General features: G+C 60.5%; 55 protein-coding genes (1 of these 55 running past the window's edge). 27 read left to right on the top strand and 28 right to left on the bottom strand.

Features of this window, described 5'->3' with window-relative positions; translation table 11 throughout:
- From CUR33_RS01070 to CUR33_RS01055, 4 genes are all read right to left on the bottom strand, one after another.
- Window positions 1-227, bottom strand: the 5' portion of a protein-coding gene (locus CUR33_RS01070) for a NirD/YgiW/YdeI family stress tolerance protein (protein WP_160086651.1). The gene continues 121 nt to the left of window position 1, outside the view; 227 of the gene's 348 nt are visible here — the first part of the coding sequence; the start codon lies at window positions 225-227; its stop codon lies off the left edge, out of view.
- An 84-nt stretch (window positions 228-311) separates the two neighbouring features.
- On the bottom strand, window positions 312-1,247 hold the full coding sequence (locus CUR33_RS01065; protein ID WP_289238436.1) for an SdiA-regulated domain-containing protein: 936 nt from the start codon (window positions 1,245-1,247) through the stop codon (window positions 312-314).
- Window positions 1,248-1,360: 113 nt separating this feature from the next.
- Entirely contained in the window at window positions 1,361-2,026 is a 666-nt protein-coding gene (locus CUR33_RS01060; protein ID WP_289238435.1) for a fumarylacetoacetate hydrolase family protein, read from the bottom strand.
- Window positions 2,027-2,297: 271 nt separating this feature from the next.
- A complete protein-coding gene (locus tag CUR33_RS01055) occupies window positions 2,298-3,692 on the bottom strand; it encodes an FAD-binding oxidoreductase (RefSeq protein WP_160086645.1) in 1,395 nt (464 codons plus the stop codon).
- 185 nt (window positions 3,693-3,877) lie between these two features.
- Between CUR33_RS01055 and serA the strand changes: the two genes are divergently transcribed.
- Both serA and CUR33_RS01045 read left to right on the top strand, forming a co-directional pair.
- Window positions 3,878-5,107 (top strand): phosphoglycerate dehydrogenase, encoded by a 1,230-nt coding sequence (gene serA / locus CUR33_RS01050; protein WP_167146271.1) that lies wholly within the window; start codon window positions 3,878-3,880, stop codon window positions 5,105-5,107.
- Between the two features lie 71 nt (window positions 5,108-5,178).
- Window positions 5,179-5,961 (top strand): DUF4344 domain-containing metallopeptidase, encoded by a 783-nt coding sequence (locus tag CUR33_RS01045; protein ID WP_289238434.1) that lies wholly within the window; start codon window positions 5,179-5,181, stop codon window positions 5,959-5,961.
- Here CUR33_RS01045 and CUR33_RS01040 read toward each other — a convergent pair.
- Window positions 5,958-6,452, bottom strand: a complete 495-nt coding sequence (locus CUR33_RS01040; RefSeq protein WP_289238433.1) for a DUF523 domain-containing protein — start codon at window positions 6,450-6,452, stop codon at window positions 5,958-5,960. The genes CUR33_RS01045 and CUR33_RS01040 overlap by 4 nt on opposite strands.
- Before the next feature lie 221 nt (window positions 6,453-6,673).
- Between CUR33_RS01040 and CUR33_RS01035 the strand changes: the two genes are divergently transcribed.
- Window positions 6,674-7,231, top strand: coding sequence for a DUF6160 family protein (locus tag CUR33_RS01035; protein ID WP_354000936.1), 558 nt, complete (start codon window positions 6,674-6,676; stop codon window positions 7,229-7,231).
- Between the two features lie 152 nt (window positions 7,232-7,383).
- Here the strand turns inward: CUR33_RS01035 and CUR33_RS01030 are convergent, their stop codons facing one another.
- The gene (locus CUR33_RS01030; RefSeq protein ID WP_289238432.1) at window positions 7,384-8,007 is read right to left on the bottom strand and encodes a 2OG-Fe(II) oxygenase; all 624 of its coding nucleotides are present in this window, start codon (window positions 8,005-8,007) and stop codon (window positions 7,384-7,386) included.
- An 84-nt stretch (window positions 8,008-8,091) separates the two neighbouring features.
- Here CUR33_RS01030 and CUR33_RS01025 point away from each other — a divergent pair, with 84 nt between their 5' ends.
- Entirely contained in the window at window positions 8,092-8,859 is a 768-nt protein-coding gene (locus tag CUR33_RS01025) for a hypothetical protein (RefSeq protein ID WP_289238431.1), read from the top strand.
- Here the strand turns inward: CUR33_RS01025 and CUR33_RS01020 are convergent, their stop codons facing one another.
- Window positions 8,860-9,792, bottom strand: a complete 933-nt coding sequence (locus CUR33_RS01020; protein WP_289238430.1) for an alpha/beta hydrolase — start codon at window positions 9,790-9,792, stop codon at window positions 8,860-8,862. It lies immediately after the preceding gene.
- 85 nt (window positions 9,793-9,877) lie between these two features.
- Here CUR33_RS01020 and CUR33_RS01015 point away from each other — a divergent pair, with 85 nt between their 5' ends.
- Window positions 9,878-10,486 (top strand): DUF6436 domain-containing protein, encoded by a 609-nt coding sequence (locus tag CUR33_RS01015; protein ID WP_289238429.1) that lies wholly within the window; start codon window positions 9,878-9,880, stop codon window positions 10,484-10,486.
- On the opposite strand, the gene CUR33_RS01010 is transcribed toward CUR33_RS01015, so the two are convergent.
- Complete coding sequence (locus CUR33_RS01010; RefSeq protein ID WP_289238428.1) at window positions 10,487-11,275, bottom strand: substrate-binding periplasmic protein; 789 nt, start codon at window positions 11,273-11,275, stop codon at window positions 10,487-10,489.
- Window positions 11,276-11,495: 220 nt separating this feature from the next.
- On the opposite strand from CUR33_RS01010, the gene CUR33_RS01005 reads away from it, so the two are divergent.
- Window positions 11,496-12,995: a methyl-accepting chemotaxis protein gene (locus CUR33_RS01005; protein WP_282874370.1), complete on the top strand. Its 1,500-nt coding sequence runs from the start codon at window positions 11,496-11,498 to the stop codon at window positions 12,993-12,995.
- Here CUR33_RS01005 and CUR33_RS01000 read toward each other — a convergent pair.
- Window positions 12,985-14,019, bottom strand: coding sequence for an AraC family transcriptional regulator (locus CUR33_RS01000; RefSeq protein WP_289238427.1), 1,035 nt, complete (start codon window positions 14,017-14,019; stop codon window positions 12,985-12,987). The genes CUR33_RS01005 and CUR33_RS01000 overlap by 11 nt on opposite strands.
- Window positions 14,020-14,134: 115 nt before the next feature.
- On the opposite strand from CUR33_RS01000, the gene CUR33_RS00995 reads away from it, so the two are divergent.
- From CUR33_RS00995 to CUR33_RS00970, 6 genes are all read left to right on the top strand, one after another.
- Complete coding sequence (locus CUR33_RS00995) at window positions 14,135-16,510, top strand: penicillin acylase family protein (protein ID WP_289238426.1); 2,376 nt, start codon at window positions 14,135-14,137, stop codon at window positions 16,508-16,510.
- Between the two features lie 16 nt (window positions 16,511-16,526).
- Entirely contained in the window at window positions 16,527-18,020 is a 1,494-nt protein-coding gene (locus tag CUR33_RS00990) for a M20 family peptidase (RefSeq protein WP_289238425.1), read from the top strand.
- Between the two features lie 144 nt (window positions 18,021-18,164).
- Complete coding sequence (locus CUR33_RS00985; protein ID WP_289238424.1) at window positions 18,165-18,380, top strand: hypothetical protein; 216 nt, start codon at window positions 18,165-18,167, stop codon at window positions 18,378-18,380.
- A gap of 216 nt (window positions 18,381-18,596) precedes the next feature.
- Window positions 18,597-19,079, top strand: a complete 483-nt coding sequence (locus tag CUR33_RS00980; RefSeq protein ID WP_289238423.1) for a hypothetical protein — start codon at window positions 18,597-18,599, stop codon at window positions 19,077-19,079.
- A gap of 202 nt (window positions 19,080-19,281) precedes the next feature.
- Window positions 19,282-21,480: an OsmC domain/YcaO domain-containing protein gene (locus tag CUR33_RS00975; protein ID WP_289238422.1), complete on the top strand. Its 2,199-nt coding sequence runs from the start codon at window positions 19,282-19,284 to the stop codon at window positions 21,478-21,480.
- 72 nt (window positions 21,481-21,552) lie between these two features.
- The gene (locus tag CUR33_RS00970) at window positions 21,553-21,804 is read left to right on the top strand and encodes a TIGR03643 family protein (protein ID WP_090254542.1); all 252 of its coding nucleotides are present in this window, start codon (window positions 21,553-21,555) and stop codon (window positions 21,802-21,804) included.
- A 16-nt stretch (window positions 21,805-21,820) separates the two neighbouring features.
- On the opposite strand, the gene CUR33_RS00965 is transcribed toward CUR33_RS00970, so the two are convergent.
- The 9 genes from CUR33_RS00965 to CUR33_RS00925 form a co-directional block, all read right to left on the bottom strand.
- Entirely contained in the window at window positions 21,821-22,759 is a 939-nt protein-coding gene (locus CUR33_RS00965) for a sensor domain-containing diguanylate cyclase (protein WP_289238421.1), read from the bottom strand.
- A 185-nt stretch (window positions 22,760-22,944) separates the two neighbouring features.
- Window positions 22,945-23,838 (bottom strand): ABC transporter permease subunit, encoded by an 894-nt coding sequence (locus CUR33_RS00960; protein WP_090254539.1) that lies wholly within the window; start codon window positions 23,836-23,838, stop codon window positions 22,945-22,947.
- Entirely contained in the window at window positions 23,835-24,716 is an 882-nt protein-coding gene (locus CUR33_RS00955) for an ABC transporter permease subunit (RefSeq protein ID WP_167147075.1), read from the bottom strand. Before CUR33_RS00955 ends, CUR33_RS00960 begins: the two co-directional genes overlap by 4 nt.
- Before the next feature lie 26 nt (window positions 24,717-24,742).
- Window positions 24,743-25,885: a polyamine ABC transporter ATP-binding protein gene (gene potA, locus CUR33_RS00950; protein ID WP_090254534.1), complete on the bottom strand. Its 1,143-nt coding sequence runs from the start codon at window positions 25,883-25,885 to the stop codon at window positions 24,743-24,745.
- 113 nt (window positions 25,886-25,998) lie between these two features.
- On the bottom strand, window positions 25,999-27,090 hold the full coding sequence (locus CUR33_RS00945; protein ID WP_160086611.1) for a polyamine ABC transporter substrate-binding protein: 1,092 nt from the start codon (window positions 27,088-27,090) through the stop codon (window positions 25,999-26,001).
- Between the two features lie 68 nt (window positions 27,091-27,158).
- Complete coding sequence (locus CUR33_RS00940; RefSeq protein WP_090254529.1) at window positions 27,159-28,256, bottom strand: extracellular solute-binding protein; 1,098 nt, start codon at window positions 28,254-28,256, stop codon at window positions 27,159-27,161.
- A gap of 158 nt (window positions 28,257-28,414) precedes the next feature.
- Window positions 28,415-29,788, bottom strand: coding sequence for an aspartate aminotransferase family protein (locus CUR33_RS00935; protein WP_090254527.1), 1,374 nt, complete (start codon window positions 29,786-29,788; stop codon window positions 28,415-28,417).
- A 97-nt stretch (window positions 29,789-29,885) separates the two neighbouring features.
- The gene (locus tag CUR33_RS00930; protein WP_090254525.1) at window positions 29,886-31,244 is read right to left on the bottom strand and encodes a glutamine synthetase family protein; all 1,359 of its coding nucleotides are present in this window, start codon (window positions 31,242-31,244) and stop codon (window positions 29,886-29,888) included.
- 43 nt (window positions 31,245-31,287) lie between these two features.
- A complete protein-coding gene (locus CUR33_RS00925) occupies window positions 31,288-32,040 on the bottom strand; it encodes a gamma-glutamyl-gamma-aminobutyrate hydrolase family protein (protein WP_289238420.1) in 753 nt (250 codons plus the stop codon).
- A gap of 276 nt (window positions 32,041-32,316) precedes the next feature.
- Here CUR33_RS00925 and CUR33_RS00920 point away from each other — a divergent pair, with 276 nt between their 5' ends.
- Window positions 32,317-33,693 (top strand): glutamine synthetase family protein, encoded by a 1,377-nt coding sequence (locus tag CUR33_RS00920; protein ID WP_090254520.1) that lies wholly within the window; start codon window positions 32,317-32,319, stop codon window positions 33,691-33,693.
- Window positions 33,694-33,857: 164 nt separating this feature from the next.
- Window positions 33,858-34,916, top strand: coding sequence for a polyamine ABC transporter substrate-binding protein (locus CUR33_RS00915; RefSeq protein WP_289238419.1), 1,059 nt, complete (start codon window positions 33,858-33,860; stop codon window positions 34,914-34,916).
- A gap of 62 nt (window positions 34,917-34,978) precedes the next feature.
- On the opposite strand, the gene CUR33_RS00910 is transcribed toward CUR33_RS00915, so the two are convergent.
- Entirely contained in the window at window positions 34,979-36,343 is a 1,365-nt protein-coding gene (locus CUR33_RS00910) for a CYTH domain-containing protein (RefSeq protein WP_289238418.1), read from the bottom strand.
- Window positions 36,344-36,455: 112 nt separating this feature from the next.
- Between CUR33_RS00910 and CUR33_RS00905 the strand changes: the two genes are divergently transcribed.
- From CUR33_RS00905 to argA, 4 genes are all read left to right on the top strand, one after another.
- Window positions 36,456-37,133 carry a TIGR00153 family protein gene (locus CUR33_RS00905; RefSeq protein WP_090254514.1) on the top strand — a complete coding sequence of 226 codons (678 nt, stop codon included), beginning with the start codon at window positions 36,456-36,458 and terminating at the stop codon, window positions 37,131-37,133.
- Between the two features lie 39 nt (window positions 37,134-37,172).
- Window positions 37,173-38,438, top strand: coding sequence for an inorganic phosphate transporter (locus CUR33_RS00900; protein ID WP_090254511.1), 1,266 nt, complete (start codon window positions 37,173-37,175; stop codon window positions 38,436-38,438).
- A 69-nt stretch (window positions 38,439-38,507) separates the two neighbouring features.
- Complete coding sequence (gene argE / locus CUR33_RS00895; RefSeq protein WP_289238417.1) at window positions 38,508-39,686, top strand: acetylornithine deacetylase; 1,179 nt, start codon at window positions 38,508-38,510, stop codon at window positions 39,684-39,686.
- A gap of 103 nt (window positions 39,687-39,789) precedes the next feature.
- Window positions 39,790-41,088, top strand: a complete 1,299-nt coding sequence (gene argA, locus CUR33_RS00890) for an amino-acid N-acetyltransferase (RefSeq protein ID WP_289238416.1) — start codon at window positions 39,790-39,792, stop codon at window positions 41,086-41,088.
- A 30-nt stretch (window positions 41,089-41,118) separates the two neighbouring features.
- On the opposite strand, the gene CUR33_RS00885 is transcribed toward argA, so the two are convergent.
- The 3 genes from CUR33_RS00885 to trpB all read right to left on the bottom strand — a co-directional run bounded on the left by CUR33_RS00885 (window position 41,119) and on the right by trpB (window position 44,023).
- Window positions 41,119-41,751, bottom strand: a complete 633-nt coding sequence (locus CUR33_RS00885; protein WP_289238415.1) for a TetR/AcrR family transcriptional regulator — start codon at window positions 41,749-41,751, stop codon at window positions 41,119-41,121.
- 242 nt (window positions 41,752-41,993) lie between these two features.
- Window positions 41,994-42,803, bottom strand: a complete 810-nt coding sequence (gene trpA, locus CUR33_RS00880; RefSeq protein WP_289238414.1) for a tryptophan synthase subunit alpha — start codon at window positions 42,801-42,803, stop codon at window positions 41,994-41,996.
- A complete protein-coding gene (gene trpB / locus CUR33_RS00875; protein WP_289238413.1) occupies window positions 42,800-44,023 on the bottom strand; it encodes a tryptophan synthase subunit beta in 1,224 nt (407 codons plus the stop codon). Before trpB ends, trpA begins: the two co-directional genes overlap by 4 nt.
- Before the next feature lie 137 nt (window positions 44,024-44,160).
- Between trpB and CUR33_RS00870 the strand changes: the two genes are divergently transcribed.
- The 5 genes from CUR33_RS00870 to CUR33_RS00850 all read left to right on the top strand — a co-directional run bounded on the left by CUR33_RS00870 (window position 44,161) and on the right by CUR33_RS00850 (window position 47,694).
- Entirely contained in the window at window positions 44,161-44,829 is a 669-nt protein-coding gene (locus CUR33_RS00870; RefSeq protein ID WP_289238412.1) for a DUF3592 domain-containing protein, read from the top strand.
- Window positions 44,826-45,713: a LysR family transcriptional regulator gene (locus tag CUR33_RS00865; RefSeq protein ID WP_289238411.1), complete on the top strand. Its 888-nt coding sequence runs from the start codon at window positions 44,826-44,828 to the stop codon at window positions 45,711-45,713. Before CUR33_RS00870 ends, CUR33_RS00865 begins: the two co-directional genes overlap by 4 nt.
- Window positions 45,714-45,823: 110 nt before the next feature.
- Entirely contained in the window at window positions 45,824-46,039 is a 216-nt protein-coding gene (locus tag CUR33_RS00860; RefSeq protein WP_090254497.1) for a dodecin, read from the top strand.
- A 152-nt stretch (window positions 46,040-46,191) separates the two neighbouring features.
- Window positions 46,192-47,187 carry an LLM class flavin-dependent oxidoreductase gene (locus CUR33_RS00855; protein WP_289238410.1) on the top strand — a complete coding sequence of 332 codons (996 nt, stop codon included), beginning with the start codon at window positions 46,192-46,194 and terminating at the stop codon, window positions 47,185-47,187.
- An 81-nt stretch (window positions 47,188-47,268) separates the two neighbouring features.
- Window positions 47,269-47,694, top strand: coding sequence for an OsmC family protein (locus tag CUR33_RS00850; RefSeq protein WP_090254493.1), 426 nt, complete (start codon window positions 47,269-47,271; stop codon window positions 47,692-47,694).
- On the opposite strand, the gene CUR33_RS00845 is transcribed toward CUR33_RS00850, so the two are convergent.
- Window positions 47,695-48,114: a PA0061/PA0062 family lipoprotein gene (locus CUR33_RS00845; protein ID WP_289238409.1), complete on the bottom strand. Its 420-nt coding sequence runs from the start codon at window positions 48,112-48,114 to the stop codon at window positions 47,695-47,697.
- Window positions 48,115-48,223: 109 nt separating this feature from the next.
- Here CUR33_RS00845 and CUR33_RS00840 point away from each other — a divergent pair, with 109 nt between their 5' ends.
- Together CUR33_RS00840 and CUR33_RS00835 are read left to right on the top strand one after the other, a co-directional pair.
- Window positions 48,224-49,276, top strand: coding sequence for an aminopeptidase (locus CUR33_RS00840; protein ID WP_289238408.1), 1,053 nt, complete (start codon window positions 48,224-48,226; stop codon window positions 49,274-49,276).
- A gap of 64 nt (window positions 49,277-49,340) precedes the next feature.
- A complete protein-coding gene (locus CUR33_RS00835; protein ID WP_289238407.1) occupies window positions 49,341-49,571 on the top strand; it encodes a DUF1161 domain-containing protein in 231 nt (76 codons plus the stop codon).
- A gap of 45 nt (window positions 49,572-49,616) precedes the next feature.
- On the opposite strand, the gene CUR33_RS00830 is transcribed toward CUR33_RS00835, so the two are convergent.
- Entirely contained in the window at window positions 49,617-50,264 is a 648-nt protein-coding gene (locus CUR33_RS00830) for an HAD family hydrolase (protein ID WP_289238628.1), read from the bottom strand.
- A gap of 14 nt (window positions 50,265-50,278) precedes the next feature.
- Window positions 50,279-50,821: a gamma carbonic anhydrase family protein gene (locus CUR33_RS00825; protein ID WP_289238406.1), complete on the bottom strand. Its 543-nt coding sequence runs from the start codon at window positions 50,819-50,821 to the stop codon at window positions 50,279-50,281.
- Window positions 50,822-50,993: 172 nt separating this feature from the next.
- Here CUR33_RS00825 and prlC point away from each other — a divergent pair, with 172 nt between their 5' ends.
- Both prlC and CUR33_RS00815 read left to right on the top strand, forming a co-directional pair.
- Window positions 50,994-53,042 (top strand): oligopeptidase A, encoded by a 2,049-nt coding sequence (gene prlC / locus CUR33_RS00820; RefSeq protein WP_289238405.1) that lies wholly within the window; start codon window positions 50,994-50,996, stop codon window positions 53,040-53,042.
- On the top strand, window positions 53,039-53,317 hold the full coding sequence (locus CUR33_RS00815) for a YheV family putative zinc ribbon protein (protein WP_160086577.1): 279 nt from the start codon (window positions 53,039-53,041) through the stop codon (window positions 53,315-53,317). The genes prlC and CUR33_RS00815 overlap by 4 nt, the downstream gene beginning before the upstream one ends.
- A 46-nt stretch (window positions 53,318-53,363) precedes the next feature.
- On the opposite strand, the gene CUR33_RS00810 is transcribed toward CUR33_RS00815, so the two are convergent.
- From CUR33_RS00810 to CUR33_RS00800, 3 genes are all read right to left on the bottom strand, one after another.
- Window positions 53,364-54,128: a substrate-binding periplasmic protein gene (locus CUR33_RS00810; RefSeq protein WP_090254477.1), complete on the bottom strand. Its 765-nt coding sequence runs from the start codon at window positions 54,126-54,128 to the stop codon at window positions 53,364-53,366.
- Window positions 54,129-54,232: 104 nt separating this feature from the next.
- Complete coding sequence (locus CUR33_RS00805; RefSeq protein WP_289238404.1) at window positions 54,233-54,673, bottom strand: hypothetical protein; 441 nt, start codon at window positions 54,671-54,673, stop codon at window positions 54,233-54,235.
- Window positions 54,674-54,680: 7 nt separating this feature from the next.
- Window positions 54,681-55,271: ATP-binding domain-containing protein (locus tag CUR33_RS00800; protein WP_289238403.1), on the bottom strand; the 591-nt coding region annotated here is incomplete at its 5' end.

Below are 55,271 nucleotides of genomic sequence, written 5' to 3'. Positions count from 1 at the left end.
TCGATTTCGACATTGATGGTGCCGCTGGCATCTTTGAACTCATAGAGCTCATCCTGCAGACGCTTGACGATCTGCCCTTGCAGCACCACCGGGGTGTCATCGGCAGCATCCAGCGCCGCAGCTACCGTAGTGACCTGAGCAGTGGCGCCTGGGCCGGTATAACCGGTGGCCATGGCGGCGGTGGAGAACAGTGGAGCCAGCAGCAGAGCCAAGGTGAAACGCTTCATGGGGTAACCCTCTAATCAGTTAGGTGATGGGGCCAGAGTAGAGGGCCTAGCTGAAGCCAGGCTTAATCGGTGCTTAAGCCAAACTTAATCCGCAACAGCGGGCTGTTCGGCCACCGGGTCCTTGCGCAGGACGTAGAACAGGTTGGGCTCGCTGACGATATAGATATTGCCTGCCGCATCCATGGTCACCCCTTCGGCCTGCTCAATGCCGCCACGCAGGCCATTCATGCCGCGACTCAGGCTGATGAAGCTGACGGGCTCGCCCAGAGCATCCACCTCCAGCAGCAGACTGGATTCATCGGAAAGCACCAAGGCATGCCCAGTCCGAGGATCGTAGGTCAGTGAAGAAATATCACGCAGAAACAGGTGCCCGGAACTCATCGGCTCAAGGGTGCCCGTGGCACCGTCCTCGCCTGGAAACGGCAGACTGAACAACCCCAGCGGACCACGCTCCTTACCCAGCAGCACGCGCTCATTGCGCGAATCCCAGGCAATACCCTCGAAGCCCTTATTGCCGGCATCAATAAAGCCCAGGTCGAACGACGGTAGATCGGCAAACTCCAGGCGGCGTGTCAGAGCGCTGAGTTTGAAGGTGGTCAAGGTGCGCTTGCGCTCATCGATAATCGCCAGGCGGCCGTCGGACAGCATCTCGACCCCTTCGGGATTGGCGAAGCCGAGCAGATCGATACGCCGGAGCACCTGACCATCCAGGGTCAGCTCGATCAACTGTGGGTATTTCCCGGTCACGGTAAACAGGGTGTCGCTTTCCGCGCTGTAGGTCAGCCCGGACACCTCGTCGTCTTCCAGCCCTTGCAGTGGTTTGCCTTGCAGCACGGCCTTATAACCCGGCAACCAGATGCTTGCCTGCTGCTCGGCAGCACCCACCTGCTGCTGCTGAACCCAGAAGGAAAAGCGATCATCCCAGTGACGATAATTCATCACCAGTAGAGCAATCACGAGGAGGAGGAACAACACAATTAGCCAGCGCAGACGCACCAGCCGAGTAATCCAGATCGACATCGCACACAACTCAGCAGAACGATGGCTATCAGACTAGAGAGCAACCCTTAAGTTTCTATGACGCCACCCGACCAACAGGCACCTCCAGGTGCCTGCGTACACGGCCAGATGACCTAGAGCGCGCGACTGGCGAAACGGCTGTGGCCGACCAACTCCAGCACCAGCTCATCGCCCTTGTGCAGCGGGCCGACGCCCACTGGCGTGCCGGTGAGGATCACATCACCGGGCTGCAGGCTAAAGTGGCCACAGATGTGCTGGATCATAGGCAGAATCGGGTTGAGCATGTCGCGGCTGTTACCGTCCTGACGCACTTCGCCGTTGATCACTAGGCGGATGCCGATATCGGCGAGGTCTTCGACTGCATCGCCCGGCACGAACGGCGCCAGAACGCAGGCGCCGTCGAAGGATTTGGCGGTTTCCCAGGGGTAACCCTTGGCCTTGAGCGTGGCCTGTAGGTCACGCAGGGTCAGGTCCAAAGCCGGGGCGAAGCCGGAAATGGCATCACGTACTTCTTCAGCGTTCGGCGTGCGCGACAGCGGCTTGCCGATCAGCACGGCGATTTCCGCCTCGTAATGCACGTCACCCTTACCTTCAACCAGGGTAAAACCGTCATCCAGCGGCACCACGCAACTGCCCGTTTTGATAAACAGCAAGGGCTCGGTCGGAACCGGGTTATTCAGTTCTTTGGCATGCTCGGCGTAGTTACGACCGATGCACACCACCTTGCCCATGGGGAAGTGGATATGGGTGCCATCGACATACTGATGCTGGTAGCTCATAAGCAACTCCTGATGGGAATGCATGACGCCGCTCGTTGTGCGAGCAGACGGCGTAGAGCGGTAGCCCCGCCCTACGCTCTGAATTGTTGATCGCCCATGGTGGACGACCTTTCACGGGCTGTCGTTTCGACTAAAGACTTAATCAGCTTGCTGAAAGCGTTGCGAGCGAAGGCCAGGCAAGGCGGCGGAGTCGGGAAAAAGCGGAGTTGGCTTGTGCCAATGAGCATTTTTCCTGACTTCGCCAACGCAGCATAACCGAGCGCAGCAGCTTTCAGAGCGGGAAGATCTTGCCCGGGTTCATGATGCCGTTGGGGTCAAACACTGCCTTGATCGCCTTCATATAGCCAATCTCGGCTTCCGAGCGGCTGTAGGTCAGGTAATCGCGCTTGGTCATACCCACACCGTGTTCGGCGCTGATCGAGCCGTTGTACTTCTGTACGGTCTCGAACACCCACTTGTTGACGGTGGCGCACTTGGCGAAGAACTCGTCCTTGGACAGGTTCTCCGGCTTGAGGATATTCAGGTGCAAGTTGCCGTCGCCGATATGGCCGAACCAGACGATTTCGAAGTCCGGGTAGTGTTCGCCAACGATGCGGTCGATATCGTGCAGGAAGGCCGGCACCTTGGAGACGGTGACCGAAATATCGTTCTTGTACGGCGTCCAGTGGCTGATGGTTTCAGAGATGTACTCGCGCAGCTTCCACAGGTTCTGCAGTTGCTGCTCACTCTGGCTCATCACGCCGTCCAGCACCCAGCCCTGCTCGACGCAATGCTCGAAGGTGGCCAGAGCCGCTTCGGCGACTTCCTCAGTGGTGGCTTCAAATTCCAGCAGGGCGTAGAACGGGCAATCGGTTTCAAAGGCCGCCGGCACGTCACCACGGGCCATGATCTTGGCCAGGGCCTTATCGGAGAAGAACTCGAAGGCGGTCAGGTCCAGCTTGTTCTGGAAGGCATGCAGCACCGGCATGATCGAGTCGAAGTCCGGGGTGCCGAGCACCATTGCGGTGAGGTTCTTCGGCGCACGGTCCAGGCGCATGGTGGCCTCGACGACGAAGCCCAGGGTGCCTTCAGCGCCGATAAACAGCTGACGCATGTCGTAGCCGGTGGCGTTCTTGATCAGGTCCTTGTTCAGTTCCAGCAGCTCGCCGGTGCCGGTGACGACCTTCAGGCCAGCCACCCAGTTGCGGGTCATGCCGTAGCGAATCACCTTGATGCCACCGGCATTGGTGCCGATGTTGCCGCCAATCTGGCTGGAACCCGCCGAGGCGAAGTCCACCGGGTAATACAGGCCCTTGTCCTCAGCGAACATCTGCAGCTGCTTGGTCACTACACCGGGCTGGCATACCGCCGTGCGGTCGAATTCGTTGAAGTCGAGAATCTGGTTCATGTAGTCGAAGGCCACGACCACTTCACCATTGGCGGCCACGGCGCCGGCGGACAAACCGGTGCGGCCACCCGACGGCACCAGCGCGACCTTGTGCTGATTGGCCCAACGAACGATGGCCTGCACCTGCTCGATGCTCTTGGGGAAGGCAATCGCCAACGGCGCTGGGGCGAAGTGCTTGGTCCAGTCCTTGCCGTAGGTATTGAGGGAATCGGCATCGGTCAGCACCTTGCCGGGCTCAACCAGGGTCTTCAGCTCTTCGATCAGCGCAGGGTTGGTCATCTACGGAACTCTCAAACGATTCATGGTCACCCTGAGCACGCTTCATCTGCCAGGGTAGGTGTTTCGCGGGGCTCGTATGCTAGCATACGCCCCCCGTGAATCGTGCCCCCGAGCCGATCTGCGGGCTGCGGCCGGCGGCGTTCGGCCTCTTCCCTGACACTATTTGTGGGACAACAGGTACTCCGATGAGCAAGACCTCTCTCGACAAGAGCAAGATCAAGTTCCTTCTTCTTGAAGGCGTCCACCAGAATGCAGTGGACACCCTGAAGGCCGCTGGTTACACCAACATCGAGTACCTCAAGGGCGCACTCTCCGACGACGAGCTGAAAGAAAAGATCGCCGATGCGCACTTTATCGGTATCCGCTCGCGCACCCAGCTGACTGCCGAAGTCTTCGACTGCGCCAAGCGCCTTGTAGCTGTAGGCTGCTTCTGCATCGGCACCAACCAGGTTGACCTCGACGCAGCCCGCGAGCGCGGTATCGCCGTGTTCAACGCACCTTACTCGAACACCCGCTCGGTGGCCGAACTGGTGCTGGCCCAAGCCATCCTGCTGCTGCGCGGCATCCCCGAGAAGAACGCTTCCTGCCACCGTGGTGGCTGGATCAAATCGGCGGCCAACTCCTTCGAAATCCGCGGCAAGAAGCTGGGTATCGTCGGTTACGGCTCGATCGGCACCCAGCTCTCGGTACTGGCTGAAGCCATGGGCATGCAGGTGTTCTTCTACGACACCGTGACCAAGCTGCCGCTGGGCAACGCCACCCAAATCGCCAAACTGCACGACCTGCTGGGCATGTGCGACATCGTGTCGCTGCACGTGCCTGAGCTGCCATCCACCCAGTGGATGATCGGCGAGAAAGAAATCCGCGCCATGAAAAAGGGCGGCATTCTGATCAACGCCGCACGCGGCACCGTGGTTGAACTGGACCACCTGGCTGCTGCGATCAAGGACGAGCACCTGATTGGCGCCGCCATCGACGTGTTCCCGGTCGAGCCGAAATCCAACGATGAAGAGTTCGAAAGCCCGCTGCGTGGCCTGGACCGCGTGATCCTGACCCCGCACATCGGTGGCTCCACCGCCGAAGCGCAGGCCAACATCGGCCTGGAAGTGGCCGAGAAACTGGTCAAGTACAGCGACAACGGGACCTCGGTGTCCTCGGTCAATTTCCCCGAAGTGGCCCTGCCCGCGCACCCGGGCAAGCATCGCCTGCTGCACATCCACGCCAACATCCCGGGCGTGATGAGCGAGATCAACAACGTGTTCGCCGAAAACGGCATCAACATCTCTGGCCAGTTCCTGCAGACCAACGACAAGGTCGGCTACGTGGTCATCGACGTCGACGCCGATTACTCCGACCTAGCGCTGGAGAAGCTGCAGCACGTTAAAGGCACCATCCGTAGCCGCGTCTTGTTCTAACGCGGCGCAGACATTAAAAAGGCGACTTCGGTCGCCTTTTTAATGCGCGCTCGACACACCCAGGAATTCCTATGCTCACCCTTCCAGCCCGTTTTGCCCTGCTATTGGCCGGCTTACTAGCACTCGATTGCACTCAGGCCCAATCCAATTCCAACAAGTTGAGCGTGCGCTACGAGGCTGCGCCGCTTGAGCTGCGAGAAATCGCTGCACAGGCCGAACAGGATGCCATTCTCGAGGGTTGGCGTGGGCATATCGACGCGTTGCTGCCGGATCAGGGCCTGCAACTGCTGCTGACGATGCGCACATGCGATGAGGCCAACGCTTTTTACGACAGCGACGAACAGAGCATCATTTATTGCTATGAAGAGCTGCAAGACACGCAAAACAACTTCGCTCAATTTGAAGCCGAGGGCCAACTCAATGCCGAAGAGGCGCAGGCGTTCGCCGTCGGCTGGAGCGACTACCTGTTCTTCCACGAACTGGGCCACGCGCTGATCGATCAATTGGAAATCCCCATGCTGGGGCGCGAAGAAGATGTGGCCGATCAGATCAGCACCTACATTTGGGTGCACCGTGAAGATGGCGAGCACATACTCAACGGCACCATTTTCAGCTTTGGCGCGTGGGAAGACGACATCAGCGAAGACGGGCTGGCCGCGACGCACAGCCTGAACGGGCAACGCTATTACAACGTCATGTGCTGGGCATACGGTGCCGACATCGAGCGCTACAGCGATGCGGGCGATCAGCTCCCTGAGGAGCGCCGGGACAGTTGTGAAGAGGAGTATTGGCAGCTGGCCAATGCCATCGAACAGCTTCTGCCACTGCACTTCGATGATGATCAAGCGCCTTAATCAGTGCCATCCAGCACCGCCAGAAAGGCCTGCGCCGCCGCCAGTTCTTCTTCACTGAACACCCGCACCCCGGCGCGGCGCAAGGCCGCGGCCGTCACGCCTTCGCCAGCGACCTTGGTGCCGCTAAAACTGCCGTCATACGCCTCGAAATTGCCACACGAGGGACTGCGCGCCTTGAGCAGTGCCATACGGATGCCATGCTGCGCTACCAAGGCCAGAGCCTGCTGTGCGCCGTCAACAAAAGCCGCCGTGACATCCTCGCCATTCACCGTCAGCACCGGCAGCTGCCCGTCGAGTACTTTTGCCCCCTGACCGCCGGCAATTTCCGCCGGTGCGCGCGGAGTTGGCAGGCCACCGGCGACTTCCGGACACAGCGGCACAATGCGCCCCTCCTGCTGCCAGCGCTCCAGCAGGCTGAACGGGCCATGGGCGCCGCCGTCATAACGTACGCGCTGGCCCAGCAGGCAACGGCTCACCAGAATCTTCTGCATCACTCTCTCTCATTAGTCACCCGCCGTAACACCGTCAGGTTACTGCGCTTGCTGGCCGCCGATCAAAGGGACGGGCTGCCAGGCAGATTGCCAAGCACATCACGCCGGCAGCGCCATTCGCGCGCAACGCCGGCCTATCCTTCGGAGGGAAGCAACGCGGCCCGATGGCGCGCGCGCCAGGCCCGGCACAGACTCTCGGCACTCTAGTCGAGGACACTTCCATGCATCGCCCACTTCGCACCCTTGCCTTATCACTCGTTGCCAGCTTTACGGCCTACGCCCTGCCGAGCCAGGCGGCCTTACTGCCGATGGATAACCAGAGCTTGAGCGAGATCAGCGGTCAGGCCGGCATCAGCATCCGTGCCGACGTGCTGGCGACGATCAACCGGATCAGCTGGAATGACGATGGCGGCAGTGCGTCACTGCGCAACGTGAAAATCGACAACGGCTGCCTCACCCCCGCCAGCTGCCCTAACGGCTCTGGCGGCAGCTTTGCTTTCGGCACGGCGCAACTGGGGCTGACCCTGCCAATCTTCGGCGTCAACCTACCCACCTTGAAAATCGATGTGGTGTCCAATGGCAGCGGCCAACAGCAACTGCAACTAACCCTCCCCGACCTCACCACCATCAATGATCAACTGGTGGCCAGCGGTATCCCGGCGCAGCGCATTCGCGTTCGGGTCGCCGCCGACATGTACGTCGGTGAAAGCCGCCTGGGCAGCATCGAGATGCGCGACATCACTGATCTGCGGGGGACCTTCAAGGTCTGGGGCCACTAAGAACCTCCTCACGATCTGCTGCGCGTCGGCCCTGCAGCGTTAAAAACAGGCTCGGAATGCTCATGTACAAAAGTACACTCCGCTTCCTCGCCTGCTTTTGCCTTGCATGGCTCTAGCTCGCGAGATCGTGAACAGGTTCTAGCCAATCTTGACTAGAACGGCCCATTGCCCCGCCGGCGAAACCAGCCGGTCAGCGACAGTCGATCACGACTGGCCGGCAAGACCTCATGGGGCATGTCGGCGGATAGAAACAGCAGCAGGCTGCCCGCTTGAGGCAATACGTCGCGAGTCTCGCCATTCGGTAGATACAGACGCAGCGCGCCGCCTTGTTCGGCCTGCCAATCCTCATTGAGGTAAAACACCGCGGACACCGCGCGGCGGTCATCATCACGAAAGCGGTCCACGTGCTTCTGGTAGAACGCACCCGGTGGATACAGGGCGAAATGCCCCTCGAAATCCTCCAGCCCCAGGTACAAGCCCTGGTTCAGCGCCAAGCGCAGCTCATCAAACGCCTGTAGATATTGATCACAGGCCTCAGCCTGACCGACTTCCAGCCACTGAATATGATCGCCACGCACCCCTTCGCGGATCTGCTGCTGCGCGCCACGGCCGACGCCGGCGGGTGCCAATGCACCGTGTGCGGCACGTTTACGGCACTCTTCGGCCAGTTCGAAGGTCAGAGAGGGGGCAATAAACTGCGGCTGCAGCGACCAACCCTGTTCGGCCAGGTCGTCAACGATGCGGGTCAGGAGCGCGGTATGGGTATCGGTCGTCATGCCGGCGATTCTACCAGCGCCCTGCCGAGCCTCGACAAGCGTCAGCATGCCGCAGAAAATAGCCGCCCCTGAATGGAGTCCCTAATGCGCGCCCTTTCCGTTGTACTGACCCTGCTGCTCAGCCTGCCCGCCCTGGCCGACGATTACCTGCAGCTGTATCAGGCGGCCGGCTGGCCGCAACAGCGCATGCACTTCAGCGATGCCCTGCAGGCCGCCCAGGAACGCTACCGCAGCAGCCTGCCGCCGGCGGTGCATCAGGCATTGGTGAACAACAGCAACCAGCGCTTTGCCGCTGCGGCCGTGGATCAGCGCGCGCAACAAGGCCTGCGTGACAACCTCGGCGAGCCGGGCAGCGCCCTGCAGTTTTTCCAGTCACCACTGGGGCGCAAGATTGTCGATGCCGAATTGCTCGCCACCCGCAGCGATCAACTGGCGCGCTACGCCAACGGCCTGCCACGCAGTGAGGCCAGCGCCACCCGCCGCTTGCTGATTCGCCACCTGGCCCAGGCCCTGCCGGCGCGGGAAGCCGGTGCCGAAGTCAGCCTGGCCCTGGCCGGTGTAGCCGCCGACAGCCTCAGCCAGATGCTCCCCGGTCTGCTCGGGGGCGACAGCGCCCAGGCCATGCTTAATGGCCAGCGCCAGCGGTTGATGGAGCAAATCGGGGCGGATCTGGATAACACCCTGCTGCACGTCTACCGCGAGCTGAGCGACCCGGAGCTGGAAGAGTTCGTCAGTTTCGCCCAGTCCGATGCCGGCAAGGCTTACTACCAGGCTGCCCTGGCCGCCATCCGCAGCGGCCTGGCGGTTGGCCAGAGCAGCGCAGCGCTGGCTCCGGCGCAGCGCGGTATCTGATTAGCTCAACCGCTGGCTAAGAAACTCGAAATAGCGCTGGCGCAAGGCCGGCGTTTCGTTGGCCAGGTGGTGCCGCGCCTCGGGCAAACGCAGCATCTGCGGGTCAGCGAACTTGTCCTGCAGCACCCGCAGGTTGTAGCGCCAGGCCACCGTCATGTCGGCTTCCCCCTGAATGATCAGAGGGCTGCGCGCACTGCGCGGCGCGGCTTCGATGTGCGGTACCCACCGGCTGAGCGCCCCAACCCAGGCGGTCGGCAAATTGCGCGGCTGCAGCGGATCCTGGTGGTGAACAAAATCGATAAACTCGGCATCGCTGGAATTGACGCTGAAACGCCGGGGAATCTCGCTAACAAAGCGCTTCATGATGCGGTAACTGAACTGCGACCAGCCCCAGGCGCGTGGCCGCACCAGCGGTGCCAACAGAATGGTTTCACCGATGTCCGGCCCCGGTGCGCCGGTCAGCAGGTAATCAATCAGAATCGCCCCACCCGTACTCTGCCCGCACAGGTGCCAGGGCTGCGGCAACGCCAGGGCTGCCGCTTCGGCCAGCACCGCGCGCAACACCGTTTGATACTCGCTGAACGCACCGATGCTCGCCCGCGCACCGCTGGACAAGCCATGCCCCGGCAGGTCGAAAGCCAGCACGGCAAAACCCATTTCAAGAGCCCATTCGATCACATGGCGATACAGGCCAACGTGGTCGTAATAGCCATGCAGCAGCACCAGCGTGGCACGCGGCTGCTCAGGCCACCAAGCCTGCACGGCAATCTGGTAACCGGCGGCCTGCAGCGTACCCATGCGGGTGTGCGTCGCCCAGGTATCGCTGAAGCCGTAAAACTGCCGGTAGGCCTGTTCGGCCGGTGAAAGCGCAGCGGCTGCGGCCAAGGGTCGCAGACTGGCAAGCAGGTTTTCGGGCTGAAACGGCTCTGGCATAGGGCTTCCATCAAACTTACGGAGTAATCACAGGCCATCCTGGGCCGCGCAATCAGGTTGCGGATATTCAGCTGTCGCGCCAGTCATGGCAAGCTGCGCGCCTGTTTGCCGAAGGCTGCTCATGACTCGACCCACGCGCAAGACCCTACTCGCCAGCCTACTGATTCTGCTCTGGGCAGCCGCCATGCTGGCCGCCTACTGGTGGTACGAAGCACGCTACCTGCGCAGCTTCAGTGAACAAACCGCGCTGTTATATGGCGAACAACTGCGTCTGCCCGACGAGCTGGCCGGCCCTGGGCCAATTCGCCTGGTGCATTTTTGGGACCCCGCCTGCCCGTGCAATGTTGGCAATCAACAGCACCTGGCCGAATTGATCGAACGCTTCGGCGCCCAGGGCGTTACCTTCTATGCCGTACAAAAACCCGGCACCAACGGTCAACTGCCCAGCACCCTGAGCGCCCTGCAACCCCTGGCTGAACTGGCTGGCAGCGCGCAAATCCCCGCCAGCCCGGCGGTGGCGATCTGGGATCGCAATGGCCAATTGGCCTACTTCGGCCCCTACAGCGAAGGCGCTACCTGCACCTCCAGCAACAGTTTTATCGAGCCGATTCTCGACGCCTTGGTCGCCAATCGCCCGGTCAACGCCAGCAACACCCTGGCGGTGGGCTGTTTCTGCGACTGGCAACGCCACTGACTAGCGCAGACCATCCGGGCTAAAGCGCTGATAGATCTGCTGCGCTTCACCGCTGGCCTGCAGTTGTTTGAGTTGATGATCAAACTGCGAGATCAGCCGTTCACCACGCGGCGAGCCCCTACTGACCAGCAGATAGAACGCTTTGCTTGCGACCAGTGGCATATGCCGCAGCTGCTCATGGCCCTGATAAATACCCAGCGCCAGGCCGCCATACAACGGCTCAATCTCGCTGGGGAAGAAGTCGCAACGTTGGCGCTGCAGCATATCCAGGTTCTGCTGAATGCTGGGGAAGCGCTTGATCGGCTCGCCCAAGCCAAACGGCTGGTAGTTGTAGCCAATCACACCACACACCCGATAGGGCTGCAGGTTCTGCAGCAAGGCGGGCAACGGCACTTCGGCAAAGCGCTGCGCGGAGTAGAACAGCCCCAGACGCGCTTCATACAGCTGCGCGCTGTAATAGACATAGGCGGCACGCTCCGCGTTGTAGCTGGCATCCCAGGTCAGCTCGCAGCGACCCTTTTCAGCAAAGTCTGCCAGCTCCTGCTGCACCCGCGCCCAGGGCATGTAGTGCACCTCATAGGGCAGCTGCAAACGCTGCAGAATCGCCAGCACCAGGGTGCTGGCCGACCCAGTCAGACGGCTGCGGTCCACCTCGCCATCGCTGCGCTGCCAATAGGTGTAGGGCGGCCACTCGTTACTATCGCCCAAGCAGATCTGCACTGGCGGCGTTGCGGCCAGACAGGGCAGCCCGATCAGGGTAAACCAGGCACCGACTAGCACCCGCTGCATAAGCATGACCTCCTTGCATGCTTATGAGGCTAGATCAGTCTGAGACCAGCACGGTACCCACTGACCGCCGGCGACATGCACTGAGCCCTGCATGTTTACCGAATAAAATTGTACAAATGACATACCATGTACAACTTATAACCATAGAAAAGCCCTGCGCACCCACGGACGGCTGCCATACTTGATACGAATACCACGCTACTTTTTTAGGTCTTTCGCCATGCCTAGCCGTCTTTCACCCTTAGAGCTGCACTACCGTAAAGCGGACCGCATCATGCTGATGGTGCTGTGGCTGATGTTTCTTTACTCGCTGGGTCTGGCGCTCTGGCACGGTACTTGGGGCCAAGCCTTGCTGGTGGGCGGTGGAACAGCGGCGGTGATGACCGTACTGCAGCAGCTGATTGCCGGGCGCCGTCTGCTGCGCTGCGCGATTGGTGCAGCGTTTATGGTGATGTCCGCACTGCACATCAACCAGGCGGGCGGCATGCTGGAAATGCACTTCGGTATTTTCGTGTTGCTGGCGTTTCTGGTGTATTACCGCGACTGGCTGCCGATCGTGGTGGCGGCTGCCGTGATTGCAGTTCACCACCTGGGCTTCTATGCCCTGCAAACCCAAGGGTTCAGCGTCACAGTGGTGGCACAAGGCAGCTGGCCCATCATCTTCCTGCATGCGTTCTACGTGGTGCTGGAAAGCGCGATCCTGATTTACCTGGCCCTGCAAACCCATGCCGAAGCCGTGGAGGGGGCCGCCCTGATGCAAACCGCCGAACAACTCACCGAAAATGACGATGCCATTGACCTGAGCTACCGCAGCAATGCTGAAGGTAAAGTCAGCAAGCGCTTTAACCGCTTCCTCGACACCCTGGATGAGCTGGTTGGCGAAGTAATCAAAGACACCCAGGGCCTGCAAACGATGGGCGACAACCTGGCCCAAGCCACCGATCATCTGCGCAGTGGTGCCGATCGCCAGCAAGGTGAAATCGTCTACATGAGCTCAGCCATGCAGCAGATGAGCAGCGCCATTGATGAAGTGGCCGGGCATGCCGATGGGGCTGCCAGTGCCGCGCAAACGGCCAACCAGCAAGCCGCCGAAGGCAGCCGTTCGGTCAATCATGTACGCAGCGAAATCGGTAAGCTGGCCGCTCAGATCGACGTCACCGAAGGTGAAGTGCAGGCGCTGGCCAACCAATCTGAACAGATCGGTAAGGTGTTGGAAGTGATCCGTTCGATTGCCGAACAGACCAACCTGCTGGCTCTCAACGCCGCCATCGAAGCTGCCCGCGCCGGTGATCAGGGCCGTGGCTTTGCTGTAGTCGCCGACGAGGTGCGTAACCTGGCACAGAAGACCGCTCTGTCCACCGCCGAAATTCAGCAGATCATCAGCCGCTTGCAACAAGGCAGCCGTCAGGCCGCCGAAGCCATGCAGCAGAGCCGCGACAGCGTGCGCAGTTGCGTACAGGACAGCCAGGCCACTGCCGACCTGCTCGGCGCCGTGGCGCAGGACATCAGTTCGATCACTCAGATGAACGAGCTGATTGCCGCCGCCACCCACCAGCAGGCGGCCGTCAGCGCGGAGGTCAGCCAGCACCTGACAAGCGTGCAACAGGTCGCGGAACAAAACCTCAGTGATGCTGAAGCCCTGAGTCACGATGGCCAGCAACTCAGCCACTTGTCTGAGCGGTTGAGCGACCTGAGCAGGCGCTTCCGCGTCAGCCGCTAGTGCGGTAAGCCAGCGGGGTCGCGCCCTGCCAGCGCTTGAACGCACGGTAGAACGGTGACAGCTCGGCAAAACCACAGGCGCGGGCCACTTCACGGATAGCCATGCCGCTTTCCAGCAGAGCCTGCGCACGCAGGCGACGCACCTCATCGTGCAGCTGGCGAAAGCTCTGCTGCTGTTCGGTCAGCGCCCGCTGCAGCCCGCTGACGCTGTAACCCAGCGCGGTGGCGCAGCGGGGCAGGTCGCACAGCTGTACGCCCAGGTTGACCTCCAGCCAATAGCGCACGCGGTTGAGCAGCTGGTTTTCCTCCAACTCGGCCAGCTCCACTTCCGCCTGCGCCCAGAGCACCGCGAACAACCGTGGGTTGGCGCTGCGCGAGGGCCGGCTGAGCCAGGCGCGCGGGAAGATCAACGCATCATGCGCCTGGGCAAAACGCGGCAGCAGGCCAAACAGCCGGCGATGCTCGCTCAGGCGGCGCGGGGCCGGGTGGCGAAACTCCACGCCATCGAGCGCAAAGCCGCCGTCGTTGACGCTGGCGAGCATCTTCTGCAGCAGCAGCGCCAGGCACTCCATCTGCTGGCGCAACGAACCCACGCCACGGTAATTGAGGTCGAAGATCAGGCGCGCCTGCTCGCCCTCCAGCTCCAGCTCCAGCCGCGCGGCAAAACCGCCGGAAAGGATGTGCTGAAAGCGCACAAAACTCTCCACTGCCTGGCCCAAGTCGCGGCTGGCCAACAACAGGTAACCCACCACATCCATCGGCCGTGGCTGCATGGTTTCACCCAGGTGCAGACCGATATCGTCATCGCCACTGATGCCGGCCAGCGCCTGCCAGAAACGTGGCGCGTTGTCGTGGTCCTCACGGGCATTGAGCAGCGGCGGCGCCAGTACTACGCCCTGATACGCCTGGCGATAGGTGTCGGTGGGGTCCAACCCCAACCCCGCCAAGGCTTCGTAGAGCAGGCGGCGCAAAGTTGAAGAATGGGTCAACGCGCTGGCAATGCTGTTGTGCGGATCGTGTGGCATAGCGGCCTCTTGGATTGACCAAAGACTTTCACTCTTGCCGTGTTGGGTCAATGCCTGCGCAGTCGGCAGTGCGCACAATGACCAGGCTGATAAAACCTATAACAAGGAAAACCCCATGAAACGCACCCTGACTGCCCTGGCTCTGATCGTCGCGGCCTCTGCCGCCGGCGCTTACTGGTACATCGACAGCAAGCAGCCGCAACGCGACGGCGAGCTGCAACTGAGCCATCTGCAGGCCGCAGTCACGGTGGATTACGACGAACGCGGCGTGCCGCATATCCAGGCGCAGAATGAGGCCGATATGTACCGCGCGCTCGGTTATGTGCACGCCCAGGACCGTCTGTTTCAGATGGAAATCCTCCGCCGCCTGGCCCGTGGCGAGCTGGCCGAGGTGCTCGGCAGCAAGCTGGTCGACACCGACCGCCTGTTCCGCACCCTGGGCATCCGCGAACACGCCGACCGTTACGCCGCGAAGATGGACATGAACGCCCCAGCCAGCAAAGCGCTAGAGGCTTACCTGGATGGAATCAACCAATACCAGGCCAACCACCCGGCGCCGATCGAGTTCGATGTGCTGAGCATTGAAAAACGCCCGTTCAACGTCGCCGACACCCTCAGCGTCGCCGGCTATATGGCCTACAGCTTCGCTGCGGCCTTTCGCACCGAGCCAGTGCTGACGCACATCCGCGATCAGCTGGGCGCCGATTACCTCAAGGCCTTTGACCTCGACTGGCACCCGCAGGGCGTGGTCGGGCAAAACCTCGCGGCCGGCGACTGGCAGGACCTCAATGCCATCGCCGAGTTGAGCCACGCCGCGCTGCTGGATGCCGGCCTGCCGCAGTTCGAGGGCAGCAACGCCTGGGCGGTCTCCGGCAGTCGCACCGCCAGCGGCAAACCGCTGCTGGCCGGCGACCCGCATATCCGCTTTGCCGTGCCGTCAGTGTGGTACGAGGCCAACCTGAGTTACCCCGGTTTCAGCCTGTACGGCCATCACCAGGCGCTTAACCCAGTGGCCTCGCTGGGCCACAACCGCGACTTTGCCTGGAGCATCACCATGTTCCAGAACGACGACCTTGATCTGATTGCCGAGAAAACCAACCCGGACAACCCCAACCAGGTCTGGTACCGCGGCCAGTGGGTCGAGCTGCAAAGCCGTGAGGAGCTGATCAGCGTCAAGGATGCCGAGCCAGTGCGCCTGACCATCCGCCGCTCGCCGCACGGCCCGATCATCAACAGCGCTTTGGGTGAAACCGTCGCCAGCACGCCGATTGCCATGTGGTGGGCCTTCCTCGAGACCGAAAACCCGATCCTCGATGGCTTCTATCAGCTCAATCGCGCCGCCACGCTGGAGCAGGCCCGCACCGCCGCTGAGCAAATCGAAGCGCCCGGGCTTAACGTGGTATGGGCCAATGCCACAGGCGATATCGGCTGGTGGGCGGCGGCGAAACTGCCGCGCCGCCCGGCCGGGATCAACCCGAGCTTTATCCTCGACGGCAGCAACGGCGAAGCGGACAAAGACGGCTACTACCCGTTCAGCGCCAACCCGCAGGAAGAAAACCCCGAGCGCGGCTATATCCTCTCCGCCAACTACCAGCCCGTGTCACCGACCGGCATGGCGATTCCGGGTTACTACAACCTGGCCGATCGCGGCCAGCGCCTGGACGAACGCCTGCGCGACACCAGCGTGAAGTGGGATGTGCACAACAGCCAGGCGCTGCAACTGGAGCCAGGCACCGGCTACCCGCAACGCCTGCTCGCCCCGCTGGAAGCTGATCTGCGGGCTGCCGCCACTGGCAGCGAAGAGCAGGCGCTGGTCGAGCAGCTGCTGAGCTGGGATGGCCAGCATCAGGTCGATAGCACCGCGGCTCCGCTGTTCAACCAGCTGGTTTACCAACTGGCACGTGAAGCCATGGCCGACGAGCTAAGCGAAGCCTTCTTCACTAACCTGCTGCAAACCCGCGTGCTCGACAGCGCTCTGCCGCGTCTGGCCGCCGATGCCAGCTCGCCCTGGTGGGACAAGCGCGGCAGCGAAGCCGTGGAAAGCCGCGCCGACACCGTCAAAGCCGCCTGGCAGGCCAGCCTCGCTCATCTGCGCAGTACCCTCGGTGACGACAGCGCGAAATGGGCCTGGGGCAGCGCGCACACCCTGACTCACAGCCACCCGCTGGGCCAGCAGAAACCGCTGGATAAACTGTTCAACGTCGGTGCCTTTGCCGCACCGGGCGGGCATGAAACGCCGAACAACCTCTCGCAACCGGTCGGCCCAGCGCCCTGGTCGGTGGTGTACGGCCCCTCGACCCGCCGCCTGATCGATATGGCCGACGCCGGCAGCGCCCTGGGCATCAACCCGGTGGGCCAGAGTGGCGTGCTGTTTGATCAGCACTACAAGGACCAAGCCGAACGCTATATTCGAGGTGAGTACGTGCCGATGCACCTGGATGCCGAGGCGATCAAGGCCAATAGCCGCAGCCAGCTGATTCTGCGCCCATAAGCCAAGGAGAACGGCGATGAAACGCCTGTTACTGCTTCTGCTGCTCATCCTGCTCGGCCTGCTGGCCGTGGTGGTAGGCCGCACCCTGCTGCTACCGGCTGCGGCTTACAACAGCGCGCCGGTCAGTCTGCCCGAAGGGCTGGATGGTCAACGCGCTGCCGAAAGCCTGGCGGCTGCCATTCGTCTGCCGACCCTGTCGCATCAGGTCGGCGCGCCGGCCAGCCAACTGGCGGCCAGCAACGCCGCCTTTGCCGGCATGCGTGACTGGCTGGCACAGCGCTACCCACAGGTCACCGCCAACACTGAGCCGCTCGCCACTGGCAGCCCGAGCATCCTGCTGCGCTGGCCGGGCAAGGACGCGCAATTACCCGCTGCCCTGCTGATGGCGCACCAGGACGTGGTGCCCGTCGCACCGGGCACCGAAGCGCTGTGGACCCATCCGCCATTCTCCGGGGCGATTGCCGAGGGTTTTGTCTGGGGCCGTGGCGCCATCGACAGCAAAGGCTCGATGGTGGCGATTCTCGAAGCGGTGGAAACCCTGATCGCCCAGGGTTTCCAGCCACAACGCGACGTGCTGCTGGCCTTCGGTCACGATGAAGAAATCGGCGGCCACCAGGGCAACCGACGCATCGCCGCGCAGTTGCAGGAACAGGGCAAACGCCTGGCTTGGGTCAGCGATGAAGGCGGCTTTGTGGTGCGCGGGCAAATCCCCGGCGTCAGCCAGGACGTAGCTGTGGTCGGCATTGCGGAAAAGGGCTACGTCAGCCTGACCCTGCAAGCCAACGCCCAGGGTGGTCATTCCTCACAGCCGCCCGCCTTTGATGAAACCGCCATCGGCCGTCTCAGCCAAGCCCTGCAACGGGTGGGCGATGCGCCCTTCCAGCGCGGCTTCGACGGCCCCACTGGCGACCTGCTGGCCAGCTTCACCCCAGCGCAATCCTTCGGCTACCGACTGATCTTCGCCAACCTCTGGCTGTTCGGCCCGCTGGTGGAACAACAACTGGCCGCCTCGCCGGCCGGCGCTGCACAACTGCAAACCTCGCTGTCGCCGACGCTGCTGCGCGCCGGCATCAAGGAAAACGTCCTGCCGCCCAGCGCCCGCGCCACCCTCAACCTGCGCATCCACCCGCGCGACAGCATCGCCAGCGTGGCCGAACATGTACGCAGCGCCGTGGCGGATGAACAGATTCAGGTCAAAGTCATGCCCGGCGGGCGCGAGCCTTCGGCGGTATCCGATGTCAGAGGCGAGGCCTATCAACAGTTCGCCGAGGTGATCCGCCAGAGTTTCGGCAATACCCTGGTCAGCCCCAACCTCACCGTCGGCGGCACTGATTCGCGCTATTACGAGCCGCTGACCGACAACGTCTTCCGCTTCAGCCCACTGCTGATGGAGCGCGACGACCTGCCGCGTATGCACGGCACCAACGAGCGCATAGCGATCGATACGTTGGCCAATGCCAGTGGCTTCTACTACCGCCTGCTGCAAAGCCTGAACACCTCGGCCAACTAGACCGAGAACACACGAGGGGCGCAATACCCCTCAGCAGCCCTATAGGTCGGACAACGCGAAGCGTGTCCGCCTTATGCTCACTTGAGCCCCCCAGTGGATACAGGCAGACTGCCAGCAGGACACTGCGACCCCACGGGGCACGATATGGACGTTGTAAAAAGCCTCACGTCAGGCAAGAACGGCAGCAAACACTTTGTCGAACGCTACGACGCCGAACAGCAGTTCAGCTACACCACCGTCGAACTGATCGTCGAAAGCAAACACAAACCACCCAAACCCGCACCCAACCGCCCAAACAACCAGCAGCGTTGGTATTCGTGCGCGTCGGTTTTCACGAGAAGGACATGCAGCTGGCGGTAAAGTAGGCTGGTGGTAAGTGGCAGCCTGAACAGAAAGCCTGGCTGCTGAGTTACAAAGTAGCAATCGAGCTTGGACTGCAAGAACGGATCATTAATCGCGGATGGTCAGATATGGATACAAGATGGCCAGATTTGGATACTTATTGCCAGCAGTGGCAACAGTGTGCAGATATGGACATGTCGTCTAATTATATTTAAGTGTCTTCGGGAAGAAATCATGGAATTTAAAGTAGGAGTTTTTACCTTCGGAAGATGCGACAAAATTGCGGCGGAATGGATGCACAAGCATGGCCAGACCTTACTTAAATATTCATTATCAATTATATTCATATGGCTTGGAGCTCTAAAACCACTTGGCCTAAGTCCAGTAAATGACCTAGTGACAAATACAATAACGTGGCTGCCTCCAGATTTATTTATCCCTATATTAGGTGCTTGGGAAATTGCTATTGGCGTTTGCCTTCTGATCAAGCCCCTATTGAGAGTCGCATTAACATTACTATTTTTGCAGCTTTTCGGAACAATATTGCCATTATTCATCTTGCCCGAAGTGTGCTTCATTAAGTTCCCTTACGCACTAACACTTGAAGGCCAATACATAATCAAAAATTGCGTAATATTAAGCGCTGCGATTGTCGTTGGTGGCGGATTAAGCAAAGAAACTTCCCAGTTCGCGGGCAAATGCGTGCAAGACACTTAACAACAGGTTCAAACCGTTCGCTTCGTTAAACGGTACGGGCTAAAGCCCGCCCCTGAGGCGGAGGCCGGCACTCAATCGACACAGTAGCAGACGGCGTCAGCCCGCTGCTCGCTCGTCAGTCCTATCCGCACCGCGCACCACTTCCCGCCGAAAACCCGGATAATGGCCGCCATTCGTTTAGCCCGTATTCTGGTAATCCCGTATGGAAATCAAGGTCAAGTTTCTCGACAACCTCCGACTTGAAGCCAAGTTCGATGACTTCACGGTGGTGGCTGACCAGCCCATCCGCTACAAGGGCGATGGCTCAGCGCCGGGGCCGTTTGATTATTTTCTGGCTTCATCGGCGTTGTGCGCGGCGTACTTTGTGAAGCTGTATTGCGATACCCGCAACATCCCCACCGACAACATCCGCCTGTCGCAGAACAACATCGTTGACCCGGAAAACCGCTACCAGCAGATCTTTAAGATTCAGGTCGAGTTGCCGGCAGATATCTCCGAGAAGGATCGCCTGGGCATTCTGCGCTCCATCGACCGTTGCACAGTGAAGAAGGTGGTGCAGGCCGGGCCGGAGTTCGTGATTGAAGAGGTGGAAAACCTCGACGCCGATGCCCAGGCATTGTTGATCCCAGCGCTGACGGCCGGTGAAGGCACGCGCATCCTCGGCAAGGACCTGCCGCTGGAAGAAACCATCGCCAATATGTCGGGCATCATGGCCAAGCTCGGCATGAAGATTGAGATCGCCTCGTGGCGCAATATCGTGCCCAACGTGTGGTCGCTGCATATCCGCGATGCGCATTCGCCGATGTGCTTTACCAACGGCAAGGGCGCGACCAAGGAAGGCGCGCTGGCGTCGGCACTGGGCGAGTTTATCGAGCGGCTGAACTGCAATTTCTTCTACAACGATCAGTTCTGGGGTGAGGAGATCGCCAATGCGGCGTTCGTGCATTACCCGGACGAGCGCTGGTTCAAACCGGGACCCAAGGATGCGTTGCCAGCGGAGATTCTCGACGATTACTGCCTGGCGATTTACAACCCGGACGACGAGCTGCGCGGCTCGCACCTGTACGACACCAACTCGGGCAATACGCTGCGCGGCATCTGCTCGCTGCCGTTTGTACGTCAGTCCGATGGCGAGGTGGTGTACTTCCCGTCCAACCTGATCGAGAACCTGTTCCTGAGCAACGGCATGAGCGCCGGCAACACCCTTGCTGAGGCGCAGGTGCAGTGCCTGTCGGAGATTTTCGAGCGCGCAGTTAAACGCGAAATCCTCGAAGGAGAGCTGTGCCTGCCTGACGTGCCAGCCGAGGTGTTGGCCAAGTATCCGGCCATCCTCGCCGGTATTCAGGGCCTCGAAGCACAGGGCTTCCCGGTATTGGTGAAGGACGCCTCCCTGGGCGGCGAATTCCCGGTGATGTGTGTGACCCTGATGAACCCGCGCACTGGCGGCGTGTTCGCCTCGTTCGGCGCGCACCCAAGCTTTGAAGTGGCGCTGGAGCGCAGCCTGACTGAATTGCTGCAGGGCCGTAGCTTCGAGGGCCTGAATGATCTGCCGCCGCCGACCTTTGAAAGCCAGGCGCTGATGGAGCCGAATAACTTCGTCGAGCATTTCATCGACTCCAGCGGCGTGGTGTCGTGGCGCTTCTTCAGCGCTAAAGCCGATTACGAATTCGTCGAGTGGGACTTCTCCAGCGAAGGCGAGCAGGCCAACGCCGAGGAGGCCGCCACCCTATTCGGCATCCTCGAAACCATGGGCAAAGAAGCCTATATGGCGGTGTACGAGCACCTGGGCGCCACGGCCTGCCGCATCCTGGTGCCAGGCTATTCGGAGATCTACCCGGTTGAGGACCTGATCTGGGATAACACCAACAAGGCGCTGCTGTTCCGCGCGGACATCCTCAACCTGCACAGCCTGAATGATCGCGGCCTGAAATCCCTGCTGCGCAACCTGGAAAACAGCGATGTCGACGATTACACCGATATCACCACGCTGATCGGCGTCGAGTTCGATGACAACACAGTGTGGGGCCAGCTGACGATTCTGGAGCTGAAACTGCTGATCCACCTCGCCCTGAAGAAGTACGACGACGCCAAAGAACTTGTGGAAATGTTCCTGCAGTACAACGACAACACCGTCGAGCGCGGCCTGTTCTATCAGGCGTTGAACGCGGCGCTGGAAGTGCAGTTGGACGACGAACTGGAGATGAGCGACTTCGAGCCGAACTTCCGCCGCATGTTTGGCAATGAGCGCATGGACGCGGTACTGGGCTCACTGGACGGTAGCGTGCGCTTCTACGGCCTGACGCCGACCAATATGCAGCTGGAAGGGCTGGACCGCCATCTGCGGCTGATAGAAAGCTACAAGAAGCTGCATGCCGCGCGGGCCCAGGCAGTGCTGGGCTGACAGCTTGAATAACCTGCAAGGTGGCGCAGCTCGCGGGGCTGCCCGACGTGCTCAGACGGATTGAGGTGCAAGATGCTGCAATCAGCAGATGAGGTGTCACGGGTGATCGAGATGGCCTGGGAAGATCGCACCCCATTTGAGGCCATTGAGGTGCAGTTTGGCCTGCCCGAAGCGCAGGTGATCGCCTTGATGCGGCGCCACCTCAAACCGAGCAGCTTCAAGCTGTGGCGTGAACGGGTCAGTGGTCGGCAGACCAAGCACCTGCAGCTGCGTGACCCGCAGGTGTCACGGGCGTATTGCCCAAGCCAATACAAGCCGCGTTAACGCGTAACCAGGCGCCTTAAGGGGCTGCGGCCAGCATGGCCTGGTTACGCCCGGCGTGCTTGGCCTTGTAGAGCAGGCGATCAACCTGTTCGAGGAAGGCCTGGGGCGCGTCGAGCGGGCCCGGTGTCAGGGTACCTACACCGAGGCTCAGGGTCAGCCATGTACTGACGCGCGAATGCGCGTGGTGAATCTGTTGCTCATGTATCAGCTGGCGGCAGCGCTCGGCAACCTGGGCAGCTGCCTGGGCATCGGTTTCCGGCAGCAGCAGAACAAACTCCTCACCGCCATAGCGGGCCATCAGGTCACGCGGGCGCACGGCGGCGGCACTCAAGGCCCGAGCAACGCCTTTCAGGCAATCATCGCCCTGGATATGCCCGTAGTGATCGTTGTATTCCTTGAAGTAGTCGATATCCAGCAGGATCAGTGACAGCGGCTGACCGGTGCGCTGAGCGTTGCTCCACTCCACCTGTAAGCGGCTGTCGAACATGCGTCGGTTGGCCACGCCGGTGAGGCCGTCGAGGTATGACAGCTCTTCCAACTGTTGCTGCAATTGCTGCAGCTGCTGTTCGGTCTGCTTACGCTCGCTGATGTCGAACATAAAGCCAATCAGCGACTCCACCTCGCCCGCTTCATTACGCAGCACATGCACCACATCGCGAATCCACACATAACCGCCATCTCGGGTCAGGGCGCGGTAGTCGGCCTCATGGTCGGTGCCCGCCTGGGACTGCGACACACAGAAGGCCACAACGCTGTCGCGGTCTTCGGGATGCATACGCTCTGCCCAGTCGTTGGCACTGACCCAGCTGGCCTGCGGCCAACCGAGCAGGGTTTCGATCTGCGGGCCGATGTAGGCGAAAGTCATGCTCGCCCAGTCGATCTTCCAGGGGATGGCCTTGGTCGACTCCAGCAGGGTCTTGTACACCGCGCTTTCGGTGCTGTTTGAGTCGGTCATGGCAGGCAATCCGGACGGCTGATGGCTGATGGCTGATGGCTGATGGCTGATGGCTGATGGCTGATGGCTGAGGTTGTAACCAAGATCAGCGGGCGGTGCAACACTGGCCGGGCTGACTGGTCAGTGCTGCAGCAGAATGCACAAGGGCCGCTAATGCGGCCCTTGTGGGTTACTTCGAGGTGCGATCAGGCATGCACTTGCGATGGATCACGACGGCTGTCGGGGCCGTTCATTAACGCGGCACCGGTGGTTTCATCCATGGCTTGCTGCAGGGCCTTCTTGCGCTTCTCTTCGGCACGGTGGGCGAAGAACCACACCAGGAAGGTGGCGAAGGACACGGCCAGCAGGATCAGGCTGGCCACGGCGTTGATTTCCGGCTTCACGCCCAAACGCACGGCAGAGAAGACTTCCATCGGCAAGGTCGTGGAACCTGGACCGGAGACGAAGCTGGCGAGAACCAGGTCGTCCAGCGACAGGGCAAAGGACATCATGCCGCCGGCCGCCAACGAAGGCGCAATCATCGGGATGGTGATCAGGAAGAACACCTTCCACGGTTTAGCACCCAGATCCATGGCCGCTTCTTCGATGGACAGGTCCAGCTCACGCAGACGCGACGACACCACCACGGCCACATAGGCCGAACAGAAGGTGGTGTGGGCGATCCAGATGGTCAGCACGCCCCGCTCAGCAGGCCAGCCGATCAGCTGGGCCATGGCCACGAACAGCAGCAGCAGCGATAGACCGGTGATCACCTCAGGCATTACCAGCGGCGCGGTGACCAGGCCACCGAACAGCGTGCGACCCTTGAAGCGAGTGACGCGGGTCAGCACGAAGGCGGCCATGGTGCCCAGCGCTACGGCGGCAATCGCGGTGTAGCAGGCGATTTCCAACGAGCGCATGACCGAGTTCATCAGCTGGGTGTTGTCCAGCAGACCCATGTACCACTTCAGCGACCAGCCGCCCCACACCGTTACCAGCCGCGAGGCGTTGAACGAGTAGATGACCAGAATCAGCATGGGCAGGTAGATAAAGGTCAGGCCGGCCCACAGCATGAAGTTGGAGAAACTGAAACGCTTCATGGTCGACCCTCCATCTCTTTCGCTTGGTTACGGTTAAACAGGATGATGGGCACGATCAGGATCGCCAGCATCACCACCGCCAAGGCAGAGGCTACAGGCCAGTCGCGGTTGTTGAAGAACTCTTGCCACAGCACCTTACCAATCATCAGGGTTTCGGGGCCGCCCAGCAGTTCCGGAATCACGAACTCACCCACCACCGGGATAAACACCAGCATGCAGCCGGCGATGATGCCGTTCTTGGCCAACGGCACGGTGATTTTCCAGAAGCTGTTATAGGTGCTCGAACCCAGATCCGCAGCCGCTTCCAACAAGCTCTGGTCGTGTTTTACCAGGTTGGCGAACAGCGGCAGAATCATGAAGGGTAGGTACGAATAAACGATACCGATGTACACCGCCAAGTTGGTGTTGAGGATCTGCAACGGCTCGTTGATCAACCCCAACCACATCAGGAAGCCATTGAGCAGGCCGTTGTTGCTGAGAATACCCATCCAGGCGTACACGCGGATCAGGATGGCCGTCCAGGTCGGCATCATGATCAGCAGCAACAGGACCATCTGCTTATCCTTGTCGGCGCGGGCAATCGCATACGCCATCGGGAAGCCGATGACCAAACACAACAAGGTGCTGACCGCGGCCATTTTCAGGGAGCCCAGGTAAGCAGCCAGGTACAGCGCATCTTCGCTGAGGAAGATGTAGTTACCCAGGTTGAGTACCAGGGTGAATTTGTTTTCCACCCAGGTGTACACGTCGGTGTACGGCGGGATGGCCACGTCGGCTTCGGCGAAGCTGATCTTCAGAACAATGAAGAACGGCAACATAAAGAACAGGAACAGCCAGAGGAACGGCACCCCGATAACCAGGTGCCGGCCCTTGGGCATACGGCGGCTGATGCTTCGGATAATGTTCATGAGCGCAATGCCACCCCGCTATCGTCCTCCCACCAGACGAACACTTCATCGTCCCAGGTAGGTCGGGCGCCACGCCGCTCGGCGTTGGCAACGAAGGATTGCACCACTTTGCCGCTTGGCAGCAGCACGTGGAATACCGAGTGGCCGCCGAGGTAGGCGATGTCATGCACGGTGCCGCGCGACCAGTTGTATTCGCAGGTCGGTTGCTCGGTGGTGACGATCAACTTCTCCGGGCGAATCGCGTAGGTGATGCTCTTATCCTGCACCGAGGTGCTGACGCCGTGGCCAACGTAGATGTTGCGTTCCAGATCCGGGCTGGCGATCAGTGCATGGCCTTCCATGTCCTCGACCACCTGGCCTTCGAACAGGTTGACGTTGCCGATAAATTCGCAGACCAGGCGGCTGGTCGGGGTTTCGTAGATGTCCACCGGGCTGCCGATTTGGGCGATCCAGCCCAGGTGCATGATGGCAATGCGCTGGGCCATGGTCATGGCCTCTTCCTGGTCGTGGGTCACCATCACGCAGGTTACGCCGACGCGCTCGATGATCTCGACAAGCTCAAGCTGCATTTGCGAGCGCAGCTTCTTGTCCAAAGCACCCATAGGTTCGTCGAGCAGCAACAGTTTCGGGCGTTTGGCCAACGAACGGGCCAGGGCCACACGCTGACGCTGACCACCGGAGAGCTGGTGCGGCTTGCGCTTGGCGTACTGGGTCATGTGCACCAGTTTGAGCATCTCGTCGACGCGGGCGTCGATTTCAGCCTTAGGCAGTTTGTCCTGCTTGAGGCCGAAGGCGATGTTGTCAGCCACGCTCATGTGCGGGAACAGCGCGTAGGACTGGAACATCATGTTGATTGGCCGCTCGTAGGGCGGCAGGTCGGTAATGTCGACACCGTCCAGAATGATGCGCCCTTCTGTCGGTCGCTCGAAGCCGGCGAGCATGCGCAGCAGGGTCGATTTACCCGAGCCGGAACCGCCGAGCAGGGCGAAGATTTCGCCTTTGTTGATGGTCAGCGAAACGTCATCAACGGCGATGGTTTCATCAAATTTCTTGGTTACGCGCTCGATCTTGACCAGCACCTCTTTCGGTTGCTGATCACCCTCGAGAACCTTTTTATAGGCACTGGAAGCAACTGCCATTACCAAAACTCCCGCAAATAATGGGTCGTGGACCCGAATAAAATCTGCCGCGCATCACGCAGCGGGCCGTACGGTCAGGCAAAGCCTGCCGTACGCTGTGTTTCAGCTTCCGCTTACTGGCCTGACTTGATCTTCGACCAGGCGCGCGTCATCGCACGCTGGATCTTCGGTGGCAGCTCAGCAGAGATGTAGAGACGGTCCAGCACGGCTTGCGCTGGATAGACCGACGGATCGTTACGCACTTCCTGGTCCATCAGTTCGCCCGCCTTGAGGTTCGGGTTGGCGTAACCCACATAGTCACTGACCTTGGCGATCACCGCAGGGTCAAGCAAGTAGTTGATGAAGGCATGCGCTTCCTTGACGTTCTTCGCATCGGCCGGAATGGCCATCAGGTCGAACCACAGGTTGGCGCCTTCCTTGGGAATACTGTAGGCAATCTCGATGCCTTTACCGGCTTCTTCAGCACGCGCCGCTGCTTGGAATACATCGCCGGAATAACCGAACGCTACACAGATGTCGCCGTTGGCCAGGTCGCCAATGTACTTCGAGGAATGGAAGTAAGTGACGTAAGGACGCACGGCCATCAGCTTGGCTTCGGCTTTCTGATAGTCCTCGGCATTGGTGCTGCGTGGGTCAAGGCCCAGGTAGTTAAGGACGGCCGGGAACATCTCGTCGGGCGAATCCATGAAGGCCACGCCGCAGGCGTTGAGCTTCTTCAGGTTCTCTGGCTCGAAGAGCATGGCCCAGGAGTCGATCTCGTCGACGCCGAGTACTTCTTTGACCTTGGCCACGTTATAGCCAATGCCATTGGTGCCCCACAGGTACGGCACCGAATACAGGTTGCCAGGATCGTTGACCTCCAGCTGCTTGAGCAGCGCGGGATCAAGGTTCTCCCAGTTCGGCAGCAGACTGCGGTCGAGCTTCTGGAACGCGCCCGCCTTGATCTGCTTGCCGAGGAAATGGTTGGACGGCACCACGATGTCGTAGCCGGAACGGCCCGCCAGCAGTTTGCCTTCCAGGGTTTCATTGGAGTCGAACACGTCATACATGGCTTTGATGCCAGTAGCCTTCTGGAAGTCGGCCAGGGTGGTTTCGCCGATGTAGTCAGACCAGTTGTAGACATTGACTACGGGTTCAGCGGCTTGCACAGCGCTGATGCTGACGGCGGCGGCCAGCAGGCCAGCCAGAAGTGGGGTACGACGCATAGGAGCTTCCTTATTGTTGTGGGTGAATGCGGCGGAGCAAGCCACCGCACACCGTTAGGGCTATGGCATTACTTACCCGATTTGATCTTGGTCCAGCTGCGGTTCATCGCGCGTTGCGCGTTAGCTGGCAGATCCGGGAAGGTGTAGATCTTGGCCATGGTGGCAGCGTCCGGGTAAATGCCCGGGTCGTTGCGCAGCACTTCGTCAACCAGCGGGGTGGCCGCCGCGTTGCCGTTCGGGAACTGCACGAAGTTGGTGATGTTGGCCATCACGTCTGGCTTCATCAGGTAGTTGAGGAACACGTGAGCGGCTTCGACGTTTTTCGCATCAGCCGGGATGGCCATCATGTCGAAGAAGCTACCAGCACCTTCTTTCGGGATGCTGTAGGAGATGTTCACGCCGTTCTTGGCTTCTTCAGCACGGGACTTGGACTGGTACAGGTCGCCCGAGTAGCCGATGGCCACACAGATGTTGCCGTTGGCCAGGTCACCGATGTACTTGGAGCTGTGGAAGTAGGAGGTCGAGGAACGGATCGAGAGGAACAGTTCTTCGGCTTTCTTCAGCTCGGCAGCATTGGTGCTATCGGATTTGAAGCCCAGGTAGTTGAGGGCTGCTGGGAGGATTTCGGTCGGTGAATCGAGGAAGGACACACCGCAGTCTTTCAGCTTGGCGATGTTTTCCGGCTTGAACACCAGGTCCCAGGAATTGACCGGTGCGTCTTCGCCCAGGGCCGCTTTAACCTTGTCGACGTTGTAACCGATGCCGATGGTGCCCCACATGTAAGGGATCGAGTACTGATTACCTGGATCGCTTGGGTCGAGGGCCTTAAGCAGGCTCTTGTCGAGGTTTTCCCAGTTTGGCAGCTTGGACTTGTCCAGCTTCTGGAACACACCGGCCTTGATCTGCTTGGCCAGGAATGGGTTGGACGGTACCACGATGTCGTAACCGGAGCTGCCGGCCAGCAGTTTGGCTTCCAGGGTTTCGTTGCTATCAAAGACGTCGTAGACGACCTTGATACCGGTTTCCTTCTGGAAGTTGTCGAGGGTGTCTTCTGCGATGTAGTCGGACCAGTTGTAAACGTGCAGGACCTTGTCATCCGCGTGTGCGGCACTCACTACGGCCCCAGCAAGGGACAACGCGAGAAGGGTTTTGCCGAATGTGTTCATGCGTACAGCTCCTGTTGTTGTAGTCGTTTTCCGGAAGATGCGCAGCCATCTGCAGCACCTTCCGGTGAGCCTGAGCTACGCATTGGCGCAGTCTGGCAAGGTCACCACCCGTTGACAACTTTCAGACGTAAGCATCTGAAACCAAAGGTAATTGAACCTTAAACCAGCACCTCTGCGGCAGTCAGGTCGAGGCATTTACGGGCCTTTTCAACCAGTTCGTCGATTTCCGCGTGGCTGATTACCAGCGGCGGCGAGATGATCATGGTGTCGCCCACGGCGCGCATGATCAGCCCGTTATTAAAGCAGTGACCGCGGCAGATCATGCCAACGCCGACATCTCCGGCAAAACGTTGACGGCTGGCCTTGTCCTGCACCAACTCAATGGCGCCCAACATGCCAACGCCACGCACTTCACCCACCAGCGGGTGATCAGCCAGTTCACGCAAACGCTTTTGCAAATACGGTGCCGTTTCTGCCTTGACGCGCTCAACAATCTTTTCTTCGCGCAGAATGCGCAGGTTTTCCAGCGCCACAGCCGCCGCAACCGGGTGCCCGGAATAAGTGAAGCCGTGGTTGAAGTCACCGCCCTGGTTGAGTACCTCGACGATATCGTCGCGCACGATCAGCCCGCCCATGGGGATGTAGCCACTGGTCAGGCCTTTGGCGATGGTCATCATGTGCGGCGTATTACCGAAGTAATCGCTACCGAACCACTCGCCGGTACGGCCAAAACCGCAGATCACTTCATCGGCAACAAACAGAATGTCGTACTTGGCGAGGATCTCGCGGATACGCGGCCAGTAGCTGTCCGGCGGGATGATCACGCCGCCCGCGCCCTGGATCGGCTCGGCAATAAAGGCGGCGACATTCTCTTCGCCGACTTCGAGGATCTTCTGCTCCAGCCGGTCAGCGGCCCAGATGCCGAACGCTTCGGGGCTCATATCGCCGCCTTCACCGAACCAGTACGGCTGCGGGATGTGCACGATGCCCGGAATCGGCAGGTCGCCCTGCTCATGCATGTACTTCATGCCGCCCAGGCTAGCGCCAGCCACGGTGGAGCCGTGGTAACCGTTAACCCGGCTGATAATGACCTTCTTGTTTGGCTGCCCCTTGATCGCCCAGTAATGGCGCACCATCCGCAGCATGGTGTCGTTGCCTTCCGAACCTGAACCGGTAAAGAACACGTGGTTCATGCCGGCCGGAGCCAGCTCAGAAATCGCCTTGGCCAGCTCCAGCGCGGGCGGCGTGGCGGTCTGGAAGAACATGTTGTAGTAGGGCAGCTCTTGCATCTGTTTCGCAGCCGCGTCTGCCAGTTCCTTGCGACCATAACCAATCGCCACACACCAGAGCCCGGCCATGGCATCGAGGATTTTGTTGCCCTCGCTGTCCCACAGGTACACCCCGTCGGCCTTGGTGATGATGCGCGGCCCATTTTCCGCCAGCTGTTTGAAATCGCTGAACGGCGCGAGGTGGTGTTCGCGGCTCATGGCCTGCCACTCGCGGGTTTTCGGGTTGGTCACTTGACTGTTCATAACAACACCTTGATTACACAGGCTGCGTATTGCCGCAGCCTCAGAAAATTCTTGGTGGCGGCTTGCACAGGGATCACCCACGCCAGCCGCCTGAGGGTTACACCGACAGCAGCAGGAACTCACGTTCCCAGGAGCTGATGACCCGCTTGTAGTTTTCGTGCTCGGCGCGCTTCACGGCGACGTAGCCGCGCATGAATTTTTCACCCAGGAACTTCTCCGCATCCTTACAGGCTTCCATACGTTCCAGCGCGTGCTCGATGGTGATCGGCAGGCGCAGGTTACGGCGCTCATAAGCGCGGCCTTTGACCGGCGCGCTTGGCTTGAAGTCGCCGACCATGCCCATGTAGCCACACAGCAGCGAAGCCGCCAGCACCAGATAAGGGTTGGCGTCGGCACCGGCCAGACGGTTTTCCACGCGACGGTTCTGCGGCGTGGCTTCCGGTACGCGCAGGCCCACGGTACGGTTCTCTTCGCCCCACTCGACGTTCACCGGCGCCGAGGTATCCGGCAGGAAGCGGCGGAACGAGTTGACGTTAGGTGCGAACAGCGGCAGCAGCTCGGGGATGTATTTCTGCAGGCCACCGATGTGCAGCATGAACAGTTCGCTCATGCTGCCATCCGGGTTGGAGAACAGATTCTTGCCGGTTTTGATGTCAACCACGCTCTGGTGGATGTGCATCGCGCTGCCTGGCTGATCAGTGATCGGCTTGGCCATAAAGGTCGCGGCCACATCGTGCTTGAGCGCCGCTTCACGCATGGTGCGCTTAAACACGGTGATCTGGTCGGCCAGGTGCAGGGCCTCGCCATGACGGAAGTTGATTTCCATCTGCGCCGGGCCGTCTTCGTGAATCAGCGTGTCGAGGTCCAGGCCCTGGATTTCACACCAGTCGTAGACGTCTTCAAACAGCGGATCGAATTCGTTAGCGGCATCGATGGAAAACGACTGACGGCCCACTTCCGGACGCCCGGAACGGCCCATCGGCGCGACCAGAGGGAAGTCCGGGTCACTGTTGCGCTTGGTCAGGTAGAACTCCATTTCCGGCGCGACGATTGGCTTCCAGCCCTTGTCCGCGTAGAGCTTGAGCACATTCTTGAGAATGTTGCGCGGCGACAGCTCGATCGGGTTGCCCTGCTTATCAAAGGTGTCGTGAATCACCATCGCAGTCGGCTCAATGGCCCAGGGCACGAGGAATACGGCGTTCTCGTCCGGGCGGCAGAACATATCGATGTCCGCTTCGTCGAGCAGGTCGTAATAGATGTCGTCCTCGACGTAGTCGCCGGTTACGGTCTGCAGCAGCACACTCTCGGGGAGGCGCATGCCCTTCTCGTCGAGGAACTTGTTGGTCGGCGAAATCTTGCCACGGGCAATGCCGGTAAGATCGCTGATCAGGCATTCAACTTCGGTGATTTTGCGTTCTTTCAGCCAGCTCGAGAGCTGGTCTAATTTGGTGCTCATAGAGACCTCAGGGTTGGTTAGAGCCGACTTATATATAGTCGGCTCAGCGTTGCCCCGCCGTCTTCCTGCAAGCCTCACCAAAGGCCTGGAAGATGGCGAGATAATTCGGGTTGGATCGTACCTGCCATTCAGGGTGCCATTGCACCCCCAATGCGAAGCTTTTGGCACCTTCGACGGAGAAGGCTTCGATCAACCCGTCAGGCGCCAGTGCTTCTACGCGAAGGCCCGGCGCCAGACGCTGAACGCCCTGGCCATGAATGGAATTGACTTGAATCTCGCCCGGCAAGCCGATGCCGGCGAGCAGCCCGCCCGGCTGCACATGCAGCGCGTGACGCAGGCCATATTGCTGTTCTGCGGGCAGGTCACTCGGCTCGCGGTGATCCATCAGCCCTGCAACCTCATGTACACGCTGGTGCAGCGCGCCACCGAAGGCCACATTCATCTCCTGAAAGCCACGGCAAATGCCGAGCACCGGGATACCGGCGGCAATTGCTGCTTTAATCAAGGGAAGGGTTGTACTGTCACGCGCCGGGTCATGGGCGGTGCCGGGTTCGCTGGCGTCGCCAGCGTAGTGGTGCGGTTCGACGTTGGATGGCGAGCCGGTAAAAACCAGGCCATCGAGGTGCTGCAGCAGGTAAGCCTGATCCAGTTGCTCACCCAGCGCAGGAATGATCACTGGCATACCGCCAACCACCTGTACGATGGCCTGCAAGTATTTATCGCCTGCGGTGTGGTAGATGTTGTGCCCGATCTGCTTGGTGCAGGCACTAACGCCGATAATCGGCTGGCGCGACATGAGACACCCGTTTTATTGCTGTTATGGGTTTCGACCGAGCTTAGCCTTGTTCATTTTTTTTCACAATAGTCATGTAAAAAATTGAACACACCCGACTGAGCACCCCGGCAGGCAAGGCTTTGAGCAGGGCTGCACTGCCCTGTAATGCCCTAAAACTGGCCATCGAGCACCCTTTTGGGGCAAAATGCGCCTCTCTTGACAGCACCAGGTGTTTAAGATTGACTCACACCTGTGCAGTTGCATGATTGATATTTTTAACAAAAAAGGTGTTGCATCATGTCGGTACCCCCGCGTGCCGTTCAGCTTAACGAAGCGAACGCGTTCCTTAAGAAACATCCTGAGGTCCTGTTCGTCGACCTTCTGATCGCAGATATGAATGGTGTGGTGCGCGGCAAGCGTATCGAGCGTGCGAGCCTGCATAAGGTTTACGAGCGCGGCATTAATCTCCCGGCATCCCTATTCGCCCTCGATATCAACGGCTCAACAGTGGAAAGCACTGGCCTGGGTCTGGATATCGGTGACGCTGACCGGGTCTGCTTTCCCATCCCCAACACCCTGAGCAATGAGCCTTGGCAGAAGCGCCCAACTGCGCAACTGTTGATGACCATGCACGAAATGGAAGGCGAGCCGTTCTTTGCCGACCCACGGGAAGTGTTGCGTCAGGTGGTGGCGAAGTTCGACGAACTGGGCCTTACGATTTGCGCAGCCTTTGAACTTGAGTTCTACCTGATCGACCAAGCCAACGTGAACGGCCGGCCACAGCCACCGTTGTCGCCGCTGTCAGGCAAGCGTCCACAGTCGACCCAGGTGTACCTGATTGACGACCTCGACGAATACGCCGAGTGCCTGCAGGACATCCTTGAAGGCGCCAAAGAGCAGGGCATCCCTGCTGACGCCATCGTCAAGGAAAGCGCCCCGGCCCAGTTCGAAGTGAACCTGCACCACGTGGCCGACCCGATCAAGGCCTGCGACCACGCGCTGCTGCTCAAGCGCCTGGTGAAAAACATCGCTTACGACCATGAGATGGACACCACTTTCATGGCAAAACCGTACCCCAACCAGGCGGGTAACGGTCTGCATGTGCACATTTCGATTCTCGACAAGCAGGGCAACAATATCTTCGCCTGCGATGACCCCGAGCAGAATGACGCCTTGCGCCATGCCATCGGCGGCGTATTGGAAACCATGCCAGCGTCAATGGCGTTCCTCTGCCCTAACGTCAACTCCTACCGTCGTTTCGGCGCGCAGTACTACGTGCCGAACTCACCGTGCTGGGGCATTGACAACCGTACGGTGGCCTTGCGCGTACCTAACGACACAGCCGACGCGGTGCGCATCGAACATCGCGTTGCCGGTGCCGATGCCAACCCGTACCTGCTGATGTCAGCCGTGCTGGCGGGCGTTCACCATGGCCTGACCAACAAGATCGAGCCAAACGCCCCCGTAGAAGGCAACTCCTACGAACAGAACGAGCAGAGCCTGCCGAACAACCTGCGCGATGCCCTGCGCGAGCTGGACGACAGTGAAGTGCTGGCCCGCTACATCGACCCGAAATACATCGACATCTTCGTCGCCTGTAAGGAAAGCGAGTTGGCCGAGTTTGAAAACTCGATCTCCGACCTCGAATACAACTGGTACTTGCACACGGTTTGATGCAACACCCAACGCCGGCCATTGAGCCGGCGTTTTTTATGGCCCTGGCCATTTAATTCCGCGCGTTGCGCAGCCCTGCCGCTTATTCACGCCCCGGCGTGATGACGGGCAGGTTGCGCCGCGCGTTTCAGTTAACGCGACTTCACACTTCTCAGGAGACCTCCATGCCTCGCCTGTTTGCCGCATTGCTACTAGCCCTGACGCCTATGCTGGCCAGCGCCGAAGAGGTGATTCGCGTCTACAACTGGAACGACTACATCGCCCCGCAGGTGCTGAAAGACTTCGAGGCCGAAACCGGCATCCGCGTCGACTACCACACCTACAGCACCGCTGAAGAGTTGGCGGCGGTTCTGGCAACCGGTGAAGCCATTGATGTTGTCGTGCCGTCACACGACGCCCTGCCAGCGATGATCAAGAGCGGCACCCTGCAACCGCTGGATTTCAGCCTGCTGCCCAACCGCAAACACCTCGACAAGCAGCTACTCAGCACCCTAGTCGCCCTCGACCCCGCCAATCGCCATGCAGTGCCCTACCTATGGGGCGCGGTCGGGCTGGCGATCAACACGCCGCAGGCCGAAGCAGCCTTTGGCGGCCCGCTGCCCAATAGCTGGAGCCTGCTATTTGATGCGGAGCAAAGCGCGCGTCTCGCCAGTTGCGGCATCAGCGTGCTGGACGCTCCTGACGAGACCTTGACCCTGCTGCTCAACTATCAGGGCCGCAGCCTGGCGCGTAGCGCACCGAGCCGTATCGAACGTTCCAGCCGTGTCTTGGACGGTTTACGGCCGAACCTGCGCTACGTCGACAGCGAGCGCTACATCGAGGATCTCAACCAGGGCAAGTTGTGTGTGGCCATGGCCTGGGTCGGTGATGCCCTGGCCGCCGCGGATGCCGGGCAGCCCGTGCGCTTTTTAGTGCCGGATGAAGGCTCGATCCTGTTTATCGACAACCTGGTGATTCCCAGCAGCGCCACGCGCGTCGACCTGGCGCATCGCTTTATCGATTACCTGATGCAGCCCAAGGTGGCGGCACTGATCACCGCCGAAACCCTGTACCCCAGTGGCAATGCTGATTCGCGCGAGTTTCTTGACGAAGCCCTGCGCAACCAGCCCGACCTCTACCCGGACCGCGATACCAAACGCCGCTTGCACCCGCTGGAAACCCTGCCAGAAAAACACAGCGCAACGCGCGACGCCGTGTGGACGCGCTTTCGGGATGGCAGTTGAGTGATGCGAGAAGAGCCCGGGGATGATCCGGGCTCCTGAAAAAGCCGACAGCAACGCGGCCGTTACTTGACCAGCTGACGCCAGGCTTTCAGCGAACCAATGGTCAGCAGCTGCGCCTTGCGCGCCTCTAGCACGTCCGGATCGATGGACTGATTGGCCAGCTCCACCAACTTGTTCAGCTCGCCATACAGGCGATCGACCTCGGGTACCTCAAGCACACCACGCGCCAGGTGCAACCAAACCAGCAGGCGCTCGATACGTGGTAGCTGCTCGGCGAGGTCTTCCGGCTGCTGCACATAACGCCGCAGCTGCAAGGCCTCGCCTTCATCCGCAACCAGAGTCGGCAGCCAGTTGCCCAGGGGCGCTGCGCCCTGACGGTTGCCACGGTTGTTACGCTCCACCGTCCAGTTGCGCGCCAACAACCAGCGCGACAGGTTCAGCGAAAACAGCCCCCAGCGATTACCCTGCAACTCGGCAGCGAACAACGCCGGTGCATTCTTGCGCAGGCTGTCATTGTCCTGGCCGGCCAGAACGCGTGGGCGCCACTCCAACAACAGGGCATCCAATAGCTCGCGCAGCGCATGACTGCTGGCGCGCGGCGCCGCCTGGCCGAGACTGCCGAGCAATGCACGTAGACCGATCAGTTGCTCCAGCCAATCGACCAGCAAACGCCAGTGGCCATTGAAGCGGTACTGTTCGGCCAGGCGCTGGCTGCTGCCAAGGAGGTGCCAGGCCAGTGCCGCAACGCTGTCATCCAGACTGGTTTGCGCAGTCAGGCTCGGCGCCGGCAGATTCAGGCTGTAGCTGCCGGCATCGAACAGGCGATAACCGCGCTCGGCCTTGCTGATATCGCAGGGCATCAACGCCAGGTCGGCCGCCAACTCAGCGGCCAGCTCCAGCAATGCCTCAGGCTCACCCTGGCGCAGCTCAAGCTCCAGCTCGCAGATTTCCTCTTCGCCTTCACCAGCAATCACCTTACCGAGGTCCAGCGCCGCCTCAATCACCACCTTGGCCTTGCCGCGACCCCAGGCGATTTCCGCCTTCTCACGGATAAAGTCGGTGGTGAAGATCGGCATCAGCTGTTTCTTGTCCAGGTCGGCCAAGGCCGCCGGCCAGCAGCTGTCATCGAGTTTTTTCAGGTCCAGCTTGGCCTTGGCCAGGTTCCAGTCCCACTCATTGCGCTCGGACAAACCGGCCACGCTCTGCCCGCGGGTTTTCAGGGTCTGGATGAGCTGCTCGCCGTCACGGCGCACGCGCAAGGCGACCTTGGCCGCCGCGAGGTCACGCTCGGGGGTATCGAAGTACTGATTGAACAGTTCGCGCTGCTCCCAACCACTCTTGTTGCGCTTCTTCAGCAACGGGTGATCACGCAGGGCGGCCAGGGTTTCACGGCTAACCCGCAGTTTAATTTCGGTTTCTTTGTTCATGATGGTGGGAATCAACGCCTACTATGAAATTGTGACAGTCCGATTACATGCGCTGGCGAGCCTGCGGACTGATCCGTATACTTGCCGCCTTCTTAACGCCGGGGTTCACCCTATGCCAGTCAATCCATTTGCCAGCCTGTTTGGCCGTTCACCGATTGGGCCGATGCAAAAACACTTTGCTAAAGCCCACGAGTGCGCAGCCAATCTTGTGCCTTTCTTCGAAGCCGTGATGGTTGAAGATTGGGCCAAGGTGGAACAGGTACAACAGGAAATGGCCAGCCTCGAACATGAGGCCGACAAGCTCAAGAAAAGCGTGCGTTTGCACCTGCCCAAGAGCCTATTCCTGCCCGTACCGCGCTCGGATCTGCTTGAGCTGCTGAGTGTACAGGACAAAGTCGCCAACCGCGCCAAGGACATCGCCGGCCTTATGCTGGGCCGCGAAATGGCCATTCCACAGGCACTGCAGCCGCTGATGCGGGCTTTTGTGCAGCGTACCGTAGATGCCAGCGCACAAGCGCTGAAAGCCATGAACGAGCTCGACGAGCTGCTGGAAACCGGCTTCGGTGGCCGTGAAGCGGCGCTGGTCGAATCCATGGTCATGGAGCTGGAACAGATCGAACGTGACACCGACAAGATGCAGATCGACGTCCGCCGTGCACTGTTCAAACTGGAAAAGGACCTTCCTGCTGTCGATGTGATGTTTCTCTACAAGATCATCGAATGGATCGGCGACGTAGCCGACCGTGCCGAACGTGTCGGCAACCGACTGGAACAACTGCTGGCGCGCTAAGCGCCAGTGTCCTTTCTGGAATCTACGGATTAATTATTTATGTCTCTGATTGCGGACTACGGTCTCCTTCTCTTGGTGCTCGCCTGTCTTTTTGGCTTTTTCATGGCCTGGGGCGTGGGCGCCAATGACGTGGCCAACGCCATGGGTACCTCGGTGGGCTCCAAAGCCCTAACCATCAAACAGGCGATCTGTATCGCCATGGTTTTCGAATTCTGCGGTGCCTATCTGGCAGGCGGTGAGGTAACCGAAACCATCAAGAACGGTATTGTTGATGCCGAAGCGATCACGCCTGACCTTATGGTGCTGGGCATGATGTCCGCGCTGCTGGCGGCCGGCACTTGGCTACTGATTGCCACCAGCCGTGGCTGGCCTGTCTCCACCACGCACTCGATTGTCGGCGCGGTGATTGGCTTTGCTGCCGTTGGTGTATCGATGGAAGCCGTGCAGTGGGCTGCCGTCGGCCCAATCGTGGCCAGCTGGGTAGTGACTCCTGTGCTCTCGGGCCTAGTCGCGTTCGGCCTGTTTATGAGCGTGCAGAAGCTGATCATCAATACCGATAATCCCTTCCTGAATGCCAAGCGCTTCGTGCCGCTGTATATGTTCCTGACCGGTTTTATGGTCGCGATCATGACCCTGACCAAAGGCCTCAAGCACATCGGCCTGGAGCTCAACAGCAACCAGAATCTGATGCTGGCTGCCGGCGTTGGCGTACTGGTGATGCTGCTGGGCATCGCTCTGCTAAGCCGGATCACGGTCGATGAAGAAGCTGACAAAGACTTCCACTACGCCAGCGTGGAGAAAGTCTTCGCCGTATTGATGGTCTTTACCGCCTGCGCCATGGCCTTCGCTCACGGCGCCAACGACGTGGCCAACGCAGTCGGCCCACTGGCGGCAATTGTCGGGGTCATCCAATCCGGCGGCGACCTGACTATCGGCTCGAAGTCTGCCGTACCTGGCTGGGTATTGCTGCTCGGCGCTGTAGGTATCGTGATCGGTCTGGCCACCTACGGCTACAAGGTGATCGCGACCATCGGCAAGGAAATCACCGAGCTGACTCCAAGCCGCGGTTTTGCTGCTGAACTGGCCACCGCCTCTACCGTGGTCGGCGCATCGGCCATCGGCTTACCGGTGTCTACCACCCACACCCTGGTCGGTGCGGTATTGGGCATTGGTATCGCACGCGGTATCGGCGCGCTGAATCTGGGCGTGATCGGTTCGATCTTTATGTCGTGGATCATCACCCTGCCAGCGGGCGCGGCACTATCGATTTTCTTCTTCTTCATCATGCGCGGTATCTTCCTCTAAATACCCGCTGCACGGTTTTATCTGCGCAGGCGATGGCCCTATGATGGGCCTCGCTTGCGGAGATGACCGATGCCCCTGCCTTCTTTCAAAGACCAATTCGCCGCCCTGATCGCCGCTCCATCGGTGAGCTGCACCCAGGCGCATTGGGACCAGTCCAACCGCGCCGTTATTGAGCTGCTAGCAAGCTGGCTCGGCGACCTCGGTTTCGCCTGCGATGTGCAGCAAGTCGCCCCCGGCAAATTCAATCTGCTTGCCAGCTACGGCTCTGGTCCAGGCGGCCTGGTGCTGGCCGGGCACAGTGACACCGTGCCGTTCGACGCCGCGCTGTGGCAGACCGACCCGCTCAAGCTCACCGAAGTCGATGGCCGCTGGGTGGGCCTCGGCAGTTGCGACATGAAGGGCTTTTTCGCCCTGATCATCGAAGCCGTGCAACCCTTGCTGACACAGCGTTTCCAGCAGCCGCTGCTGATCCTCGCCACCTGCGATGAAGAAAGCTCGATGTCCGGCGCCCGCGCCCTGGCGCAAGCCGGACAGCCGCTGGGCCGTGCGGCAGTGATTGGCGAACCGACCGGCCTCAAGCCCATCCGCCTGCACAAGGGCATTATGATGGAGCGCATCGATATTCTTGGGCAAAGCGGCCACTCTTCAGACCCGAGCCTCGGTCACAGCGCCTTGGAAGCCATGCAGGACGTGATGATCGAGCTGCGCGGCCTGCGTGCGCAGTGGCAGCGCGAGTACAATAATCCGCAATTCAGCGTGCCCACGCCGACCCTGAACTTCGGCTGCATCCACGGCGGCGACAACCCCAACCGCATCTGCGGCCAATGCTCGCTGGAATTCGACCTGCGCCCGCTGCCGGGCATGCAGCCAGAAGCCCTGCGCGCGGCAATCCGCCAGAAGCTGCAACCGTTAGCTGAGCAGCATCAGGTGAAGATCGATTTCGCCCCGCTGTTTCCCAGCGTGCCGCCCTTCGAGCAAAACGCCGACAGTGAGCTGGTGCGCATTGCCGAGCGTCTGACCGGACACAGCGCCACAGCGGTGGCATTTGCCACCGAAGCGCCTTATCTTCAGCAGCTTGGCTGCGAAACCCTGGTACTCGGCCCTGGCGATATCGACTGCGCCCACCAGCCTGGCGAGTACCTGGAAATGTCACGTTTGCAGCCTACTGTGCGTCTGCTGCAGCAGCTGATCGAACACTACTGCCTGCAAACCAAACAACCTGAGTCATCCGGAGGAGAGAACGCGTGAAGCTGCCCCAACTGCGACGATAAAACCGCTGCTCTCGGCTGCCGCCTGGCGCGACCTTGCGCCCTTCCCATGCGTTCCGTATTCGACACAGGTTCTTCAAGCAATGCACGACCACGTCAACTGGCTCCGCCACGCTTCGCCCTATATCAATGCCCACCGTGACTGCACCTTTGTGGTTATGCTGCCGGGCGAGGGTGTTGCTCACCCGAATTTCGGCAATATCGTCCACGACCTGGTGCTGCTGCACAGCCTCGGCGTACGCCTGGTGCTGGTGCACGGCTCGCGCCCGCAGATCGAGGCACGACTGGCCAACAACGGCCTCACTCCACGCTTTCACCGTGACCTACGGATCACCGACAGCCCGACCCTGGAATGCGTGATCGATGCCGTCGGCCAGCTGCGCATCGCCATCGAAGCACGCCTGTCAATGGACATGGCGCGCTCGCCGATGCAGGGCTCGCGCCTGCGCATCACCAGCGGCAACTTCGTCACTGCGCGGCCGATTGGCGTGGTCGATGGCGTCGACTATCACCACACCGGCGAAGTTCGCCGCATCGACCGCAAAGGCATCAATCGCCAGCTGGATGAGCGCAGCATCGTGCTGCTCTCGCCGCTGGGTTACTCACCGACCGGTGAGATCTTCAACCTGGCCTGCGAAGACGTCGCCACCCGCGCCGCCATCGACCTGGACGCAGACAAGTTGCTGCTGTTCGGCGCCGAGTGCGGCCTGCTCGACGAAGCCGGCAAACTGGTGCGTGAACTGCGTCCGCAGCAGGTGCCCGTGCACCTGCTGCGCCTGGGCAGCAGCTACCAGGCTGAACTGCTGGATGCCGCCGCCGAAGCTTGCAAGGCCGGGGTACGCCGCAGCCATATCGTCAGCTATGCGGAAGACGGGGCACTGCTTAGCGAGCTGTTCACCCGCACCGGCAACGGCACTCTGGTGGCGCAGGAGCAGTTTGAATCACTGCGCGAAGCGACCATCGAGGATGTTGGCGGCCTGATGGAACTGATCACCCCGCTGGAAGACCAAGGCATTCTGGTGCGCCGCTCACGCGAGGTGCTGGAGCGTGAGATTGAGCAGTTCAGCATTGTCGAACGTGAAGGGTTGATCATCGCCTGCGCCGCGCTGTACCAGATTGCCGACTCGGATTTCGGCGAGCTGGCGTGCCTGGCGGTCAACCCGGCCTACCGCCATGGCGGACGCGGTGATGAGTTGCTCGAACGCATCGAAGAACGCGCCCGTGCCCAGGGCCTGAAAACCCTGTTCGTACTTACCACGCGCACGGCCCACTGGTTCCGCGAACGCGGCTTTATGCCCAGCAGCGTCGACCGCCTGCCGGCTGCGCGCGCCTCGCTGTACAACTACCAGCGCAACTCGCAGGTATTTGAAAAGGCGCTCTGAACGAGCGGTGGTGGAAATTGAAAAGGGCGCTTAGAGCGCCCTTTTTGGTAGATGGGGTGGCAGATAAAGACTGAGATAGGCATCGAACACCCGCATGCCTTCCTCAGCCATGCGCGGGGTGATGGCGCCGTGCAGCTGCACCGAGCGGGCATAAACTCGGTCGCCCAGCTCCATGGCCAGGGCGAACACATCGACATCCTCCGGCAGCTGCGGCAACGGGAAGTGGTGATCGAACAACTGCTGCATCAACTGGCCCAGCTCAAGATCGTGCTGACGATCCGCCTGAGTGACTTCGGCCAGGCCGTGCTGAGCCAAAATCAACTGGCGCGCGGCGGCATCGGCGGCATAGATCGCCAGCATGCGCTGCTCCACTAAACGCGACAGGTCACGCCAGTCGCGCAGTTGCGCATGTTCAATCGGTTCCTGCAGGCAGGCGCGAAACGCGCTGTGGATATCCGCAGTCAGCCCTTCCAGTAAGGCGGGCACACTGGCGAAGAAGTGGTACACCGAAGACGGCGGAATCTGCGCGCGCTCCGCCACGCTGTAGATCGACAGGCTGGCCACGCCCTGCTCGGCCAGCAACTCACGGGCAGCAGCCAGAATGCCGACGATGCGACTCTGGCTACTGGCGCGGGGTTTGCGAACTACAGGGGAGCGTGACATGGCGAGACTCGGAGCATGGAAATAGGGCGGATGACATTTCGCCGCCTACCCTACACCGAACCCATAGCCCGGATAAAATCCGGGAACGCTTTTCATGGCAAGAAATGCTGCGAATGACCTCCGGCAGAGCGGTAGCCATACGAGGTAGATCGGGGTTAGAAGGGTGGATGACACTTTTTTCATCCACCGATGCAGCGGTGGACGGGTGGAGTGTCCGCTAGGAACTCCGCCCACCCCAGGACTCAGGCGCGCGCGCCGCGCACCCCTTCAGCCAACGCCGCACATAGGCTCAGCACACCGTCTACGGCCTGCTCGTCGCTGCTGGCATTGGCGATCTGGTCGATCAATGCCGAACCGACCACCACGCCTTCGGCCAGACGAGCGATGGTCGCCGCATGCTCCGGGGTGCGAATGCCGAAACCGATGCACAGCGGCAGGTCAGTGTGGCGACGCAGGCGGGTGACCGCTTGTTCTACGTGGTCCAGGGTGGCCGAGCCGGCACCGGTCACACCGGCAACCGATACGTAGTAGACAAAGCCAGAGCTGCCGTTCAGCACTTTCGGCAGGCGTTTGTCGTCGGTGGTCGGGGTGGTCAGGCGGATAAAGTCCAGGCCAGCAGCCTGCGCTGGGTCGCACAGGTCAGCGTTATGCTCGGGCGGCAGGTCGACCACGATCAAGCCGTCGACGCCGGCCTCTTTGGCTTCGGCAATAAACCGTGCCACGCCGTATTTGTGGATTGGGTTGAAGTAGCCCATCAGCACCAGCGGGGTCACCTGTTCGCCTTCGCGGAACTCACGAACCATCTGCAGGGTTTTCGCCAGGTCCTGACCGTTGTCCAAGGCGCGAATATTGGCCAGCTGGATCGCCGGGCCATCGGCCATTGGATCGGTGAAGGGCATGCCCAGTTCGATCACATCCGCGCCGGCGGCAGGCAGACCCTTGAGGATGGCCAGCGAGGTGTCGTAGTTCGGGTCGCCACCGGTGACGAAGGTCACCAGGGCCGCGCGGTTCTGTTGTTTCAGCTCGGCAAAGCGGCTTTGCAGGCGGCTCATGCGTGCTTCTCCTGTTGTTCCATGTGGTGCACGATGGTTTGCATGTCCTTGTCGCCGCGGCCCGAGAGGTTAATCACCATCAGGTGATCCTTGGGCAGCTTCGGCGCGCGCTTGAACACTTCAGCCAGGGCGTGAGCGGTTTCCAGGGCCGGGATAATGCCCTCCTGGCGGCAGCAAATGTGGAAGGCTTCGAGGGCTTCAGTGTCGGTCACCGAGGTGTACTCGACGCGGCCGACTTCATGCAACCAGGCGTGTTCCGGACCGATGCCGGGGTAATCGAGGCCGGCGGAAATCGAGTGGGCGTCGATGATCTGGCCATCGTCACTCTGCAGCAGGAAGGTACGGTTGCCGTGCAGCACGCCCGGTACGCCGCCGTTGAGGCTGGCCGCATGTTTGCCGGTTTCGATACCGTGGCCGGCCGCTTCCACACCAATGATCTTCACGTCTTTGTCATCGAGGAAGGGGTGGAACAGGCCGATGGCATTCGAGCCACCGCCGATGCAGGCGATCAAGCTGTCCGGCAGGCGACCTTCCTGGGCGAGCATCTGGTCACGGGTTTCCTTGCCGATCACGGCCTGGAAGTCGCGGACCATCGCCGGGTACGGGTGCGGGCCGGCCACGGTGCCGATCATGTAGAAGGTGGTGTCGACGTTGGTCACCCAGTCACGCAGGGCTTCGTTCATCGCATCTTTCAAGGTGCCAGTACCGGCGACTACAGGCACCACGGTGGCGCCCATCAGCTTCATGCGCAGTACGTTGGCGTTCTGCCGGTGGATGTCGGTGCTGCCCATAAAGATCACGCACTCCATGCCGAAGCGCGCTGCGACGGTGGCAGTCGCCACACCGTGCATGCCGGCGCCGGTCTCGGCGATGATGCGTTTTTTGCCCATGCGCTTGGCCAATAGCACCTGACCGATGCAGTTGTTGATCTTGTGCGCGCCGGTGTGATTCAGCTCTTCACGCTTGAAGTAGATCTTCGCGCCACCGCACATCTCGGTCAGGCGCTCGGCGAAATACAGCGGGCTGGGACGGCCGACGAAATCACGCTGGAAGTAGGCCAGCTCCTTCTGGAACTCGGGGTCGAGCTTGGCTTTCTCGTACTCATCGGCCAGGTCGTGGATCAGCGGCATTAAGGTTTCAGCGACGTATTGGCCGCCGAACGAGCCGAACAGGCCGTTGGCATCAGGACCAGCGCGGAAGGATTTTTGTGAATCAGACATAGCGGCCATCCGTAGATTGGTAAAACAATGGCAGCAATTGTAAGGCTGGACGAAGCAATGAAAAACCGATAAAACAGCTCATATATGTGAGAATAACTAACATATATTAAGACCTAACACTGACAGGGACGTACGGCATGAGTGATCGTTGGTTATTAATTTTCCCCGCTATTGGCGTTTTTTTTATTGCAGCTGCTCTATTGCTTCAAATGCACCGATGGAATGAAGAGGAGTCCATGCTGCGAACTGTCGGTAGCGTTGTATCAGTGAGTGGAAAAGGGTGCACGCTTGTTGAGTACTTTCCTCGGCAAGACCAGCGCGTGACGTTTTCAGGCGAGGTCTGCAGCCGCCCAGGTTACGACATCGGGGACTCCGTAGAAGTGAGCTACGACCCGCTGGAGCCACAGCACGCACATATCGATAGCTTTACTCAGAACTGGTTCCTCAGCCTGATGCTGGGGAGCTTCGGTCTCATCTTCTTGCTGGGCAGCATGGTGTTCACTCTGCCTGAAGTGCTTGCTCGCGCTCGTATCGCTGGGCTGCGGCGTACCGGCCAGACTGTGCTAGCGCATTTCCTCGAAGTACGACGTAATCCACTCTCCACCCTAAACGGGATACCCGCTTGGCAATTGATCTGCCAATGGCAGAACCCGGCGAGCGGTGCTGTACATCTGTTCTACAGCGAAGATATTTGGTTCGACCCTCAACCCTTTCTCAGAGGAACGACGCTCTCAGTGCTAATCGACCCGCAGAACCCTAAATACTTCAGCATCGATACCAGCTTCCTGCCGCAGCTGGCGAAATGAGCCAGGACCTTCCGCCGCTTAACGCTCTACGCGCCTTCGAAGCGGCCGCGCGACTGAACAGCATCAGCCAGGCCGCCAATGAACTGCACGTCACCCATGGCGCAGTCAGCCGGCAGGTTCGTGCCCTGGAGGAACACCTGGGTGTGGCGCTATTCAGCAAGGAAGGTCGTGGCCTTAAACTCACAGATGCGGGCATTCGTCTGCGCGATGTCAGCGCCGAACTGTTCAACCGCCTGCGCAGCACCTGCGCCGAACTGCAGCAGGGGCAGGCCGATGCGCCGTTTGTGCTGGCCTGCCCGGGCAGCCTGTTGGCGCGCTGGTTTATTCCGCGCCTAGACCGGCTCAACCGCGAGCTGCCAGAACTGCGCCTGCAGCTGTCCGCCAGCGAAGGTGACCTGGACCCGCGCCGCAGCGGGGTGGACGCCACGCTGTGGTTCGCCGAACCGCCGTGGCCGGCGGATATGCAGGTGTTCGAGCTGGCCGCCGAGCGCATCGGCCCGGTGCTCAGCCCGCGTTATGCGCAGTTCGCGGCACTGCATCAGGCCCCCGCCGCCGCCTTGCTCGGCGAGCCCTTGCTGCACACCAGCTCGCGGCCGCAAGCCTGGCCCAGCTGGGCCGCCAGTAACGGGCTGGATTCCAGCACGCTGAAGCTCGGCCAGGGTTTCGAGCATCTTTATTACTTGCTGGAAGCCGCCGCCGCAGGCCTCGGCGTGGCCATCGCACCGCAGCAACTGGTCGCCGATGATCTGACCGCCGGTCGTCTGGTCGCGCCCTGGGGCTTTGTCGAAACCAGCGCACGCTTGGCGCTTTGGGTGCCAATACGCAGCCGCGATAACCGCGCCGAACGCCTGGCGCAGTGGCTGCGCAAGGAACTGGAGCGTTAGCAGCCGTCACCGGCAACCGGGCAGACCAAGTGCGACTAATCTGAACTTTAGCGTTCAGGGGTGGGACTCAATTAGATGACCCACCTGTTCAACCACCTGGGAGAGCTGCAATGTCCGATCATCACACCTACAAGAAAATCGAAATCGTCGGTTCCTCGAAAGTCAGCATCGAAGATGCCATCGAAAATGCCCTGGCCGAATGCGCCAAGTCGGTACGCAACATGGACTGGTTCGAGGTGGTGGAAACCCGCGGGCACATCGTGGATGGCAAGGTCGGCCATTACCAGGTCACCCTGAAAATCGGCTTCCGCCTGAGCAATAGCTGAGTCCATAGGCATGCGGTCATGCCACACATGGCCGCAGATCCACCCGCCCCACGCGCCTTGTCCCTTGGAATCTGCAGAATAAGCCCCACTATCTAACTCAGGTATTGGCGCTTTGTGGCGCCCGAACACACGGATAACCCACAGGCAGCCCGATGAGCGCACTCGCACAGAGCAAATTCTCCACCCTGGACCTCGCCCCGATTCGCGATGACGGCAACGCCGCCCAGGCCCTGCACAATTCCCTGGCGCTGGCGCAGCATGTCGAGCGCTTGGACTTCGAGCGTTTCTGGGTGGCCGAACACCACAATATGGATGGCATCGCCAGTTCAGCCACCGCCGTGCTGCTCGGTTACCTGGCAGCTGGCACGTCGAAGATTCGCCTGGGCTCCGGCGGGGTAATGCTGCCCAACCACGCGCCGTTGGTGATCGCCGAGCAGTTCGGCACCCTGGCCACGCTCTATCCCGGCCGCATCGAGCTGGGCCTGGGTCGCGCGCCGGGGGCCGATCACTTCACCGCCCAGGCGCTGCGCCGCGACCGGATTGGCAACGCCGATGACTTCCCGGCGGATGTTGCAGAGCTGCAGCGCTACCTTGGGCCGCGCACGCCGGATCAGCGGGTGATCGCCATGCCCGGCAGCGATACCAATGTGCCGATCTGGCTGCTCGGCTCCAGCCTGTTCAGCGCCCAGCTGGCTGGCGAGAGGGGCCTGCCTTACGCCTTCGCCTCGCACTTCGCGCCGCGCTATATGCATGAAGCGATTCGCGTCTACCGCAATCACTTCAAGCCCTCGGCGGTGCTCGACAAACCCTATGTGATGCTCGGCGTGCCGCTGATCACTGCCGACACGGATGAACAGGCTGAATACCTGGCAACCTCTGCCTACCAGCGCATCCTCGCGCTGATTCGTGGCCAGAGCCTGGTGCAGAGACCGCCCGTTACCAGCATGCAGGGCTTGTGGTTGCCGCATGAAAAAGAAGCAGTGAGCAGCTTCCTCGGCATGGCGATGATTGGCGGCCCGGATAAGGTACGTGCGCGCCTGGAACTACTGTTGGAACAGACCGGTGCCGATGAACTGATTTTCACCTGCGACCTGTACGACTTTGCCGACCGACTGCATGCATTCGAGCTGGTCGCGCAACTGCGTTAACCGACTGCCGGGATTTATTTTTCGAACTTGTGCCACCTCAGCCTGCTCTCAACCTGGTAACCCATGCACTGGAGAACTCGGATGAAGAAGACAGCATCAGCCCACTGGCAAGGTGGCATCAAGGACGGCAAAGGTACGATCTCGACCCAGAGCGGCGCCCTGAAAAGCGCGCCCTATGGCTTCAACACCCGCTTCGAAGATCAGCCGGGCACCAACCCGGAGGAACTGCTGGGCGCCGCTCACGCCGGCTGCTTTTCCATGGCGCTGTCAAAGGAGCTGGGCGAAGCCGGAATGACCGCTGAGAGTATCGACACACAAGCGGAAGTCACCCTGGACAAAGCCGACGGCGGTTTTTCCATCACCGCCGTGCATCTGACGCTCAAGGCGCGCATCCCCGGCGCCGACCGCGCGGCCTTCGAGAAAGCCGTAGAAACCGCCAAGAACGGCTGTCCGGTGTCCAAGGTGCTGAACGCCGAGATCACCCTGGAAGCGGTGCTCGACAGCTGATCAGAAGGTACCGCAACGCAAGACTTTACCGCGCGCCAGCACATTGCGTTGATCGTCATACAGCCAGGCCTGCGCTTTCATCTGCACGGGCCTGGCTTCCAGCCGGTAGCGTTGGCCGGCCACGAAATTGTCATGCCGCACGCGAATTTCACAGGTCACCTGACGCGGCTCATAGGCGCCATCCAGGCCACCGCCGCCACTCACCTCGAACTGAAAGCGCGCCTGCAGCTCATGAGCACCAGCAGGCACCTGAAAGTAACGACCATCGTTGAGGCGCTGGCCATCAAGGCGATCGGCCATCAGCAGGGTGCCGGCATTACTGCGCAGGTCCACCCAGGCTTGGCTCGGATCAGGCGCAGGCACGGGAGAGGCGCAGGCGCTGAGCACCAGCACACCGCCAAGCAAAGCCAGGTAACGCATGGGACACCTCCATAAATCGCAACGACAGATAGCCTACGCCGATCCCGTGCTGGAGGCAGCAGCGCCGATGCGCTAGCGTGACAGCCTGTTTACTCACGGGTACTGATCCATGTTCGACGCTCTGCTCTGGCGCTGGGTTCCGCTGGCCGCTGCGCTGCTGCTGAACGGCTGTAGCACCCTGGACTACTACAGCCACCTGGCCGGCGGGCAACTGCACCTGCTGCAGGCGCGCGAGCCGATTGCCGAGTTGCTGGAGAACCCGAGTGCCGACCCCGAACTCAAGCAACGCCTGGCCCTGGCTCAACAGGCGCGGGATTTCGCCAGCGCCCAGCTGAACCTGCCCGACAATGACAGCTACCGCCTTTACGCCGATATTCAGCGGCCATTTGTGGTGTGGAATGTGTTTGCCACCCCGGAATTTTCCCTGTCGCCCGAGCTGCACTGTTTTCCCATCGCCGGTTGCGTGGCCTATCGCGGCTTCTACAGCCAAAGCCGCGCGCGTGGTTCGGCAGCACTGCTGAAACAGCAGGGCCTGGACACCTATCTGGGCGGCGTCGAGGCCTACTCCACCCTCGGCTGGTTCGATGACCCGATTCTCAACACCATGCTGCGCTGGAGCGATGAGCGCCTGGTGGCGGTGATCTTCCACGAACTGGCGCACCAGCAGCTGTATGTGGCCAACGACACCGCGTTCAACGAATCCTTCGCCAGCTTTGTCGAGCGTGAAGGCCTAAGCCAATGGCGCATCAAACAGGGGCTGCCGCCTAACGATCCGCAGGGCGAACAACAGCGCGAGCAATTTATCGCCCTGGTGATGGCCAGCCGAACACGCCTGCAGCAGCTCTATGCCAGTGATCTGCCGCCCGCGCAGATGCGCAGTGGCAAGCAGGCCGAGATCGCCCGCCTGCGCGCCGAATACCATGCACTCAGCAAGCGCGAGTGGGGCGGTAACGGGCGTTACGACGACTGGATCAACGCGCCGATAAACAACGCCAAACTGCTGCCGTTTGGCCTCTATGATCAATGGGTGCCGGCCTTCGCCGTGCTGTTTGAACAAGTTGAACGCGATTGGCCGCGCTTTTATCAGCGTGTCGCCGCCTTGGGCGAGTTGCCCGAACGCGAACGGCATCAGGCGCTGATGGACTTATCTGCGGGCTCTTAGAACTTACGTACCGAGTTCCCACTCCAACATCAGTAGTTTCTGTTCACGCAAAAGGAGCGATGCAATGAACAAATTCACCCTGGCCGTGCTGCTTGGCCTACTTAGCACCAGTGTGTTGGCCGCACCCAAGCCCTGCGAAGAGCTGCGTGCGGAGATCGAAGTGAAAATCCAGGCCGCCGGCGTTGCCAGCTACACCCTGGAAATCGTGCCCAACGAAGACGCCCAAGACCCCAATATGGTGGTCGGCAGCTGCGACGGCGGCACCAAGAAGATCATCTACCAGAAAAACAGCTAATCCTCGTATGCGGGCTGCCTGATCCAAGCAGCCCGCATACGACACCTACCGCACAAACGCCTGGTGCAACTCGGCCAGGCTGTGAAAGTGATAGGTCGGCGCTTCGGCCTGCAACTCGGCAAAGCTGCCAAAGCCATAGCCCACCGCGGCCGCATCCAGGCCATTACGTCGCGCGCCGATCAGGTCGTGCTTACGATCCCCGATCATCAGTGTGCTCTGCACCGGCAATTGTTCTTTTTCCAGCAGGTGGGCGATCAGCTCAACCTTGTCGGTACGCGTGCCGTCCAGTTCGCTGCCGTAGATCACCTTGAAGTGCTTCGCGAAACCAAAGTGCTTAGCAATTTGCTCGGCAAACACCGTCGGTTTGCTGGTGGCGATGTATAGCGTGCGTTGCTGGTTTTGCAGCAGCTGCAACAGCTCGCCCACGCCGTCGAACAGTTGGTTTTCATACAACCCGACCTCGCGGAAGCGCTCGCGGTAATGGTTCACCGCCTGCCAGGCGGTGGCCTCGTCAAACTGGTAGGTCTGCATAAAACACTGCAGCAGCGGTGGGCCGATAAAGTGCTCCAGCGCCTGAAAGTCAGGCTCCTCAATGCCCAACTTGGCCAGCGCATGCTGTACCGAGCGGGTAATCCCCTCACGCGGATCGGTCAGGGTGCCATCGAGGTCAAACAGGATGTTCTGGTAATGCATGACAGGTTCGCTCATCAGCCGGCATAACCTTCCATCAGATGCTGGTCCTTTAGCCGCACGTAGTTGGCCGCGCTGTAGCCGAAGTAGCTGCGCTCCTTGTCCGTCAGCGGCCGCGCCTGTTTCACCGGGCTGCCGACATACAGGTAACCGCTTTCCAACACTTTGCCCGGCGGCACCAGGGAGCCGGCACCGATCACCACCTCATCCTGCACCACGGCACCGTCCATGATGATGCTGCCCATGCCGACCAGAATGCGGTTACCCAGGCTGCAACCGTGCAAGGTGACATTGTGGCCGATGGTCACATCGTCGCCGATAATCAGCGGAAAACCCTGCGGGTTGAACGGCCCGGCATGGGTGATGTGCAACACGCTGCCGTCCTGCACACTGCTGCGCTCACCGATGCGGATGCTGTGCATGTCGCCACGGATCACCACCAGCGGCCACACCGAGCTGTCGGTGCCAATCTCCACATCGCCCAGCACCACCGCCGAGGCATCGACAAATACCCGCTCGCCAAGCTGCGGGGTGAACTGCTGGTAAGTACGAATCGCCACGATAGAAACCTCTTAAGCTGCGTCTGGCCTTGATTGTAATTAAGATGGCACCCATGTTCAGGACAACTGCGCTGCTTTATGGCGCCCGCTGTCCACTCAAGCCTGCCCCTGGGAGCCTTTTGCGCCCGCCAGGGTCACAGCTGCAAACCCATTTCGTAACAGGTGACCTGTCGTGACTGCCACTAACCCGCTGCTGCAAGCCTTCGATCTGCCCCACTACAGCGCCATCCGTCCGGAGCATGTCGAGCCCGCCGTCGAGCAGATTCTGGCCGACAACCGCGCCGCCATGAGCCGTCTGCTGGAACAACAGGCCGCTGACCCAAGCTGGGACGGCCTGGTGCTGGCCCTGGACGAACTGGGCGCGCGCCTGGGCCGCGCCTGGAGCCCGGTCAGCCACCTGAACGCCGTGTGCAACAGCGCTGAACTGCGCGCAGCTTATGAGGCCTGCCTGCCCAAGCTGTCTGAATACTGGACCGAAATCGGCCAGAACCAACCGCTGTTCCAGGCGTATCAAGCGCTGGCCGAGAGCCCTGCAGCAGCCGGTTTCGACGTGGCGCAGAAGACCATCCTCGAACATGCCCTGCGCGATTTCCGCCTGTCCGGTATCGACTTGCCGGCCGAGCAGCAGAAGCGCTACGGCGAGATCCAGATGAAGCTCTCCGAGCTGGCCAGCAAGTTCTCCAACCAATTGCTGGATGCCACTCAAGCCTGGACCAAGCACGTCACCGACGAGGCGGCGCTGGATGGCCTGACCGACTCGGCCAAGGCGCAGATGAAGCAGGCTGCCGAGGCCAAGGGCCTGGACGGCTGGCTGATCAGCCTGGAATTCCCCAGCTATTTTGCGGTGATGACCTACGCCAACGACCGCGCCCTGCGTGAAGAGCTATATGCCGCTTACTGCACCCGTGCCTCGGACCAGGGGCCAAATGCCGGGCAGAACGACAATGGCCCGGTGATGCAGGAGATTCTCGCCTTGCGTCAGGAACTGGCCAAGCTGCTGGGTTTCGGCAACTACGCAGAGCTGAGCCTGGCCAGCAAAATGGCTGAAACCACCGACCAGGTGCTGCACTTCCTGCGCGATCTGGGCACTCGCGGCAAGCCATTTGCCGAGCAGGACCTGCGCGAACTACAAGCCTTCGCCAGTGAGCAGGGCTGCAGCGAGCTGCAAAGCTGGGACGTCGGCTACTACAGCGAGAAACTGCGCGAGCAGCGCTACAGCATTTCCCAGGAAATCCTGCGTGCCTACTTCCCCATCGACAAGGTGCTGACTGGCCTGTTCGCTATCGTTGAAAAGCTCTACGGCATCCAGATCAAGGAATTGAGTGGCTTCGACACCTGGCACCCAGATGTGCGCCTGTTTGAAATCACCGAAAACGGCGCCCACGTCGGGCGCTTCTTCTTCGACCTCTACGCCCGCGCCAACAAGCGCGGCGGCGCCTGGATGGACGGCGCGCGTGACAAACGTCGCACCGCCGACGGCACGCTGATCAGCCCAGTGGCCAATCTGGTGTGTAACTTCACCCCGGCTGTCGGCGACAAGCCGGCGCTGCTGACCCACGATGAAGTCACCACCCTGTTCCACGAATTCGGCCATGGTTTGCATCACCTGTTGACCCGCGTTGAACACGCCGGAGCATCCGGCATCAACGGCGTGGCATGGGATGCGGTCGAACTACCGAGCCAGTTTATGGAGAACTGGTGCTGGGAGCCCGAGGGCCTGGCGCTGATCTCCGGCCATTATGAAAGCGGCGAACCGCTGCCGCAGGACCTGCTGGACAAGATGCTGGCGGCGAAGAACTTTCAGTCCGGGCTGATGATGGTGCGGCAGATCGAGTTCAGCCTGTTCGACTTCGAACTGCACGCCACCCACGGCGACGGCCGCAGCGTGCTGGACGTGCTCGAAGGCATCCGCCAGGAAGTCTCGGTGCTGCGTCCACCCGCCTACAACCGCTTCCCCAATAGCTTTGCGCACATCTTCGCCGGCGGTTACGCGGCCGGTTACTACAGCTACAAATGGGCCGAAGTGCTGAGCGCCGATGCCTTCTCCAAATTTGAGGAAGAAGGCGTATTCAACAGCGCCACTGGACAAGCCTTCCGTGAAGCCATCTTGGCGCGCGGCGGCTCGCAGGCACCGATGGTGCTGTTTGTGGATTTCCGTGGCCGCGAGCCGTCAATCGACGCGCTGCTGCGCCACCTTGGTTTGAGCCAGGAGGCCGCATGACCGATGCACCTGTGAATATCAGCGCAAAACGCTTTATCGCCGGTGCGGTCTGCCCGGCATGCAGCGAAATGGACAAGATCCAGATGTGGAACGTGGACGGCGTGCCGCACCGCGAGTGCATCGGCTGCGGCTACGCCGACACCCTGGACGAACGCGGCAACTCAGTGCCGCGTGAACTGCCCACACGGGTCAATATAAGCGCCCTGAAACCCAAGATTGCCGACCCCAAAGTGCAGGTCGTGCAGTTCTTTCCTAACCCCAAACTTAAGAAATAGCTGGGTGGCCGCCAGGGATGGCCGGCCATGAAGCCACTGCGCCAACTCAGGGCGCAGCGACCTCACTCTGCTGCAGGTTGCGCTCAAGCATGCGCTGATAATCGCCACTGGCGCGCAACTGCGCCAAGCCCTGATTGAACTGCGCGATGATCACCGCCGCCTGCGGGTGGCTGCGCGGCACGATCAGGTGCAGGGTGCTGCGGTTGATGGCGCTGTTGGAGCGACGAAAGCGTTCTAAAGGCACCCCGCTCAATTGCAACGCGGTCTCGCCCAGGCGTCGATCCGAGATAAAAAAATCATCGCGGTCCATCAACAGCAAACGGGCGCACTCATTCAATCCGGTAGGGGAATGCCGGCGTAACTGCCCATCATCCAGCAACTGCTGAATGATGGGTGGCGGCTGCCAACCCAGCGGGTAGCAGAGTCGCAACCCTTGCATACTGGGGACATCATCGAGCTCGATCACCTCACCTGCCCGACTGAAAATATACTGCTCGGCCGTAAACAACGGCTCCGAGTAGAGAAACACCTCTTCACGCTGCGCAGTGCGGACATACGGGAATGTGGCGTCGTAATCGCCTTGCAGGGTCTTCAGGTAACCGCGCTTCCAGGGCTGCCAGTCCAGGCTGCTGGCGATGCTGCTGCGCTGCAACGCCGCACGCACCAACTGCGTCAGCATGCCACCTGCAGGCAGCGCCTTGCCGGTAAAGGGCGCGTAGTCATCGCCGGTGACTAGGCGCAACGGCGCCGCCAGGACGCTGGTGCAGAGTGCCAGGCTTAAGAACAAACAGATAAGTGTTCGAATGCGCATTGCGCCTCAACCTTAGCGGTCAGCACCGCGGCGGATCGCAAAACTCAGTAATTGCTTTCGCAGTGTAGGCGTTCAGACGGATTACACGGCAGCCTACCGCAACGTCAGCGGCGGTATTGACGGATCACGCCCAGCAGAAAAAACATCATCCCCAGCCCAAATGCCAACAACGCGATGATCGGCCCCCAGTGACCGACCAAAGCTTGCAAACCCTCCAATAGCAAACTGCTCAAGTATGTCTTACGCCCTGAAGAGCTGGGTACATAAATACCCTGCAACCAGGTTTCGTAGGCACCGTATAAGGGCAGCAAGCACAATGGCAACAGCAGCAGGCATAACCAGAAGCCCACATTGCTGGAACCCAATAAAGCTTTGCTACGGTAGCCTTCTTGAATCAACTTGAAGCTACAAACCGCGGCATAGGCCACGCCGGCAATAAGCAGATAACTCTGATAGCTACCGGGGCTTCTCCACAGACCAAGGCTGGCGACACACCCCAACGGCAAAAAAAGCACGGCCCATATCGTCAGAAAAACATACTTCATACGGCCCTTAGAAAAGCGAAAATTGAGTGGAGCCGTCTGCTGCGAATGGCTGCGGCTTTGCTGTTAAAGACGTTGCGGCCAACCGCTCAGCCAACCCCGCCGCCCGTTCCGCACGGGTGGCCACGGCTTCGCTTAAACGCGCCGGCAAACCCCAGATTTCCACCTTGTGTTTGGCCCGGGTGATACCGGTGTAGAACAGGCTGCGCGTCAGCAGGGGGCTGGGTTGTTCGGGCAGCACCAGCAGCACTTCGCTGAACTCTGAGCCCTGGCTTTTGTGCACGGTCATGGCGAAGGCGCTGTCGTGGCTGGGCAGGCGCGCCGGGGCGAAGGGGCGGTAGCTGTCCTCGCCTTCAAAGAACACTCGCAGGCCGCACTCAGTGTGTAAGCAGATACCGATATCGCCGTTAAACAGGCCGAGGGCGTAGTCGTTCTGCCGCACCATGATCGGCCGGCCGACATACCAGCGCTCGCGGCTGGCCACCTGGCTGCGGCGTTTGATCCGCGCTTCCAACGCTTCGTTGATCCCGGCCACGCCCCAGGCCCCTTCACGTTGAGCGCAGAGCGCGCGAAAGGCATTGAACGCGGCAAAGGCGGCGGC

The organism is Pseudomonas sp. FEMGT703P (genome assembly GCF_002786345.1).
Classification (GTDB): domain Bacteria; phylum Pseudomonadota; class Gammaproteobacteria; order Pseudomonadales; family Pseudomonadaceae; genus Aquipseudomonas; species Aquipseudomonas peli.
This window is presented reverse-complemented; position numbering and strand designations above follow the sequence as displayed.

What these genes read in the sequence shown, in the direction of transcription:
- CUR33_RS01065 (WP_289238436.1), bottom strand. Translation starts at nt 1,247, where the DNA reads ATGTCGATCTGGATTACTCGGCTGGTGCGTCTGCGCTGGCTAATTGTG.
- CUR33_RS01060 (WP_289238435.1), bottom strand. Translation starts at nt 2,026, where the DNA reads ATGAGCTACCAGCATCAGTATGTCGATGGCACCCATATCCACTTCCCC.
- CUR33_RS01055 (WP_160086645.1), bottom strand. Translation starts at nt 3,692, where the DNA reads ATGACCAACCCTGCGCTGATCGAAGAGCTGAAGACCCTGGTTGAGCCC.
- serA (WP_167146271.1), top strand. Translation starts at nt 3,878, where the DNA reads ATGAGCAAGACCTCTCTCGACAAGAGCAAGATCAAGTTCCTTCTTCTT.
- CUR33_RS01045 (WP_289238434.1), top strand. Translation starts at nt 5,179, where the DNA reads ATGCTCACCCTTCCAGCCCGTTTTGCCCTGCTATTGGCCGGCTTACTA.
- CUR33_RS01040 (WP_289238433.1), bottom strand. Translation starts at nt 6,452, where the DNA reads ATGCAGAAGATTCTGGTGAGCCGTTGCCTGCTGGGCCAGCGCGTACGT.
- CUR33_RS01035 (WP_354000936.1), top strand. Translation starts at nt 6,674, where the DNA reads ATGCATCGCCCACTTCGCACCCTTGCCTTATCACTCGTTGCCAGCTTT.
- CUR33_RS01030 (WP_289238432.1), bottom strand. Translation starts at nt 8,007, where the DNA reads ATGACGACCGATACCCATACCGCGCTCCTGACCCGCATCGTTGACGAC.
- CUR33_RS01025 (WP_289238431.1), top strand. Translation starts at nt 8,092, where the DNA reads ATGCGCGCCCTTTCCGTTGTACTGACCCTGCTGCTCAGCCTGCCCGCC.
- CUR33_RS01020 (WP_289238430.1), bottom strand. Translation starts at nt 9,792, where the DNA reads ATGCCAGAGCCGTTTCAGCCCGAAAACCTGCTTGCCAGTCTGCGACCC.
- CUR33_RS01015 (WP_289238429.1), top strand. Translation starts at nt 9,878, where the DNA reads ATGGCAAGCTGCGCGCCTGTTTGCCGAAGGCTGCTCATGACTCGACCC.
- CUR33_RS01010 (WP_289238428.1), bottom strand. Translation starts at nt 11,275, where the DNA reads ATGCAGCGGGTGCTAGTCGGTGCCTGGTTTACCCTGATCGGGCTGCCC.
- CUR33_RS01005 (WP_282874370.1), top strand. Translation starts at nt 11,496, where the DNA reads ATGCCTAGCCGTCTTTCACCCTTAGAGCTGCACTACCGTAAAGCGGAC.
- CUR33_RS01000 (WP_289238427.1), bottom strand. Translation starts at nt 14,019, where the DNA reads ATGCCACACGATCCGCACAACAGCATTGCCAGCGCGTTGACCCATTCT.
- CUR33_RS00995 (WP_289238426.1), top strand. Translation starts at nt 14,135, where the DNA reads ATGAAACGCACCCTGACTGCCCTGGCTCTGATCGTCGCGGCCTCTGCC.
- CUR33_RS00990 (WP_289238425.1), top strand. Translation starts at nt 16,527, where the DNA reads ATGAAACGCCTGTTACTGCTTCTGCTGCTCATCCTGCTCGGCCTGCTG.
- CUR33_RS00985 (WP_289238424.1), top strand. Translation starts at nt 18,165, where the DNA reads ATGGACGTTGTAAAAAGCCTCACGTCAGGCAAGAACGGCAGCAAACAC.
- CUR33_RS00980 (WP_289238423.1), top strand. Translation starts at nt 18,597, where the DNA reads ATGGAATTTAAAGTAGGAGTTTTTACCTTCGGAAGATGCGACAAAATT.
- CUR33_RS00975 (WP_289238422.1), top strand. Translation starts at nt 19,282, where the DNA reads ATGGAAATCAAGGTCAAGTTTCTCGACAACCTCCGACTTGAAGCCAAG.
- CUR33_RS00970 (WP_090254542.1), top strand. Translation starts at nt 21,553, where the DNA reads ATGCTGCAATCAGCAGATGAGGTGTCACGGGTGATCGAGATGGCCTGG.
- CUR33_RS00965 (WP_289238421.1), bottom strand. Translation starts at nt 22,759, where the DNA reads ATGACCGACTCAAACAGCACCGAAAGCGCGGTGTACAAGACCCTGCTG.
- CUR33_RS00960 (WP_090254539.1), bottom strand. Translation starts at nt 23,838, where the DNA reads ATGAAGCGTTTCAGTTTCTCCAACTTCATGCTGTGGGCCGGCCTGACC.
- CUR33_RS00955 (WP_167147075.1), bottom strand. Translation starts at nt 24,716, where the DNA reads ATGCCCAAGGGCCGGCACCTGGTTATCGGGGTGCCGTTCCTCTGGCTG.
- potA (WP_090254534.1), bottom strand. Translation starts at nt 25,885, where the DNA reads ATGGCAGTTGCTTCCAGTGCCTATAAAAAGGTTCTCGAGGGTGATCAG.
- CUR33_RS00945 (WP_160086611.1), bottom strand. Translation starts at nt 27,090, where the DNA reads ATGCGTCGTACCCCACTTCTGGCTGGCCTGCTGGCCGCCGCCGTCAGC.
- CUR33_RS00940 (WP_090254529.1), bottom strand. Translation starts at nt 28,256, where the DNA reads ATGAACACATTCGGCAAAACCCTTCTCGCGTTGTCCCTTGCTGGGGCC.
- CUR33_RS00935 (WP_090254527.1), bottom strand. Translation starts at nt 29,788, where the DNA reads ATGAACAGTCAAGTGACCAACCCGAAAACCCGCGAGTGGCAGGCCATG.
- CUR33_RS00930 (WP_090254525.1), bottom strand. Translation starts at nt 31,244, where the DNA reads ATGAGCACCAAATTAGACCAGCTCTCGAGCTGGCTGAAAGAACGCAAA.
- CUR33_RS00925 (WP_289238420.1), bottom strand. Translation starts at nt 32,040, where the DNA reads ATGTCGCGCCAGCCGATTATCGGCGTTAGTGCCTGCACCAAGCAGATC.
- CUR33_RS00920 (WP_090254520.1), top strand. Translation starts at nt 32,317, where the DNA reads ATGTCGGTACCCCCGCGTGCCGTTCAGCTTAACGAAGCGAACGCGTTC.
- CUR33_RS00915 (WP_289238419.1), top strand. Translation starts at nt 33,858, where the DNA reads ATGCCTCGCCTGTTTGCCGCATTGCTACTAGCCCTGACGCCTATGCTG.
- CUR33_RS00910 (WP_289238418.1), bottom strand. Translation starts at nt 36,343, where the DNA reads ATGAACAAAGAAACCGAAATTAAACTGCGGGTTAGCCGTGAAACCCTG.
- CUR33_RS00905 (WP_090254514.1), top strand. Translation starts at nt 36,456, where the DNA reads ATGCCAGTCAATCCATTTGCCAGCCTGTTTGGCCGTTCACCGATTGGG.
- CUR33_RS00900 (WP_090254511.1), top strand. Translation starts at nt 37,173, where the DNA reads ATGTCTCTGATTGCGGACTACGGTCTCCTTCTCTTGGTGCTCGCCTGT.
- argE (WP_289238417.1), top strand. Translation starts at nt 38,508, where the DNA reads ATGCCCCTGCCTTCTTTCAAAGACCAATTCGCCGCCCTGATCGCCGCT.
- argA (WP_289238416.1), top strand. Translation starts at nt 39,790, where the DNA reads ATGCACGACCACGTCAACTGGCTCCGCCACGCTTCGCCCTATATCAAT.
- CUR33_RS00885 (WP_289238415.1), bottom strand. Translation starts at nt 41,751, where the DNA reads ATGTCACGCTCCCCTGTAGTTCGCAAACCCCGCGCCAGTAGCCAGAGT.
- trpA (WP_289238414.1), bottom strand. Translation starts at nt 42,803, where the DNA reads ATGAGCCGCCTGCAAAGCCGCTTTGCCGAGCTGAAACAACAGAACCGC.
- trpB (WP_289238413.1), bottom strand. Translation starts at nt 44,023, where the DNA reads ATGTCTGATTCACAAAAATCCTTCCGCGCTGGTCCTGATGCCAACGGC.
- CUR33_RS00870 (WP_289238412.1), top strand. Translation starts at nt 44,161, where the DNA reads ATGAGTGATCGTTGGTTATTAATTTTCCCCGCTATTGGCGTTTTTTTT.
- CUR33_RS00865 (WP_289238411.1), top strand. Translation starts at nt 44,826, where the DNA reads ATGAGCCAGGACCTTCCGCCGCTTAACGCTCTACGCGCCTTCGAAGCG.
- CUR33_RS00860 (WP_090254497.1), top strand. Translation starts at nt 45,824, where the DNA reads ATGTCCGATCATCACACCTACAAGAAAATCGAAATCGTCGGTTCCTCG.
- CUR33_RS00855 (WP_289238410.1), top strand. Translation starts at nt 46,192, where the DNA reads ATGAGCGCACTCGCACAGAGCAAATTCTCCACCCTGGACCTCGCCCCG.
- CUR33_RS00850 (WP_090254493.1), top strand. Translation starts at nt 47,269, where the DNA reads ATGAAGAAGACAGCATCAGCCCACTGGCAAGGTGGCATCAAGGACGGC.
- CUR33_RS00845 (WP_289238409.1), bottom strand. Translation starts at nt 48,114, where the DNA reads ATGCGTTACCTGGCTTTGCTTGGCGGTGTGCTGGTGCTCAGCGCCTGC.
- CUR33_RS00840 (WP_289238408.1), top strand. Translation starts at nt 48,224, where the DNA reads ATGTTCGACGCTCTGCTCTGGCGCTGGGTTCCGCTGGCCGCTGCGCTG.
- CUR33_RS00835 (WP_289238407.1), top strand. Translation starts at nt 49,341, where the DNA reads ATGAACAAATTCACCCTGGCCGTGCTGCTTGGCCTACTTAGCACCAGT.
- CUR33_RS00830 (WP_289238628.1), bottom strand. Translation starts at nt 50,264, where the DNA reads ATGCATTACCAGAACATCCTGTTTGACCTCGATGGCACCCTGACCGAT.
- CUR33_RS00815 (WP_160086577.1), top strand. Translation starts at nt 53,039, where the DNA reads ATGACCGATGCACCTGTGAATATCAGCGCAAAACGCTTTATCGCCGGT.
- CUR33_RS00810 (WP_090254477.1), bottom strand. Translation starts at nt 54,128, where the DNA reads ATGCGCATTCGAACACTTATCTGTTTGTTCTTAAGCCTGGCACTCTGC.
- CUR33_RS00805 (WP_289238404.1), bottom strand. Translation starts at nt 54,673, where the DNA reads ATGAAGTATGTTTTTCTGACGATATGGGCCGTGCTTTTTTTGCCGTTG.